The sequence below is a fragment of the Aliiroseovarius crassostreae genome, from assembly GCF_001307765.1.
Taxonomy (GTDB): Bacteria; Pseudomonadota; Alphaproteobacteria; order Rhodobacterales; family Rhodobacteraceae; genus Aliiroseovarius; species Aliiroseovarius crassostreae.
Window position 1 is genome coordinate 337,454 of record NZ_LKBA01000006.1, and the last position, 56,336, is coordinate 393,789.

General features: G+C 59.8%; 55 protein-coding genes, 3 tRNA genes and 2 rRNA genes (2 of these 60 running past the window's edge). 30 read left to right on the forward strand and 30 right to left on the reverse strand.

Annotated features, from left to right (window positions below; genetic code table 11):
• The 3 genes in view from AKJ29_RS07935 to AKJ29_RS07945 are tightly spaced (each overlapping or abutting the next) and all read left to right on the forward strand, a layout consistent with a single transcriptional unit that may run on beyond the window.
• On the forward strand, positions 1-195 hold the 3' portion of the coding sequence (locus tag AKJ29_RS07935) for an S-methyl-5'-thioadenosine phosphorylase (protein WP_055189660.1). Its footprint begins 675 nt before the window's first position; only the last 195 of its 870 coding nucleotides appear in the window; the start codon falls outside the window, past its left edge; its stop codon occupies positions 193-195.
• On the forward strand, positions 195-1,247 hold the full coding sequence (locus AKJ29_RS07940; protein WP_055189661.1) for a DUF418 domain-containing protein: 1,053 nt from the start codon (positions 195-197) through the stop codon (positions 1,245-1,247). Before AKJ29_RS07935 ends, AKJ29_RS07940 begins: the two co-directional genes overlap by 1 nt.
• On the forward strand, positions 1,244-1,774 hold the full coding sequence (locus AKJ29_RS07945; RefSeq protein ID WP_055189662.1) for an adenine phosphoribosyltransferase: 531 nt from the start codon (positions 1,244-1,246) through the stop codon (positions 1,772-1,774). The genes AKJ29_RS07940 and AKJ29_RS07945 overlap by 4 nt, the downstream gene beginning before the upstream one ends.
• A 520-nt stretch (positions 1,775-2,294) precedes the next feature.
• Here the strand turns inward: AKJ29_RS07945 and AKJ29_RS07950 are convergent.
• The 10 genes from AKJ29_RS07950 to coxB form a co-directional block, all read right to left on the reverse strand.
• Positions 2,295-3,713, reverse strand: a complete 1,419-nt coding sequence (locus AKJ29_RS07950) for an FAD-binding oxidoreductase (RefSeq protein ID WP_055189663.1) — start codon at positions 3,711-3,713, stop codon at positions 2,295-2,297.
• Positions 3,714-3,823: 110 nt separating this feature from the next.
• The gene (locus AKJ29_RS07955) at positions 3,824-4,426 is read right to left on the reverse strand and encodes a GNAT family N-acetyltransferase (protein WP_055189664.1); all 603 of its coding nucleotides are present in this window, start codon (positions 4,424-4,426) and stop codon (positions 3,824-3,826) included.
• Positions 4,423-5,691, reverse strand: a complete 1,269-nt coding sequence (locus AKJ29_RS07960) for a M16 family metallopeptidase (protein WP_055189665.1) — start codon at positions 5,689-5,691, stop codon at positions 4,423-4,425. The genes AKJ29_RS07955 and AKJ29_RS07960 overlap by 4 nt, the downstream gene beginning before the upstream one ends.
• Positions 5,692-5,696: 5 nt before the next feature.
• The gene (thrC, locus tag AKJ29_RS07965; protein ID WP_055189667.1) at positions 5,697-7,082 is read right to left on the reverse strand and encodes a threonine synthase; all 1,386 of its coding nucleotides are present in this window, start codon (positions 7,080-7,082) and stop codon (positions 5,697-5,699) included.
• Positions 7,083-7,108: 26 nt separating this feature from the next.
• The gene (locus AKJ29_RS07970) at positions 7,109-7,783 is read right to left on the reverse strand and encodes an SURF1 family protein (RefSeq protein WP_055189668.1); all 675 of its coding nucleotides are present in this window, start codon (positions 7,781-7,783) and stop codon (positions 7,109-7,111) included.
• Between the two features lie 77 nt (positions 7,784-7,860).
• Positions 7,861-8,661, reverse strand: coding sequence for a cytochrome c oxidase subunit 3 (locus AKJ29_RS07975; protein WP_055189669.1), 801 nt, complete (start codon positions 8,659-8,661; stop codon positions 7,861-7,863).
• 68 nt (positions 8,662-8,729) lie between these two features.
• Positions 8,730-9,302: a cytochrome c oxidase assembly protein gene (locus AKJ29_RS07980; RefSeq protein WP_055189670.1), complete on the reverse strand. Its 573-nt coding sequence runs from the start codon at positions 9,300-9,302 to the stop codon at positions 8,730-8,732.
• Positions 9,299-9,484, reverse strand: coding sequence for a hypothetical protein (locus tag AKJ29_RS07985; protein ID WP_055189672.1), 186 nt, complete (start codon positions 9,482-9,484; stop codon positions 9,299-9,301). Before AKJ29_RS07985 ends, AKJ29_RS07980 begins: the two co-directional genes overlap by 4 nt.
• Entirely contained in the window at positions 9,484-10,437 is a 954-nt protein-coding gene (cyoE, locus tag AKJ29_RS07990; protein ID WP_055189677.1) for a heme o synthase, read from the reverse strand. Before cyoE ends, AKJ29_RS07985 begins: the two co-directional genes overlap by 1 nt.
• 142 nt (positions 10,438-10,579) lie before the next feature.
• A complete protein-coding gene (gene coxB, locus AKJ29_RS07995; RefSeq protein WP_082392550.1) occupies positions 10,580-11,476 on the reverse strand; it encodes a cytochrome c oxidase subunit II in 897 nt (298 codons plus the stop codon).
• A 256-nt stretch (positions 11,477-11,732) separates the two neighbouring features.
• Between coxB and tldD the strand changes: the two genes are divergently transcribed.
• The 8 genes from tldD to AKJ29_RS08035 all read left to right on the forward strand — a co-directional run bounded on the left by tldD (position 11,733) and on the right by AKJ29_RS08035 (position 19,988).
• Positions 11,733-13,157 (forward strand): metalloprotease TldD, encoded by a 1,425-nt coding sequence (gene tldD / locus AKJ29_RS08000; RefSeq protein ID WP_055190496.1) that lies wholly within the window; start codon positions 11,733-11,735, stop codon positions 13,155-13,157.
• Positions 13,158-13,248: 91 nt separating this feature from the next.
• Complete coding sequence (locus AKJ29_RS08005) at positions 13,249-13,635, forward strand: GNAT family N-acetyltransferase (RefSeq protein ID WP_055189679.1); 387 nt, start codon at positions 13,249-13,251, stop codon at positions 13,633-13,635.
• A 141-nt stretch (positions 13,636-13,776) separates the two neighbouring features.
• The gene (locus AKJ29_RS08010; protein ID WP_055189687.1) at positions 13,777-14,277 is read left to right on the forward strand and encodes a hypothetical protein; all 501 of its coding nucleotides are present in this window, start codon (positions 13,777-13,779) and stop codon (positions 14,275-14,277) included.
• Positions 14,278-14,397: 120 nt separating this feature from the next.
• Complete coding sequence (gene dprA, locus AKJ29_RS08015) at positions 14,398-15,555, forward strand: DNA-processing protein DprA (RefSeq protein WP_074963617.1); 1,158 nt, start codon at positions 14,398-14,400, stop codon at positions 15,553-15,555.
• A 193-nt stretch (positions 15,556-15,748) separates the two neighbouring features.
• Positions 15,749-19,189 carry a pyruvate carboxylase gene (locus AKJ29_RS08020; RefSeq protein ID WP_055189694.1) on the forward strand — a complete coding sequence of 1,147 codons (3,441 nt, stop codon included), beginning with the start codon at positions 15,749-15,751 and terminating at the stop codon, positions 19,187-19,189.
• Between the two features lie 76 nt (positions 19,190-19,265).
• Positions 19,266-19,655 carry an MAPEG family protein gene (locus tag AKJ29_RS08025; protein ID WP_055189697.1) on the forward strand — a complete coding sequence of 130 codons (390 nt, stop codon included), beginning with the start codon at positions 19,266-19,268 and terminating at the stop codon, positions 19,653-19,655.
• A gap of 107 nt (positions 19,656-19,762) precedes the next feature.
• Positions 19,763-19,837, forward strand: a tRNA-Gly gene (locus tag AKJ29_RS08030).
• A gap of 76 nt (positions 19,838-19,913) precedes the next feature.
• Positions 19,914-19,988 (forward strand) — tRNA-Gly (locus AKJ29_RS08035).
• Between the two features lie 220 nt (positions 19,989-20,208).
• On the opposite strand, the gene AKJ29_RS08040 is transcribed toward AKJ29_RS08035, so the two are convergent.
• A complete protein-coding gene (locus AKJ29_RS08040) occupies positions 20,209-20,571 on the reverse strand; it encodes a helix-turn-helix domain-containing protein (RefSeq protein ID WP_055189699.1) in 363 nt (120 codons plus the stop codon).
• Positions 20,572-20,795: 224 nt separating this feature from the next.
• On the opposite strand from AKJ29_RS08040, the gene AKJ29_RS08045 reads away from it, so the two are divergent.
• The 4 genes from AKJ29_RS08045 (at position 20,796) to hisH (ending at position 24,230) form a co-directional block, all read left to right on the forward strand.
• The gene (locus tag AKJ29_RS08045) at positions 20,796-21,677 is read left to right on the forward strand and encodes a helix-turn-helix domain-containing protein (RefSeq protein ID WP_055189709.1); all 882 of its coding nucleotides are present in this window, start codon (positions 20,796-20,798) and stop codon (positions 21,675-21,677) included.
• Positions 21,678-21,782: 105 nt separating this feature from the next.
• Positions 21,783-22,370, forward strand: coding sequence for an imidazoleglycerol-phosphate dehydratase HisB (hisB, locus tag AKJ29_RS08050; protein WP_055190498.1), 588 nt, complete (start codon positions 21,783-21,785; stop codon positions 22,368-22,370).
• A 536-nt stretch (positions 22,371-22,906) separates the two neighbouring features.
• Positions 22,907-23,542, forward strand: a complete 636-nt coding sequence (locus AKJ29_RS08055; protein WP_055189711.1) for a TetR/AcrR family transcriptional regulator — start codon at positions 22,907-22,909, stop codon at positions 23,540-23,542.
• A gap of 49 nt (positions 23,543-23,591) precedes the next feature.
• Entirely contained in the window at positions 23,592-24,230 is a 639-nt protein-coding gene (hisH, locus tag AKJ29_RS08060; protein WP_055189712.1) for an imidazole glycerol phosphate synthase subunit HisH, read from the forward strand.
• A gap of 100 nt (positions 24,231-24,330) precedes the next feature.
• On the opposite strand, the gene AKJ29_RS08065 is transcribed toward hisH, so the two are convergent.
• Entirely contained in the window at positions 24,331-24,717 is a 387-nt protein-coding gene (locus AKJ29_RS08065) for a DUF2147 domain-containing protein (RefSeq protein ID WP_055189713.1), read from the reverse strand.
• A gap of 179 nt (positions 24,718-24,896) precedes the next feature.
• Here AKJ29_RS08065 and hisA point away from each other — a divergent pair, with 179 nt between their 5' ends.
• The 4 genes from hisA to AKJ29_RS08085 are packed head-to-tail and all read left to right on the forward strand — an operon-like array spanning position 24,897 to position 27,241.
• Entirely contained in the window at positions 24,897-25,622 is a 726-nt protein-coding gene (hisA, locus tag AKJ29_RS08070; RefSeq protein ID WP_055190500.1) for a 1-(5-phosphoribosyl)-5-[(5-phosphoribosylamino)methylideneamino]imidazole-4-carboxamide isomerase, read from the forward strand.
• 1 nt (position 25,623) lies between these two features.
• A complete protein-coding gene (locus AKJ29_RS08075) occupies positions 25,624-26,100 on the forward strand; it encodes a DUF2867 domain-containing protein (protein WP_055189715.1) in 477 nt (158 codons plus the stop codon).
• A gap of 30 nt (positions 26,101-26,130) precedes the next feature.
• Positions 26,131-26,928: an imidazole glycerol phosphate synthase subunit HisF gene (hisF, locus tag AKJ29_RS08080; RefSeq protein ID WP_055189716.1), complete on the forward strand. Its 798-nt coding sequence runs from the start codon at positions 26,131-26,133 to the stop codon at positions 26,926-26,928.
• 1 nt (position 26,929) lies between these two features.
• Complete coding sequence (locus tag AKJ29_RS08085) at positions 26,930-27,241, forward strand: phosphoribosyl-ATP diphosphatase (protein WP_055189717.1); 312 nt, start codon at positions 26,930-26,932, stop codon at positions 27,239-27,241.
• A 70-nt stretch (positions 27,242-27,311) separates the two neighbouring features.
• On the opposite strand, the gene AKJ29_RS08090 is transcribed toward AKJ29_RS08085, so the two are convergent.
• The 3 genes from AKJ29_RS08090 to rlmB form a co-directional block, all read right to left on the reverse strand.
• Positions 27,312-27,773 (reverse strand): CoA-binding protein, encoded by a 462-nt coding sequence (locus AKJ29_RS08090; protein WP_055189718.1) that lies wholly within the window; start codon positions 27,771-27,773, stop codon positions 27,312-27,314.
• 320 nt (positions 27,774-28,093) lie between these two features.
• Positions 28,094-28,579: a YHS domain-containing (seleno)protein gene (locus AKJ29_RS08095; protein ID WP_055189719.1), complete on the reverse strand. Its 486-nt coding sequence runs from the start codon at positions 28,577-28,579 to the stop codon at positions 28,094-28,096.
• A 134-nt stretch (positions 28,580-28,713) separates the two neighbouring features.
• A complete protein-coding gene (rlmB, locus tag AKJ29_RS08100; RefSeq protein ID WP_055190502.1) occupies positions 28,714-29,496 on the reverse strand; it encodes a 23S rRNA (guanosine(2251)-2'-O)-methyltransferase RlmB in 783 nt (260 codons plus the stop codon).
• 157 nt (positions 29,497-29,653) lie between these two features.
• On the opposite strand from rlmB, the gene AKJ29_RS19250 reads away from it, so the two are divergent.
• The 5 genes from AKJ29_RS19250 to AKJ29_RS08120 all read left to right on the forward strand — a co-directional run bounded on the left by AKJ29_RS19250 (position 29,654) and on the right by AKJ29_RS08120 (position 32,760).
• A tRNA-Tyr gene (locus AKJ29_RS19250) sits at positions 29,654-29,737 on the forward strand.
• Positions 29,738-29,838: 101 nt separating this feature from the next.
• Entirely contained in the window at positions 29,839-31,542 is a 1,704-nt protein-coding gene (locus AKJ29_RS08105) for a site-specific integrase (protein ID WP_175502260.1), read from the forward strand.
• Positions 31,539-31,853, forward strand: coding sequence for a hypothetical protein (locus AKJ29_RS08110; protein ID WP_055189723.1), 315 nt, complete (start codon positions 31,539-31,541; stop codon positions 31,851-31,853). Before AKJ29_RS08105 ends, AKJ29_RS08110 begins: the two co-directional genes overlap by 4 nt.
• A 117-nt stretch (positions 31,854-31,970) precedes the next feature.
• On the forward strand, positions 31,971-32,525 hold the full coding sequence (locus tag AKJ29_RS08115; RefSeq protein ID WP_055189725.1) for a hypothetical protein: 555 nt from the start codon (positions 31,971-31,973) through the stop codon (positions 32,523-32,525).
• 19 nt (positions 32,526-32,544) lie between these two features.
• Positions 32,545-32,760, forward strand: coding sequence for a hypothetical protein (locus AKJ29_RS08120; protein WP_055189727.1), 216 nt, complete (start codon positions 32,545-32,547; stop codon positions 32,758-32,760).
• 344 nt (positions 32,761-33,104) lie between these two features.
• Here AKJ29_RS08120 and AKJ29_RS08125 read toward each other — a convergent pair whose 3' ends face one another.
• The 9 genes from AKJ29_RS08125 to AKJ29_RS08170 all read right to left on the reverse strand — a co-directional run bounded on the left by AKJ29_RS08125 (position 33,105) and on the right by AKJ29_RS08170 (position 43,561).
• Positions 33,105-33,614 (reverse strand): DUF2478 domain-containing protein, encoded by a 510-nt coding sequence (locus AKJ29_RS08125; RefSeq protein ID WP_055189729.1) that lies wholly within the window; start codon positions 33,612-33,614, stop codon positions 33,105-33,107.
• A gap of 258 nt (positions 33,615-33,872) precedes the next feature.
• Positions 33,873-34,577 (reverse strand): NapC/NirT family cytochrome c, encoded by a 705-nt coding sequence (locus tag AKJ29_RS08130; protein WP_082392552.1) that lies wholly within the window; start codon positions 34,575-34,577, stop codon positions 33,873-33,875.
• Positions 34,578-34,609: 32 nt separating this feature from the next.
• The gene (locus AKJ29_RS08135; protein ID WP_055189731.1) at positions 34,610-35,038 is read right to left on the reverse strand and encodes a nitrate reductase cytochrome c-type subunit; all 429 of its coding nucleotides are present in this window, start codon (positions 35,036-35,038) and stop codon (positions 34,610-34,612) included.
• 20 nt (positions 35,039-35,058) lie between these two features.
• Complete coding sequence (napH, locus tag AKJ29_RS08140; RefSeq protein WP_055189733.1) at positions 35,059-35,982, reverse strand: quinol dehydrogenase ferredoxin subunit NapH; 924 nt, start codon at positions 35,980-35,982, stop codon at positions 35,059-35,061.
• Complete coding sequence (gene napG, locus AKJ29_RS08145; protein WP_055189735.1) at positions 35,979-36,860, reverse strand: ferredoxin-type protein NapG; 882 nt, start codon at positions 36,858-36,860, stop codon at positions 35,979-35,981. The genes napH and napG overlap by 4 nt, the downstream gene beginning before the upstream one ends.
• 29 nt (positions 36,861-36,889) lie before the next feature.
• Positions 36,890-39,385 carry a nitrate reductase catalytic subunit NapA gene (gene napA / locus AKJ29_RS08150; protein ID WP_055189737.1) on the reverse strand — a complete coding sequence of 832 codons (2,496 nt, stop codon included), beginning with the start codon at positions 39,383-39,385 and terminating at the stop codon, positions 36,890-36,892.
• Positions 39,386-39,400: 15 nt separating this feature from the next.
• Entirely contained in the window at positions 39,401-39,670 is a 270-nt protein-coding gene (locus AKJ29_RS08155; protein WP_074963618.1) for a chaperone NapD, read from the reverse strand.
• Positions 39,664-40,200: a ferredoxin-type protein NapF gene (napF, locus tag AKJ29_RS18670; RefSeq protein WP_256415728.1), complete on the reverse strand. Its 537-nt coding sequence runs from the start codon at positions 40,198-40,200 to the stop codon at positions 39,664-39,666. The genes AKJ29_RS08155 and napF overlap by 7 nt, the downstream gene beginning before the upstream one ends.
• An 841-nt stretch (positions 40,201-41,041) precedes the next feature.
• Complete coding sequence (locus AKJ29_RS08170) at positions 41,042-43,561, reverse strand: PKD domain-containing protein (RefSeq protein ID WP_055189743.1); 2,520 nt, start codon at positions 43,559-43,561, stop codon at positions 41,042-41,044.
• A 210-nt stretch (positions 43,562-43,771) separates the two neighbouring features.
• Here AKJ29_RS08170 and AKJ29_RS08175 point away from each other — a divergent pair, with 210 nt between their 5' ends.
• The gene (locus tag AKJ29_RS08175) at positions 43,772-44,281 is read left to right on the forward strand and encodes a phage tail protein (RefSeq protein ID WP_055189745.1); all 510 of its coding nucleotides are present in this window, start codon (positions 43,772-43,774) and stop codon (positions 44,279-44,281) included.
• 200 nt (positions 44,282-44,481) lie between these two features.
• The gene (locus AKJ29_RS08180) at positions 44,482-45,699 is read left to right on the forward strand and encodes a DUF4331 family protein (protein ID WP_074963821.1); all 1,218 of its coding nucleotides are present in this window, start codon (positions 44,482-44,484) and stop codon (positions 45,697-45,699) included.
• Here the strand turns inward: AKJ29_RS08180 and AKJ29_RS08185 are convergent.
• From AKJ29_RS08185 to AKJ29_RS08200, 4 genes are all read right to left on the reverse strand, one after another.
• Positions 45,687-46,526, reverse strand: a complete 840-nt coding sequence (locus tag AKJ29_RS08185) for an adenylate/guanylate cyclase domain-containing protein (RefSeq protein WP_055189747.1) — start codon at positions 46,524-46,526, stop codon at positions 45,687-45,689. The genes AKJ29_RS08180 and AKJ29_RS08185 overlap by 13 nt on opposite strands.
• Positions 46,527-46,533: 7 nt before the next feature.
• Complete coding sequence (locus AKJ29_RS08190; protein ID WP_055189748.1) at positions 46,534-47,685, reverse strand: FIST signal transduction protein; 1,152 nt, start codon at positions 47,683-47,685, stop codon at positions 46,534-46,536.
• 41 nt (positions 47,686-47,726) lie between these two features.
• Positions 47,727-49,973: a pyridoxal phosphate-dependent decarboxylase family protein gene (locus AKJ29_RS08195; protein WP_055189752.1), complete on the reverse strand. Its 2,247-nt coding sequence runs from the start codon at positions 49,971-49,973 to the stop codon at positions 47,727-47,729.
• 129 nt (positions 49,974-50,102) lie between these two features.
• Positions 50,103-50,747, reverse strand: a complete 645-nt coding sequence (locus AKJ29_RS08200; protein ID WP_055189753.1) for a Crp/Fnr family transcriptional regulator — start codon at positions 50,745-50,747, stop codon at positions 50,103-50,105.
• Between the two features lie 192 nt (positions 50,748-50,939).
• Between AKJ29_RS08200 and AKJ29_RS08205 the strand changes: the two genes are divergently transcribed.
• The 4 genes from AKJ29_RS08205 (at position 50,940) to AKJ29_RS08220 (ending at position 54,671) form a co-directional block, all read left to right on the forward strand.
• Complete coding sequence (locus AKJ29_RS08205) at positions 50,940-51,218, forward strand: hypothetical protein (RefSeq protein WP_055189756.1); 279 nt, start codon at positions 50,940-50,942, stop codon at positions 51,216-51,218.
• Positions 51,219-51,283: 65 nt separating this feature from the next.
• A complete protein-coding gene (locus AKJ29_RS08210; protein ID WP_139231512.1) occupies positions 51,284-52,375 on the forward strand; it encodes a phosphotransferase in 1,092 nt (363 codons plus the stop codon).
• Positions 52,372-53,361, forward strand: coding sequence for a T3SS effector HopA1 family protein (locus AKJ29_RS08215; protein ID WP_055189764.1), 990 nt, complete (start codon positions 52,372-52,374; stop codon positions 53,359-53,361). Before AKJ29_RS08210 ends, AKJ29_RS08215 begins: the two co-directional genes overlap by 4 nt.
• Positions 53,358-54,671, forward strand: a complete 1,314-nt coding sequence (locus AKJ29_RS08220) for a lanthionine synthetase LanC family protein (RefSeq protein WP_055189765.1) — start codon at positions 53,358-53,360, stop codon at positions 54,669-54,671. Before AKJ29_RS08215 ends, AKJ29_RS08220 begins: the two co-directional genes overlap by 4 nt.
• A 260-nt stretch (positions 54,672-54,931) precedes the next feature.
• On the opposite strand, the gene rrf is transcribed toward AKJ29_RS08220, so the two are convergent.
• Positions 54,932-55,046 (reverse strand): 5S ribosomal RNA (gene rrf / locus AKJ29_RS08225).
• Positions 55,047-55,164: 118 nt separating this feature from the next.
• A 23S ribosomal RNA gene (locus tag AKJ29_RS08230) occupies positions 55,165-56,336 on the reverse strand; it runs 1,659 nt beyond the window's last position.

Sequence of the window (56,336 nt, forward strand, 5' to 3'; positions counted from 1 at the left end):
ATTGCCACGGTGGGCGACAATGCGGCCAAGGCGCGTGAGCTTGTGGCGCGCCTGCCGAAACTGCTGGGGCCCACCCATGCGCCCTGCCCGCAGGGCTGCGATCACGCATTGGATTTCGCCATCATGACCGCGCCGGACAAACGCGACCCCGCACTGCTGGCCAAACTGGATGCGGTGGCGGGTCGCGTGCTCTGATGCGCAATCAGGGTATTGATATCGCACGGTTTCTGGCCTTTGCCGGCATGGTGCTGGTCAATTTCCGCATCGCGGCCGAGCTGGCCACGGGGGGTGGCTGGGGCGGGGCGGATATCGCGCTTGGCTGGGCCGAGGACTGGCCCGCCACGCTCACCATGTTGATCGAAGGGCGCGCCGCCGCGCTGTTCGTGATCCTTGCGGGGGTAAGCCTTTCGCTTGGATCGGCGCGCTGGCATCTGGTTTTGCGGCGTGCCCTGTTCCTGTTTGCAATCGGCATGGGAAATATGCTGATTTTCGAGGCGGATATTCTGCATTTCTATGGGCTTTACTTTGCAGCGGCCGCCCTGTTGCTGGGGGCCTCCAACCGCAGCCTTCTGTCCGGGGCCGCCCTTTTGGTAGGGCTTGGGGTGCTGGCGCAGATCACGCTGGATTACAATGTCGGATGGGATTGGGACCGGCTGGCTTATGCGGATTTCTGGACCCTCGCGGGCTTTCTGCGCCATTCCCTTTACAATGGCTGGCATCCGGTGTTCCCGTGGCTGGCTTTCTTGCTGTTTGGCCTGTGGCTTGGCCGGCTGAAGCTTGATCACCTGCCGGTCCAGCTGTCCCTGCTGATCGGTGGCGCCCTTGTGGCCTATCTGGGTGAGCGTCTGTCGCAACGCCTGATCGAACTGCCTGAATTGGGGGAGGTTCTGGGCACCGCCCCCCTGCCACCCGGTCCACTTTACATGCTGGTCGCGGGGGCCTCGGCCACCGCGCTGCTGGGCGCGACCCTGCTGATCACCCCGCTGATCTGGCTGTTCCGGGTCGAGCTTCTGTTTGTGGCCCCCGGTCGCATGACCCTGACACTTTACGTCGCCCATATCGTGATCGGCATGGGCCTGTTGGAGGCAATGGGACTGCTGGACGGGCAGATGTCGTCCCCCGGAATATTTGCCTATTCCATTGGATTTGTGACGATAAGCGCATTGTTTGCGCTTTTCTGGTTGCGTAAGTTCCGCCGGGGACCGCTTGAGGCCCTGATGCGCATCACCACCGAGGGAAAGCTATGAAGACCGTCAAAGATTACATCCGCACCATTGTTGATTTCCCGCATGAAGGGATCCTGTTTCGCGATGTGACCACGCTGTTTGCCGATCCGCGCGGGATGCGCATGGCGATCGACCAGATGCTGCACCCCTATGCGGGGCAGCCGATTGACAAGGTGGTCGGGCTTGAGGCGCGCGGCTTCATCATCGGCGGCGCGATTGCGCATCAGCTGGGCACCGGTTTTGTGCCGATCCGCAAGAAGGGTAAACTGCCCGGTGAGACCCATTCCCAGGCCTATACGCTGGAATATGGCGAAGCGGTGGTCGAGATGCACACTGATGCAATCCAGCCCGGTGAGCGGGTCTTGCTGGTGGATGACCTTCTGGCCACCGGGGGCACGGCAGGGGCTGGGATCAAGCTGCTCGAACGTGTCGGTGCCGACATCGTGGGCTGCGCCTTCATCGTGGACCTGCCGGAACTCGGCGGTCGCAAGATCTTGCAGGATATGGGAATGGATGTGCATATCCTGTGCGAGTTTGAGGGGCTGTAATCCGAAAAACCCAAACATCGTGAACGGGTTGTTAAGGTTTGATCATTAGAGAAGGACCTGTCTGTGGAGCAACAGACACTGCTTGTGCACGACGATATTCATCGACCCCGTGCGATGCCCTGCCTTCACCCAAAGGCAGGGCATCACTGTTTTGACCGATTGGTTTGGGCGGACAGTGCCCGTGGTCAGATTTCTACCGCCTGTGTTTGACCGATATGGGAGAAACAGGTGTCTGAGGGGGTCTCCGAGAGGCTTTGCACGGGGTGGGAAAAGGGGCCGGCCTAAAGCGTTTCGACTTATTATTGAGACACAATAATGAGGCGAAACGCTCGAATCCTACTGATGTTGCGGGCGTTTCGAAATCACTTGTGACTCAAGTTTATCCCGAAACGCTTTAGCGGCCTCACCCCGGGATATTTGACACCAGAAAATAAACCTATCCCGGTGGTGTCAGATCCCAGCAATACCTGAAAACGTCCACCATCCTTGCAAGGTGCGCGGCACAGGCCACAACCGGCCGTCAGCCAAGGGGAAACATCACCCCCGGGTTCATGATCCCTTTGGGGTCGAGCGCCTGTTTGATCGCATGCAAGGTGGCAAGCCGCGTCGGATCCGCGTAACGGGCGAGCTCTTCGGGTTTGAGCCGGCCAATCCCATGTTCGGCGGAGAAGGATCCGCCCATTTGCTGGACAAGCTCGTAGACCGCGACGCGAATGTCAGCGGCCTGCGCGGCGTGGTCATACGTCCGCTGCCCCTTTGGCGGAAAGATATTATAGTGCAGATTGCCATCCCCCAGATGGCCAAACGCATTGATGCGAAACGGGCCGAGCTGGGCAATGGCGGCGTCCGCGCGCCGCAGAAAGGCGGGAATTTCCGACAGTGGCAACGAGATATCGTGAGAAGACACCGCCCCCACATGGCGGTTTGCCAGGGGGATTTCTTCGCGCAGTTTCCACAGGGCCGCGCGCTGCGCTTCGGACTGAGAGATGACCCCGTCACTCACCAAGCCTTTTTCCTGTGCCAACTCAAATAGGTGCAACAGCGCCGATCCGGCCTCCTGCCCGCCGCCCAGACCAAGATCTATCAACACCGACCAGGCCGGTGCCTGTGCAAAGGGGGGCGGGCCGCCAAGGCCGGCCTCGGTGAGAAACGCAAACCCGGTGCCGGAGATCAGTTCAAATGCCGAAATCCCCTCACCGATCAGGTCCTGTGCAAGTGACAGGAGGGACAGCGCCTGCACCGGCCCCGGCACCACCAGAAGCGCCGTTGCCTGCGCGCGGGGACGCGGCGCAAGGCGCAGGCTGGCGGCGGTAATCACACCCAATGTGCCCTCGGCCCCGCATAGCAGATTGGTCAGGTCATAGCCGGTATTGTCCTTGCGCAGCCGTTTCAGCCCATGCCAGATCCGCCCGTCCGGCAACACCGCTTCCAGCCCGAGGCAGAGCGCGCGCGCAGTGCCATAGCGCAGCACGTTCACCCCGCCAGCATTGGTGGACAGACAGCCGCCAATCCGGCAGGACCCTTCCGAGGCAAGCGACAGCGGAAACAGCCGTCCTTCCCCTTCGGCCGCAGCTTGCACATCAGCAAGGATCGCACCCGCCTCGGCCACCAGAACATTTTCCTCGGGGTAGATGGCACGGATCCGCGTCATGCGTTCGAGCGACAAGATCACCGGGCGCGCGCAGTGCCCGGCAGGCATCACCTGCCCCCCAACCAGCCCGGTGCCACCGCCATAGGGCACCACCGGCACCGAGGCGTCATGGCACGCCCGGATGATGAGCGAGACCTCTTCCACGCAACCGGGCGCAAGCACCAGCCCATCTGCCCCGCGAAACAGCCCGCGCGGCTCTTCCAGGTAATGTGGGGCGGTCGGGCGAAACGTGGCCTCGAGAAGCTGGCCCCGCAACCGCGCCTCAAACACCTTATCCGCGTCTCGCATCACACCCTCTTTCTTCTTGGTCCAAATACTCCCGCCGGAGGCACCGAGCGCAGCGAGGCCACCAAAAGCACGCCCGAGCGTGAGCGAAATCCCCCCCTGCCCGGCGGGTCTTATCCCACCTGGGTGCGCCCGCGTCGATCCGACCTCAGATTGGCATAAAGGACGTGATTGCGCCAACGCCCGTTGATCTGCAGATAACTCTGCGCCACACCTTCATATTTGAAACCAGTCTTTTCCAGCACCCCACGTGAGGCGAGGTTTTCCGGCAGGCAGCCTGCCTCGAGCCGGCTGAGGTCAAGATCGTTGAACGCGTAATGCACCACCGCATTCAGCGCCTCACGCATATACCCTTCGCGCGCGTAACATTCGCCCACCCAATAGCCCGCAGTGGCGGCCTGTGCCGGGCCACGGCGGATATTGTCCAGGGTGATGGCCCCGACCAGCACCTGATCGGCGCGCCGGATCAGGAAAAGCGGAAGCGCGGTGCCGCTGGCAATCGAACGCCCCGCCCAATAGACCCGGTTGGTAAAGCTTTTGCGCGACAGGTGATCCGCCGCCCAGCTTGGTTCCCACGGGGTCAGGAAATCCTGGCTTGAGGCGCGCAGAGCCGCCCAGGCGCGGTAATCGCCATGGGTCGGCAGGCGCAGCGTCAGGCGCTCGGTTTCGATCCGAACTTTCTTTCGAGAACGGGTCGAAAGCGCGCCAAACATCATGCGGCCTTCCTGCGTTCGCTCAGCGCGGACAGAGGCAGCGCCTTGGCCGCCGGGCCATAGACCGCCATGGCCATCGGGGCGTCAAACGCCATCTTGCGCCCAACCCGCTGGATATCCCCCAGCGTGACCGCGTCGATCTTGGCCACGGTTTCCTCCAGCCCCGGCACCCGGTCCCAGATCCCCAGCAGCCGCGCCATGCGTTCCACCCGCGCCGAGGGGCTTTCCAGCCCCATCAACAGCCCGGCCTTGAGCTGGGTGCGGGCCCGCTCCATCTCGCGCTCGGACATATCCTGCGCCGCCCGGGTCAGTTCCTGCACCGTCAGACCAGCAAGATCGGCGATATCGTCAGACGAGGTGCCGGCATAGATGGTCATCATACCGGTATCATCATAGCTGCCCGCCTGCGCATAGATCGAATAGCACAGGCCGCGTTTTTCGCGCACCTCCTGAAACAGGCGCGAGGACATGCCGCCGCCAAGGGCCGAGCTGAACAGCTGGGCGGCGTAAAACGCCTCATCCCGATAGCTCGGCGCCTCCAGCCCAAGGGTGAAATGGACCTGCTCCAGCCCGTCACGAATTTCGTGCCGTTCTCCCGCAGCCCAGCCTGCCGCAACCTGCGCAGGCGGGGTGCCACGGGTCAGCCCGCCAAAGGTGGCCTCGGCCAGGCGCATGATCTCGTCATGATCCACCGCGCCCGCTGCGGACAGGATCAGCTGTTCGGGGCCGTAATGCTGGGCCACGAACCCGGCCAGATCGTCGCGGGTAAAGCTCTGCACCCGTTCAACCGGACCCAGGATGGTGCGGCCCAGTGGCTGATCGGGGAAGGCAACCTCCTGCAACCAGTCAAAGACCACGTCATCCGGCGTATCCAGCGCCTGACCGATTTCCTGCAAGATCACGCCGCGTTCGGTTTCGATCTCATTCGCGTCGAACACCGGGTTCAGCACGATGTCGGAAATCACGTCAAAGGCCAGCGCCACATCCTGTTTCAGAACGCGCGCGTAATAGGCGGTCACCTCGCGCGAGGTATAGGCGTTCAGATAGCCGCCCACATCCTCGATCGCCTCGGCAATCTCGAGCGCCGAGCGGCGCTTGGTGCCCTTGAAGGCCATGTGTTCCAGAAAATGCGCAATGCCATTCTGGGCCTCGGTTTCATGGCGCCCACCGGCCAGGACCCAGATCCCGAGCGAAGCACTTTCCAGCCCCGGCATGTTTTCTGTCACAACGCGAAAGCCGTTTGCCAGCCGTCCGATTTCAATTGCCATCTAGGTCAGTGTCCAATCTTTTCACGGATCACGGTTTTCAGCGCGTCCAGGTCGCCCGCGACGCGGGTGACACGTTCGCCACGCTCAAACAGGTCGCTCATACGGGGGGGAAGCGGGGCATCCTGCCCGCAGGCCTCTTTCACAGCCGCCGGGAATTTCGCCGGGTGGGCGGTGGCAAGCGTGATCATCACCGTATCAGACATATGTTGACGCGCCACTTTCACGCCCACGGCGGAATGCGGGCAAAGAACCTCACCGGTGGCGGCAAAGCTGCGCATGATCTCAGCCGAGGTCTCGGCTTCCGAGGCACGCCCCGAGGTGAAATGATCCTTCAGGTATTCCATCGCCCCCTGCGAGATGGTGAAGCCGCCGGTGGCAAGGTCCGCCATCTGGCTTTGCACCGCTTTTCCATCGCGCCCATAGGCGTCAAACAGCGCACGTTCAAAGTTGGAGCTGACCTGAATATCCATCGAGGGCGAGATCGACGGGGTCACCTCACCTTTGGTATAGGCGCCGGTTTCCATCGTGCGGTGCAGGATATCGTTCTGGTTGGTGGCAATCACCAGCTGGTCAATCGGCAGGCCCATCTGCTTGGCGATATAACCGGCAAAGATGTCGCCGAAATTGCCGGTCGGCACGGTAAAGCTGACACGGCGATGCGGCGCGCCCACGGCCACGGCGGCGGTGAAATAGTAAACCACCTGCGCCAGCACCCGGCCCCAGTTGATCGAGTTCACACCGGCGAGTTTCACCTCGTCGCGGAAATCGAAATCATTGAACATGTCCTTGAGCCGCGCCTGGCAGTCGTCGAAATCCCCGTCCACGGCAAGCGCGTGGACATTGGCCTCAACCGGGGTGGTCATCTGGCGGCGCTGCACCTCTGAGACGCGCCCATGCGGGTAGAGGATGCAGACATTGACATTCTCAAGCCCGCGGAACGCTTCGATCGCGGCGGAGCCGGTGTCCCCCGACGTGGCCCCGACGATGGTGATCGTCTCACCTCGTTTGGCCAGCGCCACCTGAAACAGCTGACCGATCAGCTGCATGGCAAAATCTTTGAACGCCAGCGTCGGGCCGTGGAACAACTCCAGCAGGAAATGACCCGGTTCCAGCTGCACCAGCGGTGCGCGGGCCTCGTGACCGAAACCGGCATAGGCCTTGGCGATAATTTCGCGGAACTCCTCGTCCGAGAAGCTGCCCTCGACAAAGGGGCGCATCACGCGAAAGGCGGCCTCTTCGTAAGAGACACCCGCCAGCGCAGCAATTTCATCCGTGGTCATGGTCGGGACGGTTTCGGGCACATAAAGGCCACCGTCGCGGGCAAGCCCGGTCAGCATGGCGTCTTCGAAACTCAGAACCGGGGCCTCTCCTCGGGTCGAAACATAGCGCATCTTGATCTTCCTTTAAGCGTGACGCATCAGGCGTTCCGGCGCTTCATACGCCAAAGCGCAAAGCCTGTCATCACCGACCATGTGATTGCCAGCAAAAACCACGTGCCGACATATTCCAGATGGCGGTTGGGGATACCTGCGGCGGTGACGGGCATGGGGATGATCGCCGGGTCGGTCTGCTCCCGCGCAATGATCAGGATCGGATCGGTGCCCAGATGAGCGGCGAGCTTCTCCACGTCGCGGGCAAACCATATGTTGCCAGCGATGTCATCCTCGGGCGTATAGGCGTCGCGCTCCTCGGGCCAGTGCAGGTTGCCGGTGAGGGTCATGGGGGCGCTGGCTTCAAGATCAGGCCGCCCGACACGCACCGGCACAAAACCTCGATCCACAAGAACGCGCCGCCCGTCCGGCATTGCAAAGGCTGAGATCACCCGATGCCCGGCGCCGAAATCGCGGGTAGAGCCAAGGACAAACACCCCGCCCGCATCAAACGCGCCCATCACGCCGACCGGCAGGTATTTGTGATCCTGCGCATTGGGAGTGTCTGGCACGGCCACCGGATCGGCACCGATCTTGGTGTCAATCTCGGCGATCAACGCCTCTTTCCATTGCAGACGTTGTAACTGCCATGTGCCAAGCGAGAGGAATATTCCAAGGACAACAAGGCTGAGCACAGCCGCAAATATGAATTTCCAACGCATGGCCAGGCCTTTGACAGGGAACGGAAAAGGGCGCGGGATCTCTCCCACGCCCAATTAGGACCGAATTGGGGTCAGATTCAACCGCCCCAGATGTAGACGGCGGCGAAGAGGAACAGCCAGACCACGTCCACGAAGTGCCAATACCAGGCGGCGGCTTCGAAACCGACATGGCTTTCGGGGGTGAAGTGGCCCTTCATCGCGCGCAGGCAGCAGATCGCGAGGAAGATGGTGCCGACGATCACGTGGAAGCCGTGGAAGCCGGTCGCCATGAAGAAGTTCACGCCATAGATATTGCCGGAGAAGCCAAAGGCGGCGTGGCTGTATTCATAGGCCTGGAACATGGTGAAGATCGCGCCCAAGAGCACCGCAATGGCCAGACCGTTGACCAGATCTTTGCGGTTGTTTTCATGGGCAATTGCGTGGTGCGCCCAGGTCACGGCGGCGCCTGACAGAAGCAAGATCAGCGTGTTGATCAGCGGCAGGTGCCACGGATCGAAGGTTTCAATGCCTGCGGGCGGCCAGACGCCATCCACCTTGGGCGACCCTTCGGTCATCGGGTAAAGCGCGTGTTTGAAGAAGGACCAGAACCAGGCCGAGAAGAACATCACCTCGGACATGATGAAAAGGATCACGCCGTAACGAAGCCCGATTTTCACCACCGGGGTGTGATCGCCGGTCTGCCCTTCATGCACCACGTCCGACCACCAGGCGAACATGACATAAAGCACGCCGAGGAACCCCACGGCAAACAGCATCCAGCTGCCCTCTGCCATCCATTTCACCGCGCCAAACAGCATGACAAACGCCGCCACCGCACCGAGGAACGGATTCACCGAGGGCGGCAGAATGTGATAATCGTGGTTCTTTGCATGTGCCATTTTTCGTTCAGGTCCCTATTGCTCCGGGCATGTATCAGCCCCGTTTTGTCCGGTCTGTTGTCCAGACCCTAATTGCCTGCGCTCGCGTCGGTTGCCAGTCTCGCAACCTCTTCCGGCAGGTCGGTTTCGTGAAAGGTGTAGGAAAGCGTGATCGCCTTGACGAACTTGCCCTCGCGGTCCTTGGTGAGTTCGGGGTCGACATAGAAGGTGACCGGCATGGTCACGCGTTCGCCCGGTTGCAGCACCTGCTGCTCAAAGCAGAAACAGTCGATCTTGGTGAAAAAGCCCCCGGCCGCATATGGCGCGACGTTATAGCTGGCGGTGCCGGCGATGGGGCGGTCGGTCGGGTTGTAGGCCTCGTAAAAGGCCAGTCCCGTTTCGCCGATCCTGATCCGCATGTCATGCTGGACCGGCTTGAATTCCCATGGCATTCCGCGTTCCAGAGAGGCATCAAAGCGCACCAGGATCTCCTGATCCAGCACCACGTCCGATCCCTGCTCTGCCACGCTGGTGGCGCCGCCAAACCCCGTGACCCGGCAAAACCAGTCGTAAAACGGCACCGATGCCCAGGCGAGTGATCCCATCACGATCACCACACCGACCATCTTGGCTGCTGTTTTCTGGGGCGCGGTCAGGCTCATTCAGATGCCTCCGCAGCTGAAGATTTTGCGGCAGCGTTTGCGGGCGCGGGTTTATAAAGCTCCGAGGTTTTCACCACGGTGATCCCATAGACCAGCACAACAAAACCGATCAGCACAGCGCCCAGCCCCATATTGCGGCCAAAGCGGCGTTTGTGCAGGTCGTGGTCAGGTTTGAACGTCATCAGCCCCAGCCTCCCAATCCGTAAGGTTTCAGCCCTGCTTCGATCAGAAGGGCGCCATAATGGGCAAAAAGGTAAAGCAGCGACAGTTTGAACAGGCCGCGCTCGGCTTTGTGTTTATCCGCATCCGATGCGGTGTCGTCGCGGCGGAACACCTCCCAGGCGCCCTTGATGAACATGGCGTTCAGCACCACGGCCACCGCCATGTAAACCGGCCCGCCGATCGAGGTCAGGCCAAGCGCGATGGCGACGATCGCCAGCACCAGCGTATAGCCAAGGATATGGGCGCGGGTGGTCTTGCGCCCATGGGTCACGGTCAACATCGGCACGCCCGCATTGGCATAATCGCCCTTGGTAAACAGCGCCAGCGCCCAGAAATGCGGCGGGGTCCAGGCAAAGGTCAGGGCAAACATCAGCACGCTTTCAACCGACACGCCCCCAGTGGCCACTGCCCAGCCGATCATCGGAGGAAAAGCGCCCGCGGCGCCGCCGATCACGATATTCTGCGGCGTCCAGCGCTTGAGCCACATCGTATAGATCGCCACGTAGAAAAAGATCGTGAAGGCCAGCAGGAACCCGGCCATGAAATTGGCCGTAAGTGCCAGAAAAACGCAGGCAAAGACCGACAGGGTCATGCCCAGCGCAAAAGCCTCGCCTTCGCTCACACGCCCCGATGGGATCGGGCGTGACTGGGTCCGGCGCATTTTGCGGTCGATATCGGCATCCCACCACATGTTCAGCGCGCCCGACGCGCCGCCGCCGACGGCAATGAACAGGATCGAGGCAAAGGCAATCAGCGGATGCACCCCGTTCGGGGCCACCACAAGACCTACGAAGGCGGTGAACACCACCAGCGACATGACCCGCGGCTTCAAAAGCGCAAAATAATCACCGAACCCCGCATCACCGGTCTGGGAAGGGGCCTGAAGGTTGCTGTTGATACTTGCGTCGCTCATCTGTCCTCACTCTTGGCGGGCCGTCCCTCTGCGCTTGCCTTTGGTCACGGGTGGTCCCGGACGTTCAGGCGGGAGGGGGCGGCGGGCGGATCGGGTAAAAGGGGGCAAGCGGCATCCATTGGCCGCACGCCCGCGCAATGTCTTACTCGGCTGACGCCACCTGCACCCCGGATTGGGCGGCGGGAAGGCTGTCGGGATTGCCGGCATATTCCGCCACGGCGCCTTTCAGCCAGGCGTCATATTCCTCGGCGGTGACGGCTTTCACCGTGATCGGCATATAGGCGTGATCCTTGCCGCAAAGTTCCGAACACTGGCCGAAATAGATGCCCTCATTGCCCGGTTCCACTTCGAACCACAGCTCAGCCAGACGGCCCGGAACCGCATCCTGTTTCACGCCAAAGGCGGGGATGGTCCAGCTGTGGATCACGTCTGCCCCGGTCACCTGCATCACAACCTTCTTGCCGGTCGGCACCACGACGGCGGTATCGGTGGCCAGCAGGTAATCGCTTTGCTTGTAGCCATGTTCCTCAAGCGCGGATTTATCGAGCAGGAAGCTGTCAAAGCCAAACTCGTGCTCGGGATATTCATAGCCCCAGTACCACTGATACCCGGTCACCTTGATCACCACGTCCCCTTCGGGAATCACCTGTTGCTTGAACAGCACCGGCAGCGAAAAGGCCCCGATGAAGACCAGGATGATCACCGGAATGATCGTCCAGGCGATTTCGATCGGGGTGTTATGGGTAAAGGTTGCAGGCTCCGGGTTGGCGCGGCGGTTGAAGCGCAGGATGCACCAAATCAGCAGGGCCGTGACAAAAAGGGCAATGGCAACAATGATGTAAAGCAGCATCTCATCCAGGCCCTGAGTGGCCTGAGCGATATTGGTGGCGGCAGGCTGGAACCCCGTGGCGCCATCCACCGGCTTGCCGATCACTTCCAGATTGTCCGGCAGAACGTCCTGGGCCGATGCCCCGGTTGCGGTCAAGGTGGCGGCCAGAACGGCAGTTGCAGTGGCCTTCATGCTGCTGAAACGCTTCATATGTCTTTTCATCCCTGTTCGGGGGTTTGCCGCATGTCACCTCGGCCCCACCCGGATCGTTTTCTGGACAATGGCTCTCCCTCGGTGCTCTCGCTGACACGTCGCCCTTCTCACTGGCGAAAATGACAACCGGAGGAATTTCGCGGGATTCCATTGTTTCTCTTTGGTTTGAAACCATATTACAACGGATGGGACAAGGAAAACCTTCGCAGGTTAAGCATTGATCCATGTCAAATCGCCGTTTTTTGAGGACCCGATGACCAAAGCCACCGATTTTCGCCCCTTCGACACCCATATCGACCAATCCCGCGCCACATCCCAGCTGGCCGCGGCCACCGATGGGGCCGATGATGGCGAATTGTTTTTCGAGCGCCGCCGCTCCGAATCCCTGATCTTCGATGACGGGCGCCTGAAAAATGCCAGCTATGACGCCTCGGAAGGGTTCGGGCTGCGCGCCGTGAAGGGCGAAACCACCGGATATGCCCATTCCACCGAGCTGTCTGAGGCCGCCATTGCCCGCGCCGCCCGCACCGCACGGCTGGCGGTGGGCAACGGGGGCGGACATTGGGCGGACGCCCCGACCCCCACCAACCGCAGGCTTTATAGCGATGCCAACCCGATGGAAGATGCGGAATTTTCAGTGAAAGTGGATACGCTGCGCGAAATCGACGCCTTCACCCGCGACCTGGACACCCGCGTGGTGCAGGTCTCTGCCTCGATGGGGGCCTCGTTGCAGGAGGTGCAGATCCTGCGCCCGGACGGGCAGCTTGTGACCGACACGCGTCCCATGACCCGGCTGAATGTCTCGGTGATCGTGGAACAGGACGGGCGGCGCGAAAGCGGGAGTTCCGGCGGCGGCGGGCGGATTGGTCTGTCCGGCCTGTTGGAGCCTTCCAGCTGGCAGGCCCACGCCCGCGAGGCGCTGCGCATCGCTCTGGTCAATCTCGACGCGATCCCCGCCCCTGCCGGGATGATGGATGTGGTGCTGGGCAATGGCTGGCCCGGTATCCTGCTGCACGAGGCGGTCGGCCATGGGCTTGAAGGGGATTTCAACCGCAAGGGCACCTCAGCGTTTTCCGGCCTGGTCGGCCAGCAGGTGGCGGCAAAAGGCGTGACCGTGGTCGATGACGGCACTTTGCCCGACCGGCGCGGATCGCTGTCGGTGGATGACGAGGGCACCCCCACGGGCCGCGCGGTGCTGATCGAAGACGGGATCTTGCTGGGCTATATGCAGGACCGCCAGAACGCGCGGCTGATGGGGGTGGCCCCCACCGGCAACGGGCGGCGTGAAAGCTATGCCCATGCGCCCATGCCACGCATGACCAACACGATCATGGAAGGCGGCAACGCCACCCCGGACGAGGTGCTGGGCGAACTGAAGGACGGCATCCATGCGGTTGGGTTCGGCGGCGGTCAGGTGGACATCACCAATGGCAAATTCGTCTTCTCCTGCACCGAGGCCTATCTGGTGAAAGACGGCAAACGCGTGGCCCCGGTGAAAGGTGCGACGCTGATCGGTGACGGACCGCAGGCGATGAAACAGATCCGGGCCATCGGCAATGACATGTCGCTTGATCCCGGCGTCGGCACCTGCGGCAAGGCCGGCCAGTCCGTGCCCGTGGGCGTGGGCCAGCCCACCCTGCTGATCGGCGGGCTGACGGTGGGGGGCGCTGCCGCGTGACAAAGGCTCTGATCCGACTGTTCTGCCGGAGGATACCCTCCCGCTTGCCCATCTCTGGCGCGCACAATGGATCAGAGCACACAGCCATTACGTGCCCAAGGCGCTGACGCTTCTGCGCACGGACGAGGATTTTCAACGGCGACTGACGGCATTTGGGCAAAACGCCAGAACCGCGGGGCCAATTGGCGCCCCGCTTGGCTTTTGCGCGATCCTGGGCGCGGAGATCGACCAGATCTATGTTGATGAAACCGCCCAGGGCACGGGGCTTGCCGATCTGCTCCTGACGGATGGAGAGCGCCGCATCGCCGCAGCCGGACATGGGCAGGCTCGCCTTGCCTGTGTGAAAGAAAACCTGAGGGCACAGCGGTTTTACATGCGCAATGGCTGGGCCCGCCGCGAGGTTGCCATTGCCCAGCTGGACACTTCGAACGGGCCGCTCCCCTTGGAAGTGATGTATTTTGAGAAAGACCTCACTTAGGGGTTAGGGGCAGGTCCCCGTTTCGCCCCGGTTTTACCGCCCCCGCGCAGGTGACACCGCAACACGCGGACATAAGCCGCACGCGCCCGGCCATGCGGCAATCCCCTTGCGTCTGTGCAGCCCCGATGATCAAAAGACAGTATGACCGATATACCCACAGCTCTCCGGATTTACCTCATCTCCACCCTCTGGACGCTCGCCGCGCTCTTTGCCATCGGCGTGGCTTGCTGGGCTGCGTTTTTCCTGATCGAAGGCATGGTCGCCTTTGGCGGTGGCAGCCTGCTTGAATACGAGTTGGTGGCCCTGCCATTCACCTTTCTGCTGTTCATCGCGGCAAGCTTCACCTTTGGCCTGATCTATGTGGCCCCGCTCACGGCACTGGCGGTGGCGCTGTTTTGGGGGATCGGACGCCGCACCGGCGCTCCGCGTTCCGTTGCCCTCACCCTTGGGGTTCTGAGCGCCTGGGGGGCGGGTCTCTTTATCTATATCACCGACATTCAGGGCACACCGGGGCAGAGCCCGCTGCCCGCCCTGTTCCTGTTCACCGGGATGGGCCTGCTGGTCGGGGCGGTGTTTTGGGCGGTGTTTTCCGCCCAGCGCGAGAAACCGGCCCTCTCCCCCCCAAGTGATCCACCTGCGTGATCCACCTGAGTGATGCGATTTCTCGCAATTTTCCCAAATTTTCTGCAATCTGTTAGGGTCGCGTTAACCATTTGCCCGCCATGCTGATCCCGCAAGAGACGGAACAACAGGTTGAGGCCCGTGGATTTATTCCCTTCCCCCCACCCCACCCCCTCACCCCACAGTGCGGAAGATGAGCTCGCCTGGCTCCGCCTCTTGCGCTCTCACCGCGTAGGGATCTCCACCTTCTACAAACTGATCGACGCGCATGGGTCGGCGCAAAATGCGCTGGAAGCCCTGCCAGAGATCGCGCGCAGCGCCGGTGTGAAAACCTATCACCCCTGCCCGATGGCCAAAGCTGAAGAGGAAATCCGCCAGGGTGCCGCGGCGGGGGCACAGCTTATTTTCCGCGGACAGGCAGACTACCCCCAAACCCTCTCACAGATCCCCGATGCACCGCCGTTTTTCTGGGCGATGGGCGACCGCGCGGCCCTGTCACGCCCGATGGTGGCCTTGGCCGGCGCGCGCAATGCCTCGTCCCTGGGGCTGCGCATGGCGCGCAGACTGGCCGCAGACCTGACCAAAGCGGGGTATGTTGTGGTATCGGGACTGGCCCGGGGCATTGACAGCGCCGCCCACACGGCCGCGTTGGAGCACGGCGCCACGATTGCGGTGATGCCGGGCGGGGTCGACCTGATCTACCCGTCCGAGAACACTGACCTGGCCCACAGGATTGCCCGCCACGGCCTGCGGATCTCTGAACAACCGATCGGGCGCAGCCCTCAGGCCCGGCATTTTCCGCTGCGCAACCGGATCATCTCTGGTCTGTCCCAGGCCGTTATCGTGGTCGAGGCCGCCGCCAAGTCCGGCACGCTGATCACCGCACGCAATGCGCTGGATCAGGGGCGTGAGGTTCTGGCTGTTCCGGGGCACCCGTTTGATGCGCGCGTGGCGGGGTGCAACATGCTGATCCGGGATGGTGCGGTTCTGGTGCGGCACAGTGATGACGTATTCGACGCGCTGCGCGGCGTATTTGCGCAGCCACCCCGCCCTGTTTCCCGCCAAGATGCAGCCAGCGAGCAGGGGGATCCCCCTGCCCCGAAACCGGCGCGCAGCCTGGCGGACACCACCAAGCTGCACGACCAAATCTTGGCGCGTCTGGGCCCGTGCCCCCTGGCAGAAGACCAACTGATCCGGGAGCTGGGCCATCCGGCGCAACAGCTTTCAGCGGAGATCCTGACGCTGGAAGTGGAGGGACGAATCACCCGTGCGGCTGGCGGATTGCTAGCGCGCAACTGACCAGCCCGGGCGACCACTGGTAAATAAATCTGACCAATCTCGGAAAAAATCTTGCCAGATTGTAACAAAACAGTTGCGCTGCAGTGCAGCATTCCCTACCAATCCGCGCATATCTTGGCTCTGCCCCCCTTTGTCACCCGGGGGATCCGGCAGCGCCTCAGACACCACTCATCGACACCGGGGAGAGATGCCGATGCGCGAGTTTCAAAAAATTCTGATTGCCAACCGAGGCGAAATTGCGATCCGCGTAATGCGGGCCGCCAACGAGATGGGCAAGAAAACCGTTGCCGTCTATGCCGAGGAAGACAAGCTGGGCCTGCACCGTTTCAAGGCGGATGAAGCCTATAAGATCGGCGAAGGGATGGGGCCTGTGGCCGCTTACCTCTCGATCAACGAGATCATTCGCGTCGCTCGCGAAAGTGGCGCCGATGCGATCCATCCCGGCTATGGCCTTTTGTCGGAAAACCCGGATTTCGTGGATGCCTGCGAAGCCAACGGCATCACCTTCATCGGGCCGAAAGCCGCGACCATGCGAGCCTTGGGCGACAAGGCGTCAGCCCGCAAAGTGGCGATCGAGGCCGGTGTTCCGGTCATTCCCGCCACCGAGGTTCTGGGCGACGACATGGTGGCGATTGCCAAGGAAGCTGAAGAGATCGGCTATCCGCTGATGCTCAAGGCGTCCTGGGGCGGCGGCGGGCGTGGCATGCGCCCGATCCACGGGCCGGATGAGCTGGAAGAAAAGGTTCTGGAAGGGCGCCGCGAAGCGGAAGCCGCCTTTGGCAATGGCGAAGGGTATCTTGAAAAGATGATCACCCGCGCGCGTCACGTCGAGGTGCAGATCCTTGGTGACAGCCACGGCGAGATCTATCACCTGTGGGAACGCGACTGTTCGGTGCAGCGCCGCAACCAGAAAGTGGTCGAACGCGCCCCTGCCCCCTATCTGTCCGAAGAACAGCGCAACGAGATTTGCGAGCTGGGTCGCAAGATCTGTGCCCATGTGAATTACGAATGCGCTGGCACCGTTGAGTTCCTGATGGATATGAACAGCGGCAAGTTCTACTTCATCGAAGTGAACCCGCGCGTTCAGGTGGAACACACCGTGACCGAGGAAGTGACCGGCATCGACATCGTGCAGGCGCAGATCCGCATCGCCGAGGGCAAAACGCTGGCAGAGGCCACCGGGAAGGCCTCGCAGGATGAGATCCGCCTGAACGGCCACGCGCTGCAGACCCGGATCACCACGGAAGACCCGCAAAACAACTTCATTCCGGATTATGGCCGCATCACCGCCTATCGCTCGGCGACCGGGATGGGCATTCGCCTGGATGGCGGCACCGCCTATGCGGGCGGGGTGATCACGCGCTATTACGACAGTCTGCTGGTGAAAATCACCGCCCATGCGCAAACCCCCGAAGCGGCGATTGCGCGGATGGACCGGGCGCTGCGCGAGTTTCGGATTCGCGGCGTGTCGACCAACATCGCCTTTGTCGAAAACCTGCTGAAGCACCCGACCTTCCTGTCGAATGAATACACCACCAAATTCATCGACGAGACGCCGGACCTGTTCAATTTCAAGAAACGTCGTGACCGCGGCACCAAGGTCCTGACCTATATCGCGGATATCACCGTGAACGGGCACCCGGAAACCGAAGGCCGCGCGGCCCCGGCGGATGGGCTGAAAGCACCCAAAGCCCCGGCCCATGGCACCGACATCCCGGCGGGCACGCGCAACCTTCTGGAAGAGAAAGGCGCCAAATCCGTTGCCGACTGGATGCTGGATCAGAAGAAGCTGCTGCTGACCGACACCACGATGCGTGACGGGCACCAGTCGCTTTTGGCGACCCGGATGCGCTCGATCGACATGATCAAGGCGGCGCCCGCTTATGCATCGAACCTGTCCGATCTGTTCTCGGTCGAATGCTGGGGCGGCGCGACCTTTGACGTGGCCTATCGCTTCTTGCAGGAATGCCCGTGGCAACGCCTGCGCGACCTGCGCGCGGCGATGCCGAACGTGCTGACCCAGATGCTGCTGCGCGCCTCCAACGGCGTGGGCTACACCAACTACCCGGACAATGTGGTGCGCGAGTTTGTGCGACAGGCGGCCGAAACCGGCGTCGACGTGTTCCGCGTGTTTGACAGCCTCAACTGGGTTGAAAACATGCGCGTCGCGATGGATGCGGTGAATGAGTCCGGCAAGATCGTCGAAGGCACCGTCTGTTATACCGGCGACATCCTGAACCCGGACCGCGCCAAATACGACCTGAAATATTATGTCGGCATGGCGAAAGAGCTGGAAGCGGCGGGCGCGCATATCCTTGGCCTCAAGGACATGGCGGGGCTTCTGAAACCGGCCTCGGCCACCGCGCTGATAAAGGCGCTGAAGGACGAGATTTCGATCCCGGTGCATTTCCACACCCATGACACGTCGGGCATTGCGGGGGCCACCATCCTGGCGGCCTCGGCGGCGGGCGTCGATGCGGTGGATGCGGCGATGGACAGCTTCTCGGGCGGCACCTCACAGCCCTGCCTTGGCTCGATTGTCGAAGCCCTGCGCCACACGGATCGCGACACCGGGTTGTCGATTGAGGCGATTCGCGAGATCAACGATTACTGGGAGCATGTGCGCGGGCAATATGTGGCGTTTGAAAGCGGCCTCGCCTCGCCCGCTTCCGAGGTTTACCTGCATGAGATGCCCGGCGGCCAGTTCACCAACCTCAAGGCGCAGGCGCGCTCTCTTGGGCTGGAAGAACGCTGGCCCGAAGTGGCGCAGTCCTATGCGGATGTGAACCAGATGTTTGGCGATATCGTGAAGGTGACACCCTCGTCGAAAGTGGTCGGGGACATGGCGCTGATGATGGTCAGCCAGGGGCTGAGCCGGGCCGAGGTCGAAGACCCGGATCATGACATGGCCTTCCCGGACTCCGTCGTTGACATGATGCGCGGCAATCTGGGCCAGCCGCCCGGCGGTTTCCCGGATGGGATCGTGAAAAAGGTGCTGAAAGACGAAGCGCCGAACCTTGAGCGCCCCGGCGCGCATCTGGAGCCGATTGATCTGGAAGCAACCCGTGCGGAGCTGTCGAAGGAGCTTGAGGGCTTCAAGGTCGATAACGAGGATCTGAACGGATATCTGATGTATCCCAAGGTGTTCCTGGACTATATGGGGCGTCACCGCACCTATGGCCCGGTGCGCAGCCTGCCCACCAAGACCTTCTTTTACGGCATGGAACCGGGGGAGGAGATCGAGGCGGAAATCGATCCGGGCAAGACGCTGGAAATCCTGTTGCAGGCGGTCGGTGAGACCGACGAGAACGGCGAAGTGAAGGTGTTCTTCGAACTGAACGGCCAACCGCGGGTCATTCGCGTGCCGAACCGTCTGGTCAAGGCCACCACCGCCAGCCGCCCGAAGGCCGAAGAGGGCAACGCCAACCATGTGGGCGCCCCGATGCCCGGCGTGGTCGCCAGCGTGGCCGTTACCGCCGGACAGGAGATCAAGGAAGGTGACCTGCTGCTGACCATCGAAGCGATGAAGATGGAAACCGGCATCCACGCCGAACGTGACGCCACGGTCAAAGCCCTGCATGTCAGCGCCGGTGGCCAGATCGACGCCAAGGACCTGCTGGTGGAGCTGGAGTAAATTCCCCCAACGTAACCCTATGCAAACGCCCGGTCAGCCCACATGCTGGCCGGGCGTTTCTTTTCAGGAGAGCCTTATGAGCGTCACCGTCACCCCGATCTATCTGAGCCTGCTGGCCCTGCTGTTCCTATACCTTAGCGCCCGTGTGATCCGCACCCGCCAGAGCGAACGGATCTCGGTTGGGGATGCGGATAACAAGCGGATGATCAAGGCGATGCGCACCCAGGCCAATTGCATGGAATATGTGCCGATTGGCGGCCTGCTTCTGCTCACAAGCGAGCTGCAGGGGGCGCCGCTCTGGGCTGTGCATCTTCTGGGGGGAATGCTGGTGGCAGGCCGGGTGATGCACGCGGTGGGCTTTGGCCGCACGCCGCAGATCATCCCGCTGCGCAAGACCGGCATGGTGCTGACGCTCGCGATGATCGCCATCACCGCGCTTGCCAATATCCTGCACGCACTGATCTGACGGGATTTTCGCAGCAATCTGAGTTTTCTTGAAAAAAGACCGGGGAAAGTGCATTTTCCTCTTGCAGCCTTCGGCGGGATTTCATACATCACGCCTCACCGAAGGACGCGGGTGTAGCTCAGGGGTAGAGCGTTACCTTGCCAAGGTAAATGTCGTGAGTTCGAATCTCATCACCCGCTCCAATCGGCCATAACATCGGACCCCACCCCGGGTCCTTCCGGGCGAACCCAGCCACAGGAAATTCGGTGTGTTCAGGATGCGGGTGTAGCTCAGGGGTAGAGCGTTACCTTGCCAAGGTAAATGTCGTGAGTTCGAATCTCATCACCCGCTCCAATCAAAAGCGCCTCCGGTTTCGGGGGCGTTTTTGTTTGTGCGCGCCATGCTTCCCGACACAAGCCCCGACTTGCGGGTTCAATGACAGGCTCACGGACTGGGCACCAATCACAGCCCCCTCCCCCACACGCACACGACAATAAAAAACGGACGGGTCTCCCCATCCGTTCTTCAACAAGCATCTGATAACACCGCACGGCCTGGGCCGAACGGAAGGGCCTCAGGATCCCTCTTTCTCGCGCTCAGCCAGCTCCATGATCATGGTCTGGATCTGTGCGCGCACCGCGTCATCGGTGATGGATGACAGCGCCTTTGCGGCCCGCGCAGTGCGTTCGTCCAACTGGTTGGGTTTGACCGCCGTATTTTCTTCATACCCCTCGAAGAAATAGGCGGGTTCGACCCCCAGCAATTGGGCAATTTCATACATACGGCTTGCGGACACGCGATTATGTCCCGTTTCATATTTCTGCAACTGCTGAAACGACAGGCCTAACTGCTCGGCCACATTGGCCTGGGTCAACCCGCGCAGCAGGCGGATCTCCCGCACCTTTCGTCCAACATGGGCGTCCACTGGATGCACCATAGCCTCATTCTCCTCTTTCTACCCGCTTAGCGAGCGTGGCAGAAATCCCCGCAGAAGCAATTGCAAAGAGACAGGCAAACTTGTAAAGTAAATAAATATGCAATGGATGATTTATTGACCATAAAGACCATTCAGGCTATAAAAATCAAGGCGTTCCTCTTGAAGATTTAGCAAATCTGCGTTGTTCCAAACCCCAACAAACACAACCCTAGGGTTAGTAATCCATGCAAACTGATCCCACACCCGGCCTGCTTTATGAAATGATGCGCTCATTTGTGACACTGGCACGCACCCTGAACCTGTCGCAGGCCGTGCGGGAACTGAACTGCACGCGACAGACCCTGCGCCGCCATATTGGCCTTCTGGAAGAGTATAAGGGTGGGCCGTTATTCGAGTTGACCGACCGGCAATACCAACTGACGCCCCTGGGGAAAAACAGCCTTGGCGAAGCAAGACGCCTGCTCAGCCGCACCGAGGCCTGGCTGAACAGCCTGACCTCCGAGCAGGACGGGCTTTACCGCATGACCCTGCAAAGCGGGTCCGAAACCTTCATGCTGCAACAGCACCAGGTGTCAGAGATCTGGAAAAGCGGTGCTGCGCTGATCCAGTCCGGGATCAGGATCTGGGCCGGGGCGAAAGGGCAGCTGGAATGCCCCCAATTCGCGCCCTTGCGCCCCTATCTGCGCATTTTCCGCCCGTCGCAGGACGGGTGGATCTGCACCGATGTCGGCGCCAAATCTTCCTTCGCGACGTTTTTCGGCTGGACCTGGGAACGGTCCTCCATCGGGCGGGATCTGTGCGAGTTACCCGGTGGTGAGGCCATGGCGCGCCTGATGGATGAGGCCTATGGCGATATCCGCGACACCCACGGGCTGCGCTTTGACCACGTCTTCACCCGGATCTGCCGCAGCGCGGGCGCCCCCCCCACCGCCATGTCCTATCACCAACTTCTGATGGGATGCCGTTTTCCGGATGACAGTTTTGCGCTGGCCTGCCTCGAAAGTCGCACCCATGACGTGAAGATCGACAGCCTTCCTGCAGATATGGGGCAGGAAATGACTGAGGATCTGGTCATGCGGATCAACCTGCCCCAGTCGCAGCCCTGATCATCACACCGGAAAGACACAAACTGCGGGGAAGTTGGATTTGCCCGCTTTTCCCGCCGCCCAGCCCCGCTTATAACACTGCAAACCGGAATAAAGGATATGCCGATGCGCACCGCAAAGGTCAGCCGCAGCACAGCGGAAACCGAGATCAGCGTCGAGATCAACCTCGACGGCACAGGCAAATATGACAACCAGACCGGCGTGGGCTTTTTTGACCACATGCTGGATCAGCTGTCGCGCCATTCGCTGATCGACATGACAATCCGCGCCAAGGGCGATTATCACATTGATGATCACCATACGGTTGAGGACACCGGCATCGCATTGGGACAGGCCCTGGCCCAGGCACTTGGCGACAAGAAGGGGATCCGGCGCTATGGCGAATGCCACCTGCCGATGGATGACGCACAGGTGCGCGCCGCGCTTGATCTTTCAGCCCGCCCTTTCCTGATCTGGAATGTCGAGTTCACCGCCCCCAAGATCGGCAATTTCGACACCGAACTGGTGCGCGAGTTTTTCCAGGCCCTGTCGACCCATGGCGGGATCACCCTGCATGTGGACCAGCTGCACGGCTTCAATGCCCACCACGTTGCCGAAGCGGCCTTCAAGGCCGTGGCCCGCGCCCTGCGTATGGCGGTAGAAAGTGATCCGCGCATGGCCGATGCACTGCCCTCGACCAAAGGCGCACTGTAACCCCAGCGCCACCAGGCACAGAGAAGCGAACCGCGCCCCTTCGGCGCGGTTTTTTGCATAAAGGCCGAGATATCCCTGTGGAAGGGGCGTCCCGAAATCTGGGGCTCAGGCGCAAAACGGGGCGGGCAGGACGGGGTGGGCAAGACGGGGCGGGCAGGACGGGGACCAACGCATCGAAACGATCCCCGGCAGCGGAGTTTCCCCCATTTCAGTTTCAAGGAGGGAGGGGGCAGGAGAGCGTCCGGCTGGCCCGTCTACTCATTAATCTTGGGGATATGACCGGTCGTAACCGGAAAGAGCCTCACAGGCCAGCCAAACTCCCTCGACACAACTACCTGACTTAAAAATGCAAAACCAGATAGCGCTCGCTGGCTTACCGTCAGGCGTGTCGAAGGGCATAAAGATCAGCAATAGATCATTAACTCATTACCAGCCTGACGCCAATTCACGCGCCAACTGTGAAACAGAAACCATAGCCAGCCTGACAGTGTCAAGTTGCGAGTTGACTTTGCCCCGCTGCGCAATATCGTTATCATATGCAAGCAACCGAAACGGATAAAGCTCCGCACAGGCGGGGGGATGTGCGAGAGGCGCTGATTGCGGCCGGGCTGGCCTTGATCAGCGAACAGGGATCCTCTGGGCTGACCTTACGAAAATGTGCCGCCCGCGCAGGGGTTTCCCATGCCGCCCCCGCCCACCATTTTGCCGGGCTTGCCGGGTTGAAACACGCGGTTGTTCTTGAGGGGTTTCGCCAGTTCACCGCCGAATTGCACAAGGATCTGCAGGATGTGGACGAGGATCCGCTCCGCCGCCTCAAGACCATATGCCGCACCTATGTCTCGTTCTGCCTCGCCCGCCCGGCGCTGTTCAAAGAAATGTTTGCCCTTTACGTCCCGGACGTGATGGAGGGCAAGATGGACAGGGTCGTGCGCGACGCCTGGGACATCTTTCGCACCCAGTGCCAGCCTTTTGTGCGCGAAGACCTGCCGCTTGAAATTGTCGAGCTGCGGGTGCGTTCATTCCTGCATGGCTATACCCGCGTGGCCCTGACCGGGCAATTCGGCAAAGCGGGAGAAAGCGGCTATCCCATCGGGCCGCTGGAAGAGGTGATGGCGATGCTGGATCATCTGGCCCACCCCAACGAGCCGTTCTCCCCCCCAACACAGGCTTGACCTTGCCCCGGTTCTGCGCGAGATCAGGGGCACCAACCGGAGGACCCCCATGCGCACCGTGATCATCGACTACGACAGCGGAAACCTGCATTCGGCCGAAAAGGCGTTTCAGCGCATGGCCCGGGAACATGAGGCCGGTGAGGTGATTGTCACCTCGTCCCCCGAAGATGTGGCCCGCGCCGACCGGATTGTCCTGCCGGGCGACGGGGCCTTTCCCGCCTGCAAGCAGCAGCTTGACGATCATCGCGGCATTTTCGAAGCCATTGATGAGGCGGTGACGCGCCAGGGGCGCCCGTTCATGGGGATCTGCGTCGGCATGCAGATGCTGGCCAGTGTCAGTCGCGAATATCAAGATACCGACGGGTTTGGATGGATCCCCGGCGAGGTGGTGAAGATCACCCCGTCAGAGCCCAGCTACAAGGTGCCGCATATGGGCTGGAATGATCTGATGATCGACACTCCGCACCCGCTGCTGAACGGGATCGAAACCGGCGCCCATGTCTATTTCGTGCATTCCTATCACATGAAAGTGGACAATCCGGCCCAGCGCCTGGCCCATTGCGATTATGCCGGGGACATCACCGCCATTGTCGGGCGCGACAATATTGTCGGCACCCAGTTTCACCCGGAGAAAAGCCAGGCCACCGGCCTGCGCATGATTGCCAATTTCCTGACCTGGAAACCCTAAGGGCGCAGCCGCTCTTTTCCCATGAAAAAGCGCCGGAGCAATTGCCCCGGCGCCCGTTCTCGTGAGTGTTGTCCCTGAGTGGCAGCTTTGCCTGCGTGTGTTACTTCACACGCGTCCAGGTCTGCGCCTTGCAAATGATCAAGACACAGCCCTCGACCTCCAGCTTGTTCCCCGCAAGCGTCATCTTGGATTTGTATTCCTTGCCGGTGGACGGCTGCCAGATCGTGCCGTTCTTATACGCGCCACCGCCCTGGGCCTGCATGCCCCAGACAAGGCGTTTGCCGATATTTGGCGTGGTGATTTCACCCGTGGCATCAAAGGCCTTGTCGATCACACCACAGATCTTGCCACCATCACATTTCGACATCTTGATATGCGCGTAATTGCCATCATCCACCTGCGTTTTCCAGGTGCCCAGCACAGGATCCGCCAGCGCGGGTGCGCCCAGCGCAAACCCCATCGCCGCGGCCACCAGAAGTTTCTTCATTTCTCTCTCCCTGAAACACATCCGCATTGGGTAACACATGTTGTTTTTTCACCATCCTGACCGCGCAACTTGCCTGTGGCAACCGTGACGTGACGGGAAGCCACGCTTGGCAAAACCGCGCGCACATGGCAAAAGCGCGGGGACATCAACCGCCAGACTGTGAATCTCAGGAGCCCGCCATGATCCTCTACCCCGCCATCGACCTGAAAGACGGCCAATGCGTGCGCCTGCTGCGCGGCGAGATGGAGGCGGCCACCGTTTTCAACGACGACCCGGCAGCCCAGGCCAAGGCCTTTGCCGATGCGGGGTGTGACTGGATCCATCTGGTGGACCTGAACGGTGCTTTTGCAGGGGAACCGGTGAACGCGAGCGCCGTGGAGAGCATTCTGGCCGCCATCAACGTCCCTGCCCAGCTGGGCGGCGGCATCCGCGATATGGCAACGATCTCGACCTGGATCGAAAAGGGTCTGTCGCGCGTGATCCTTGGAACCGTTGCCGTTGAAAACCCCGATCTGGTGCGTGAGGCCGCACGCGAATTCCCCGGCAAGGTTGCCGTGGGTATTGACGCGCGCAATGGCCGCGTGGCGACCAAAGGCTGGGCGGAAGAGACCGACGTGATGGTCACCGACCTTGCCAAATCCTTTGAAGACGCAGGCGTGGCCGCGATCATCTATACTGACATCAACCGCGACGGCGCGATGCAGGGCCCAAATGTTGAGGCCACCGCCGATCTCGCCCGCGCGGTCTCGATCCCGGTGATCGCGTCAGGTGGGGTCAGCTCACTCGACGACCTGCGCGCCTTGAAAAACTGCGGCGCGCCGTTGAACGGGGCCATCTCGGGTCGCGCGCTTTATGACGGCGCGATTGACTTGAAAGAGGCCTTGTCGGTCTTGAGAAGCGCATAATTTGGAACAAGTTCGCCTCACCCCCCTGCCCCGGACCTCAAAGCTCTGGGAGAAATTCGCGAAGGGCGACTTCATCGACGGCTATGCCGTAACCTGCCCCCTTTCCGCACAAGAGGCGTTGCAAGTTGGGCTGGCCCTGCCCTCATGGGCCATGACACTTCTGAACATCCGCAATCTCATCCTGTCCCCTTTCGGGTTCAAGACACGGATCGACGACGGCTATGCAGACAGCATCTTTCCACTCGACTTTCAGGATGAAAACGAGGTGATCGTGGGCACGGATGACTGGCATCAGGATTTCCGCATCTCAGTCTATAAGTCCAAAGATACAATCCACATGTCGACCTGGGTGCATCGCCATAACCTGGCCGGCTATATCTACCTGGCTGCGGTCATGCCATTTCATATCCTGATCGTTCGCGATGCCATGCGACGCATCGCGCGCACGACAATTGCACCTGCCGCACAAGCACAGTAGACACGACCCCGTCAAACAACCGAGGGCACCATGCTCAAGACCCGTATCATCCCCTGTCTCGACGTGGCCGAGGGCCGCACCGTAAAAGGCGTCAACTTCGTCGACCTGATCGACGCGGGTGACCCGGTGGAACAGGCGCGCGCCTATGATGCCGCCGGCGCAGACGAGCTCTGCTTTCTCGACATCAAGGCCACCCATGAAAATCGCGGCACCATGTATGACCTGGCCACCCGCACGGCCGAACAATGCTTCATGCCACTAACCATCGGCGGCGGTGTGCGCAGCCCGGGGGATGTGCGTGACCTGCTTTTGGCCGGCGCCGACAAAGTGTCGTTCAACTCCGCCGCCGTGGCCGACCCGGACGTGGTGGCCCGCTCGGCCGACCGTTTCGGATCGCAATGTATCGTGGTGGCGATCGACGCCAAGACGATCGGCCATGATGCAAATGGGGTGCCAAACAAATGGGGCATCTTCACCCATGGCGGGCGCAAAGCGGCGCTCGACACCGACGGCAACCCGATTGACGCTGTGGAATTTGCCCGGTTGATGGAAGCCAAGGGCGCGGGGGAAATCCTGCTCACCTCGATGGATCGCGATGGCACCAAAGCGGGCTTCAACCTGCCGCTCACCCGCGCCGTGTCAGATGCAGTGCATGTGCCGGTGATTGCATCCGGTGGCGTGGGCAATCTCGATCACCTGGTCGAAGGCGTGACCGAAGGCGGGGCCTCGGCCGTGCTTGCCGCCTCCATCTTCCATTTCGGCGAATACACCATCCGCGAGGCCAAGGAACATATGCAGGCCGCCGGCATCGACATGAGGCTCAACTGACATGGACATTCTCAAAACACTCGAAGCCACGATCGCAGCCCGCAAATCCGCCGACCCGGACAGCTCCTGGACCGCCCGCCTCCTGTCCAAAGGCCCGGAAAAATGCGCTGAGAAATTTGGCGAAGAAGCCATCGAGGCCATCATCGCCGCCGCCAAAAACGACCGCGAAAACCTCACCTATGAGGCCGCCGACGTCCTTTATCACCTGCTGGTCATGCTCGCCGCCCGTGATGTGTCTCTGGAGGACGTGCTCAGCGAACTCGCCCGCCGTCAGGGCCTCTCCGGGATCGAGGAAAAAGCGTCGCGATCCTAACCCGCGCCCCCTTCTTCTTGGTCCAAATACTCCGGGGTGAGCGAGCTTGCCTCGCGAGGGGCCGCGCCCCTTACACGCTCACCTTTTGCACCTCTGCCAAAGACCGGTCGCCAAACAGGCGCGGATATTCGATCTTCGGACAGTGATCCTCGATCACCTCAACGCCCTTTGCTTCACCCGCTGCCCGCGCCCCGGCATTGAAAATCTCCAGCTGCATCCAGACCGTGCGCAGGCCGGGCAGCGCCTCCAGCGCCGCCTCGACAATCGGCCCCACGGCCTCGGATGCACGGAAAAGGTCAATCATGTCGGTTTCCGGCGGCAGGCTGCGCACATCTGCAACCACCTCTTCGCCAAACATCTCCTGTCCGGCCAGCCCCGGATTGACCCCGATCACGCGATAACCCTTCCCGGCCAGAAACGCCGCCACCCGGTGGCTGGCGCGGTCCGGCTTGTTGGACAGGCCAACCAGCCCGATCACGCGGGTCGTTGCAAGGATCTGTCGAAGGCGGGCATCGGTGTCTGTCTGTGTCATGAGGCAGAAATAACATCCGCCCCCTCATATTCAACAAGCAAGATGAAAGAACGTGGCGTCGTGCGGCTCCAACCACGCGCGCCTTCCAATTCCGCCCCTTAAATTCCGCCCCCGCCCCCTCCCCGCCCAGACAGGGAACGGACAAAAAAAGCGCCCACAGCTCACGGTGCGGGCGCAGTTTTCGGAACGAGGGACAGTGTGATCGAAAGCAGGGTTCCGTCCTGCCTTCTGTTCAGGACATAAGTTCTGTCGCGGCGGGTTAAAGCCCTTCACACGCGGCTGTGATCCGCTGCGAGCGCGGGCTTTCCGAAAACAAGATCTCAGCCGTCCAGAATGCCCGGCCAGTTGGCATTGCCCTTGGCCACATTTCCCGGCACATCCTGGAGCCACAGCTCCCGCGCGCGCAGGCTGAAATTCAGGTAAAGCTTGTCTTCAAACACGGTCCAGGCTTCGGGCACGGTCGGGGCAAGATACCCCTTGCTGGCCGCATAGGCGCAGTAGCCACCGAATTGCGGAGCGTATGTCTCGGGGCTGGCGACAAACATATCGCGGGTCTCAGCCGAGGAAAACAGCACCCTGGCCCCTTTATACTCGGCCGAAAACGCCTCGTTGCCCGGTGTGGGGGCACCTTTGGTAAAATAGGCAACGGGGTCGTGCCCATCCCAGGCAATGCCCGCTTCGTTATAAACAGGGTCGCTGGCGGCCAGCGCAGGGCGGGTGAGGACAAGACCGGCAAAGGGGGCGGTTGCAAAACCGGCCAGAACAGCGCGGCGCGAGAGGGCGCGAGAGAGGGGGAATGTGGACATGAGGGTCTCCTTTCGCCTCATAACCTGCCCTTTCGCGATCCGTTTTGCACCCCACCTCACCGGAATGTCAGGAGAAGTTGATCCGCAGACTGTCACCAGCCTGCGGCGACGCCGCCCTCAGGCGACCGCCTGTGTCAGCGCGAGCTGCGGGTGGCGTACAGCGCCACCGCTGCGGCGTTGGAAACATTGAGCGAGCCGAACTCGCGCGCAAAGGGGATCTTGACCAACTGGTCACAGGTCGCCTTTGTCTTCTCGCGCAGCCCCGGCCCTTCGGCCCCCAGCACCAGCGCCACGGGACGGTTGGGGAAATTGCCCAGCGCGGTCTCGATCGTGTCCTCGGCCTCACCATCCAGGCCCAGCACCACATAGCCCATCGCCCTGAGTTCCTCCATCGCCTCGGCAAGGTTGCGAATGCGCAGATAGGGCTGACGCTCCAGCGCGCCTGAGGCGGTTTTCGCCAGCGCCCCGGTTTCCGGCGCAGAGCCGCGGGCCGTGCCCACAACCGCATTGGCCCCGAACACTTCGGCAGAGCGCAAGATAGCCCCCACATTATGCGGATCTGTCACCCGGTCGAGCAACACCATGATCGGCTGCCCCTCGCCCGCATCCACGGCGCGATCCGCCAGGCTGCCCCATTTCAGAGGTTTCACCTCAAGGGCTGCCCCCTGGTGAACCGATTGCGGGTCAAGCACATTGGGAAACTTGCGCGGATCCACCATTTCCGGGGTGACCCCACTTTCCCCAATCGCCTCGGCCAGCTTGTCATGGGCGTTTTTGGTCACGATCAGGCGCAGCTTTTCGCGCTTCGGGTTCACCAGCGCATCACGCACCGCATGCAGGCCAAACAGCCAGACGGTTTCCGCCTCGGCCACGCGCTTGGCTTTCTCTTTCTGAACCACCCATTTTGGTTTTTTCATGACCTGTTTGTCCCTGATCGCCCTTAAAAACAACGAGACCCGGACAATGCGTCCAATGGCGCGCAGAGACAAGTCAATTTCCTTTGTTTTTCCGCTTGACCCCCGCAGTGTGGCGGTTTAATCAGCCCCCATTCCAGCGCTCTGGCGCAAAGGAAGTGGGCGACAGGCCGCAAGGTGTGGCAGGGGACTGTAACTCCCTCGCGGAGACGCACGCTTGGTTCGATTCCAAGGTCGCCCACCATTCCCCCTCTAAGTCTTTGATCTTTCATAGATCGCTGATTTAGCTGGGCTTTTTCCATCCCCCTTGGTCACAATTTTGGTATACACAGGGGTATGCGAAAGATGGCCGAAACACATCATTTACAGAAGCGCGGGCAGACCTGGCACTTTTACCGTAGGGTGCCCACTGCGCTTGTGCCTGTCGTGGGCAAGACCTTCGTCAAGAAAAGCCTGGGGACTTCTGACCTCAAAGAGGCGAAGATTCTTTGCAACGCGCTCAACGTGCAGATCGACGCCGAATTCGCAGCGGCTGAGGCTCAAGGCGATGGTGCTCCCCCGCCTGCCCCCATGTCGCTGGCGATGCTCACCGAACATCTGCGACAGCACATCGCCGGGCTGGACCAGCGGAGCGCTGCACGGCTGGTCAGTGATCCGCCCGAGACAGAGACCGAAAAAGCCGAGATGAAGCAAGATGCGGAAATCGGCCTGGGCGTCCTGAAAAACCGTGACGACCCGCGCGGCGACGAATGGGTGGCGTCGGTCTTCGACAAGGTGACGGCCCAGGCTGGGGCCAGCCTCTCCAACAAGGAAGTGGTGAGCGGCTTCACTGAGGTTGTGCGCCGGGGCTTGATGGAGCTGCAGCACCGCAAGCTGGACCGTCTCCAGGACGACCACGGTGCTGGGCCGCACGATCCGCTCTTTGACGCCAAGAAGCCCCCGGCCATGACCTTTGGCGATTTGTGCGATGTGTACTGGAACGTGCGCTCTGCCGAACTCGCCGCGAACCAGACGAACGAGAAGCGCGGAGACCGGATTGCCGGGGAGATCGCCCTGCTTCGTGAAGCCCTGGGCAAGGATACCTCGCTCACCGAAATCACCTATGACCGGATACAGGAATTCCGTGCGCTCATAGCGAGGGTGCCGACGAACAGGAACAAGATTTACCCTGGCCTCACCCTCCAACAGCAAATTGACCGTGCCGAGAAGGCGGGCAAGAACACTCTGTCGATCCAGAGCCAGCGCCTCTACCTGCGCTGCTTGCACGATGTGCTTGAAGCTGGCCGGGTGCGGAACTTCATGCCGAGCAACCCGGCGACGGGCGTCAAGCCGCTGCAGAAAGAGAAAGAGACCGATGCGGAGAAGCGCCTGCCCTGGGAGATGGACCAGGTACGGGGGTTCTTCGACGGCAAGTTCTACCATCTCTGCGCCTCAGACCTCGCCAGCTACACCAAGAAGGATCGGGCCTGGCGGTTCTGGATGCCGCTCTTGATGCTCTACAGCGGTGCCCGCCCGAATGAGATCGCCCAGCTTCACTGCGACGATGTACGTCAGACCGACGCGGGCAAATGGTATTTCAGCCTGAGCGATGAAGACGGCAAGACGCTGAAAACCGGGTCCAGCCGCCGCCGGGTGCCCCTGCATCCTGAGCTAATCAAGATTGGCTTCCTCGAATTTGTGGAGGCGCGGCGCAAGAAGAACGGACAGAAAGAGCCGCGTATCTTCTCCGAACTGAAACCAGACAAGTATGGTTCTCTTGCCGCCTATGCCTCGAAGCGCATCCGCGACACGTTCATCCCTGAGGAAATCACTCTCAAGGACAAGCAGACCTTCTATTCGCTCAGGCACAATGTGCGGGACGCCCTGCGACGGGTGAAGGCCCCAGCCGATACCCTGCTGGCCGTCTGCGGCTGGTCTCCTGCTGGCAAGGCTGTGTCGGACGACTACGGCGATGGGGGCAACCCGGACCTCCACGCGGAATATGTGGATGCGATCACCTATCCGGGCCTCGACCTGGCATTCCTGCATGGCGTGGGGGGCAAGCTATGATCCGTATCCCCAAGAAGCCGAAGCCCGCCCTCAAGGGCACGACCCCGCCCAAAGCCCCGATGTATCCGGCGAAGGTGTGGGGCGAGACATGCGCCGAACGCCTATTCGACCTGATGCCCAGAGCGCGCGGAGAGCTGATCCTGCAGGACATGGAACGCTGGGAAGGTGAGTTTCGAGACCAGTATTCCGACTGGCCAGAACAAGGCGTGGAACGCGCGGTGGAAGCGTTCAAGGACGCCTATCGCGCTACCTGGGAGCGGCTCAGCGCCGAATTACCCATTAAGGCTAAGGGCATATATGCTGACGAATAAATGAAAAGGGGCAGCGCAACTGCCGAGTGTGCGCCGCCCCACGAGGTGAACCCAACCAGCTAAGAAGGGTCGGTCACAAAATCGCCGATCCGCGCATAGAACGCAAGAGGAACGGCAATGACCTATCTACATTCACAAGCGGCCAAGGCCGAGATGAAGAAGGCTATGAACGTGGGCACCACGTCAGCCAAGACCGCGAACGCACCCAAGAAGAAAATGACGAAAGCTGCCCAGGCTACGGTGCAGAAGGCCAAGGCGGCGAATGAGAAATGGGAACGGCCCAGCCTTGTCGCCATACATCGGATGATGGCAGGTTCTGACCTCAAGGCCGGGGTGCTGCTGCACCACATCGTGTTCGAGTGGGGTAATCGGAACAAGAAGCTGGAGCGCGACGGCAGGGAGTGGCTGGCCCATAGCCGGGATGCCTGGGCACAAGCTGCGGGCCTGACGTTCGCTGAATTCAAGAACACTGCGGAGCCGAGGTTGAAGAAGTCGTGCGCCGGGTTCCTGACCATGCGGGCGATGGGCAACGGCTCCGACAAGAAACTGTGGGTGGCTGACGATTACCGGCGTGGAGAGTTTGGCCCCGACACCCTTGCCACGATCCACGATCTTGCGCCCAAGCTGGACAGGGTGGACCTGTACAGGTCAGATAGTCGCACACCTGATTAATCAGCAAAGGAATTCCGAAATGGCCGCACAACAGATTTATGGCGTCGTCCTGAAACAGAAGACTGGCTATCGCGCGGGCTTATGCGACGCACATGACCAACTCGAAACCTACCAGACCAAAGAGGCCGCACTGCTTGGAGTGCGTCAGAGCCTCTTGGACCGATCACTTGACCCGAACTTTGTGCTCGACCTGACCAACGCTGAGCCGGAAGAGGTTGCCGCATACCTGAAATGAACCCCTTGCTTTGGTATACAAACCGGGGTAATTTGCACGTGACCAAGGCAAGGGAAATGCCTTAAAAATAAGGGCTTGAGCGGGCGAAAACGACGATCCAAGGTCGCCCACCACTTCCCCTCCTCAGATCATATCGGTGCGATCATAGGGGCCTTTCCCGGATGAACCCTGTTCCTGGGTAAAGTGCCGATTTGAATGACGCAGGGGTTCTGCGCCCCGAAACCGGCTCCCTCCCGTAAAATCGCCACTGAAATATCGACGAAGGCACTACGTCCAGCAGGCGCCCCTGCTATCTTCCCAAAAGATAATCCCGCCATATGCGCGCGCCAAGGGGGCTCGCCTGTCTACGCCCCTTTGGTCACCTGGTTGAGCCACTCCATGATCACATCGGCCTCTGCGGTCAGTTCCTGCGCCTCGCATCCGCAAAAGGCCTCAAAGGCGTCACGGTTGAGCTTGTTGACCCCGACCAGCACCGGGATGTCCTGGGCAAGCGCCGTGGCGATGGCGGAGCGAAAACCGCGCCCTTCGGCCTCGTGTTTGCCGAACTTGTTGACCAGCAACAGATCCGCCCCCTGCGCCAGCGCGGCCTCGGTATCGGCAACCGCGCCCTCAAGCGCATACGTATCCAGCCGACAGCCCCGCGCCCCCACACCGCGATCTTCCGAAATGCGAATCAGCGGCCCGTCGGGCAGCACTTTCACATCCATGTCGCATTTGCGATCTTCACCCCGGTCCGTATCAATCTGAACGGTGCCGATCACCCGCAGCCTGCGGGCAATAAGCGCCTCGGCGATCTCGGCAAGCAGCGCATTGGTTTCGCCGCGCCCCGGTGCGATGGTGAAGGCAAGTTTCATCTCGGTCTCCTGATCCGGTCCTGATCTGGTTCTGGCATGTTTCCGGCATATTTCTGGCCGCTTGTAGGCAACACAGGGACGCACGGCCTTGAGCGGTGTCAAGAGCACGTGGTTTTTCCAACCCGGCCTCCCCCCGCATCTGAAAGCGTTTTCACATCACGCAGCTTCAACAGAATACGGAAACATTTTCACGAAAAAGGGCCAGGCAAAAGCCCGGCCCAGTGTCTGCTCGTTTTAGCAAAACCGCAGGTGAAATGCTCAGTTCCCTGAGGTCAGGTAACCCTCAAGCTCATCTTTTGCATCGGCCACGGTGCGCCCGGAAGGCAGCGGCAATTCGCCAGCAGCAGCCATCTGATCGACCACCTGCTCATACCGTTCCTGCCAGCCTTCAGGCAGCTCATGCGCGATGCCCTGGTGACAGTCAATGCAGGTCTTGCCTTCGTCCAGCGCAACCTGGTGGTTGTCGGCGGCGCGGTTTTCCTGAACCGTGAAGTCCATGTAGTCGAAATTGTGACAGTTGCGGCATTCCTGCGAATCGGTGGATTTCATCCGGCGCCATTCATTGGCGGCCAGTTCAATCCGCTGATCCTCAAATTTCTCGCGGGTCCAGATCGATTTCGAGATGAAGTGGCCATAGAGTTCTTTGGTGGCCTTGATCTTGCGGATGATCTTTGGGCCCCAATCCTTGGGCACGTGACAATCCGGGCAGGTGGCCCGAACGCCCGAACGGTTGGACTGGTGGACCGAGCCCTGATATTCGGCGAAGACGTTATCTTCCATCTCGTGGCACGAGATACAGAACTCTTCCTTGTTGGTCATCTCAAGCGCCCAGTTGAAGCCCCCCCAGAACACCACCCCGGCGACAAAGCCAGAGATCAGAAGCGCGCCCAGAGAGATCGCGCCGGTCGGCGTCCAGAACCAGTTCCAAAGGCGGCGGATGACGCCGGGATTTACATCAGACATATCTGTTATCCTTTCCCTTGCACATCTCCACCTCAGTGAGAGGCTTCAAAGGTGTTTTCCACCAGCGCAGGCGCATCCACCTGCGGCACGTGGCACTGTTTGCAGAACCAGCGGGTGCCGGCCACGACATCCAGCTGGTTGCCCGCGCGGTCCTGATAGTGGGTCATCGACAGGGTCGGTGCGTTGCGCTCGCCTGCATTGGTCCAGTCATGGCAGGACAGGCAGCGGTTTGCCTTCAGGTCGATCTGGTATTTCTCGATCGAATGCGGAATGAGCGGCGGCTGCTGGCGATAGTTCCGGGTGAACCGGTCCTTGTCCTGGTGGAAGACGTCTTCAACGGCCACAGGCTCGTCGACGTCGGCACCACGCAGGGACTGAACGCCACCCGCGTTCTGTGCCCAGACGGCACTGGCCAAAAGCGTCGGGACGACGATGGCACTGATCAAAAGTTGCTTTCTCATTGGGCTACTCCCGTGTTTAGTCAGGCCGCGCGACTGGCCTCGGGTTGACGTTTGGTATTCCGGCGCACCGCGCGGGCTGGCGCGGAGGTTTCATCGAACCGGGTGGTGAACTTGAAGACATCCGGTGCGCAGACGTCGATGCAACGTCCACAATTGGTGCAGTCGGATGACAGGATGATCGGGGTGTCTTCCTCGGCGCCGCGCAGCGCCGGGGTGATAACGTGCATTTCCGGGCAGACGGCAAAACAATCCATGCAATCGTCGCATTCGGCCCGTTTGGTGGCGCTGACCCGCAGTACGGATCCCTTGCCCAGAAGCCCGTAAAAGGCCCCTACCGGGCACAGATGCCCACACCAGCCCCGCCGAGACACGGCAACGTCGAAGATGAAGACCGCAAGGACAAAGGTCCAGGCGAAGCCCATGCCGAAGATCAGGCCGCGATGCAGCATCGAGATCGGGTTGACGAACTCCCACGCAATGGTGCCGGTCAGGGCGGACACAGCCAGAACCATGCCCAGAACCCAGTAACGGGTGTTGCGCTTGGGCTGCCAGCCTTTGGCAAATCCCAGTTTGTCGTGCAGCCAATGGGCGCCATCGGTCACCGGGTTGATCGGGCAGACCCAGCTGCAATAGACCCGCCCGCCGATCAGCGCATAGGCCACGGCGACAATCACCGCGCCGGTGATGGCGGTCATCTCTGGCCAGTGCAGCGCCACCAGGCCCTGCAACAGCACAAAGGGGTCGGTCAGCGGCAGGATATCAAAGGTCAGCGACCCGGCCAGATTGCCTTTCACCCACCAGATGCCAGCCCAGGGGCCAAGCAGGAAAATCCCAAGGAAAAACAACTGGCTGAGGCGGCGCAGGATCAGGAACTGATGTGCTTTCCACCAGCCCTTTTCGTCGATGGCTTCGCGGCCGACAGGAAGTGCGATCTTGTCGCTCATTGTCCTGCCCCCCCAGTTCCGGGAAGCGAGAAGGAAGGGGTGAAGCCCCCATCCATATTCGGGTCCGGCATGCCGTCAAACAGGCTGGCCTCGGGCAGGTATCCGCCCGGCGCCACAAGATTGTCGGTGCCCGGTCCGGGCAGGCGGTCCGGCAGGTCGATCAGCTCGTCCACCAGCGGGTTGCGATCTTCCCAACCCAGCTTGTAATGGTCTGCGGCCTCAGCGGTGGCCACCCGGATCGGCAGCACCTTGATGGCGCTTTCCTCCGGCAGAACACAGGATTTTTCGCATTTGCCGCAGCCGGTGCAATGATCGGAATGCACCACGGGCATGAAAATCGCATGGTGGCCGGAGCGTTCATTGTGGCGGCGTTCCAGCGTGATCGCCTCGTCAATCACCGGGCAGACGCGGTAGCAGACGTCGCAACGCAGGCCGAGGGCGTTCAGGCACCGCTCTTCGTCGATCAGGACGGCCAGGCCCATACGGGCGTCGTCAATATTGGTCAGGGAGTGATCCAGCGCGCCGGTTGGGCAGGCGACCACACAGGGAATATCATCACACATTTCGCAGGGCACATCCCGCGCGGTGAAAAACGGTGTGCCGGTCGCCGGGCCATCAATACCCAGTTCGGCAAGCACCAGCGTGTCATAGGGGCAATCGCGCACGCAAAGCCCACAGCGGATGCAGGCCGCCAGAAAATCCTCTTCAGGCAGCGCCCCCGGCGGGCGAATGGCCTGTGCAGGCAAAGCCCGCGCATCCGTGGCCAGTTTGGTGATGGCCATGCCCGCCACAGCGCAGGCCCCCGCCACCCGTGCCGCATCCTGAAGGAAGCGGCGCCGGTTCGGCGATTTGGGGTTGCGGTTGGAGGCGGCGGACATGGATTTGGTTTCCGTAGTATCGTTACAGTTTAGGCGCGTTCGACTTTACAGGCACATTTCTTGAAGTCCGTTTCTTTCGAAATCGGGCAAGTTGCGTCCAAGGTCAGCTTGTTGATCAGCTGGCTTTCATCGAACCACGGCACAAAGACCGAACCGCGCGGCGGCTTGTTCCGACCACGGGTTTCAACCCGCGAGGCCATCTCGCCGCGTTTCGAAGAGATCACGATCTCCTGTCCGCGCCGCAGACCACGTTCCTTGGCATCTTCTGGGTGCATGAACACCACGGCGGACGGGAAGGAGCGGTGCAGTTCGGGCACGCGGCGGGTCATCGAACCGGAATGCCAGTGTTCCAGCACACGGCCGGTGATCAGCCACAGGTCGAACTCTTCATTCGGGCTTTCCGCAGGCGGCTCATAGGGGGCGAAGATGATATTCGCCTTGCCATCGGGCTTGCCATAGAATTCCACGCCAGCGCCTTCTTTCACGTAAGGGTCATAGCCTTCGCGGAAGCGATAGAGCGTTTCCTTGCCATCAACCACCGGCCAGCGCAGGCCGCGGGCCTGGTGATATTGCTCAAACGGGGCGAGGTCATGCGCTTTGCCGCGACCGAAGCTGGCGTATTCTTCAAACAGACCCTTCTGCACATAGAAGCCGAAATGTTTGGCTTCGGCGTTGCTGAAGCCTTCTGCGGTTTCGGACAGCGGGTATTTGTTGACCTTGCCGTTTTCGTAAAGGATCTCGAACAGGGTCTTGCCGCGGTATTCCGGCATCTGGGCGAGCAGCTCTTCCGGCCAGACTTCTTCGGCCTTGAAGCGTTTGGAGAATTCCATCACCTGCCAGACGTCCGAGCGGGCTTCGCCCGGCGCATCCACCTGCTGACGCCAGAATTGGGTGCGGCGCTCGGCGTTACCATAGGCGCCTTCCTTCTCAACCCACATGGCGGTGGGCAGAATGAGGTCGGCGGCCAGTGCGGTCACGGTCGGGTACGGGTCGGACACGGTGATGAAGTTTTCCGGGTTGCGATAGCCCGGATAGCCTTCTTCGTTCATGTTCGGGGCCGCTTGCAGGTTGTTCGTGCACTGCACCCAGTGACAGTTCAGATCCCCGTCTTTCAGTTTGCGGTGCTGCAGCACGGCGTGGAAGCCGGGCTTGGCAGGAATGGTGCCTTTCGGCAGTTTCCATTTCTCTTCGGCCAGATCACGGTGCTTTTCGTTCATGACCACCATGTCGGCGGGCAGGCGGTGGGCGAAGGTGCCAACCTCACGCGCGGTGCCACAGGCAGAGGGCTGACCGGTCAGCGAGAAGGGCGAGTTGCCCGGTTCTGCGATTTTGCCAACCAAAAGGTGCACGTTATACATCAGCGAGTTCACCCAGGAACCGCGGGTGTGCTGGTTGAAACCCATGGTCCAGAGCGACATCACCTTGCGGTTCGGATCGGCATATTGCTTGGCCAGCTGTTCCAGCTTGGCGGCCGGTACACCAGACAGTTTCGACGTGTATTCAAGGGTATAAGGGGCGACGGCCTCTTTATACTCTTCAAAGGTCATGTCCGACAGCGCACCGTGCTTGCCTTCGTGGGACGGGTTTTCCGCGGCCTGTTCCAGCTCGTGGGTCGGACGCAGGCCGTAACCGATGTCGGTGGCGGTGCGTTTGAAATGGGTGTGTTTTTCAACAAAGTCCCAGTTCACCGCATCATTCTGGATGATGTAGTTGGCGATGTAGTTCAGGATCGCCAGGTCGGTTTGCGGCTCGAAGATCATGCCATTGTCGGCCAGTTCGAACGAGCGGTGCTCAAACGTCGACAGAACATGCACCTCAGCGCCCGGCTTGGTCAGGCGGGTGTCGGTCAGACGCGACCACAGGATCGGGTGCATCTCAGCCATGTTCGAGCCCCAGAGCACGAAGGTGTCGGCATGTTCAAGGTCGTCATAGCAGCCCATCGGTTCGTCAATGCCAAAGGTGCGCATGAAACCGGCCACGGCGGAGGCCATGCAGTGACGGGCGTTCGGGTCGATATTGTTTGACCGCAGGCCAGCCTTCATGAACTTGGCGGCGGCATAACCTTCCCAGACGGTCCACTGACCGGAACCGAAAATGGACACAGCGGACGGGCCTTTCTTGGCCAGCGTGTCTTTCCATTTCTCAGCCATGATGTCGAAGGCTTCATCCCAGCTGACCGGTTCAAATTCGCCATTCTTGTCGAAAACGCCGTTTGATTTGCGCAGAAGCGGCGTGGTCAGGCGGTCTTTGCCATACATGATTTTCGACAGGAAATAGCCCTTGATGCAGTTCAACCCGCGGTTCACCGGGGCTTCCGGGTCACCTTGGGTGGCGACAACTTTGCCGTTTTTCACACCGACCAGAACGGAACAGCCCGTGCCGCAGAAGCGGCAGGCGGCTTTGTCCCAACGGATGTCGGGCTTGCGCACCTGGGCGGCGGCCGTTTCCGGCAGGGTGATACCAGCGGCCGACGCAGTAGCAGCGGCGGCGGTGGCTTTAAGGAATGTGCGGCGGGACGTGGTCATGATGGGTCTCCCGTTTCAGTGTTTGGTCGGCGAAGAACCCTCGACATCCTCGTCAAGTTCTTCGAAGTGATGATAGGTGAGCGTGACAGTGATCACGCCCGGGATCTGGTGCATCTCCATGATCTGTTCTGATGCGCGCATCTCAGATGTATCTTCGACGGTCACAACAATGCGTCCGTCTTCATGGGCATGAACTTCGCCGCCCTCTGTGGCATCAATGGCCGCCATGACCTCTTGGGTCTTGTCGGGCATCGTATGCACCAGGCAGCCGCAGATATTCAGCATGGGCGGGCCTCCGGTTGGGGTTGGATTTGGATGAATTCAATGGCACCTACCGGGCATGGGGCAACACAACCACCACAGCCATTGCAGGCATCAAGATCAAACTGTGGCTGGGCGGATCCACCCAGTTGCAGTTGGAAACGAATGGCGCCCTGATCGCAATGATCCTGACAGGCGCGACACATCACGCCATTCATCGACATGCAGGACTGAGACGCGCTGACCCGCCAGGGAAATGCACGATCCGCGCTCAGTGCTGCCGGTTCACAGGCGTCGATGCAGGCATTGCAGAAGGTGCAGGCCCCGCGCGAGAAATCCAGCGCAGGCAGCCCCTGTTTGTCTCGCAGGATGATCCCCTCGGGACAGGCGCGCGCGCAATCACCGCACTGGGTGCAGCTGTCATGAAAGGCGATTTCACCCGCGGCCCCCGGCGGGCGCTGGTGCTGGATCTCGTGGATCTTGCCTCTCAAAAGGGCGCGTCTTGAAGGGGTTGCGTTCAACGGAGTGCTCGCTGTTTCTGGCTGGCTGTTCAACTGATAACGCGGTTGTGAGCGCGACCAATTGACCTAAATCAAAGTTTTTTGACGATGCCTTTGAACTGAGGCCTCTCCCGATAAAGCTAAAGTTTTGAATATGTTACGCATCTATTTGTAACATCATGCAAAGAAACGATAAAAACTGTCATGACCTGTCACATATTGTCGCACCCCCTTGCAAGAAGGGGGTGTTAAATATTTTCTCAAGGCGCCGTTTTCTTGGGGATATCCGGGCAAAGCAACTGGTTTTTCCGGCATGCAAAAGTATGCATTTGAACAAATCAACTTGAGCGGCCTCGAATCCCGCTAGCGACCCGATAGCACAGGTTTTCCAAAGCGATGCGAACAGTTACCGCACCGAGGAGAACTGGCGGGTCGATGCACCTCAAGTGATCAGAAAATTGATAAAGTCTTCCACGCCTACGGCTCGTCAATTCCCGTTGGGAAAGACAGCCGGCATTTGTGGCCCACAAAGTTCAAGCGTGAAACGGCGCAGCACATGAGATCCGGTCCGCTCTCAATCGGTGACGTCCAGAAAACCTGCCAGATTTCGGACGGGACGGCACAGGCCTTGTGATGGCTTGCAAACGCATCGAAGGAAAAGGTTTCGAGTGGCCGCGCATTCAAATCGTTCTCTCATATGAACGACGTCATGCTTGAAACATGTATAGGATCGTGAAGCTCTCCTGTGGTTTGGGCGCATACACAAAAACTGGCGCGGTTCACGCAATTCCGTCAATGTCGATGTCTGGGATTTCATGCCGGTTAGATACGATGATGTCGCACGGCGGGCATGTCAGTTCCCCCCGCAGGTCGAAACCCGCGGGGGTATTGGGGATCAGAATTTCAGCTCATACAGAAGACTGCCACCCCATGTCTCGGATGCGTTGTCGCCAATGCCATCATAGAACAGGTCAACACTGACGGATGAGCGCTCTGACAGAGTAACAAGCCCCCCAAACTCCACCCCGAACGAGGACGAACTGGTATGGGTTCCCCCATTGCCCGTGTCACTAAAGCGCGCGTTAATACCAGGGGTCAGAAGGATGTCGAAGTCGTTCAGCGTGACAGGGATTTCCAGATCCAGGCCAAGATGTGCTGTCTTCTGTTCCAACGTCTGTTCCGGCACCACAGCACCGACGCTGTTGGTATAGGCGTGTTGGTAATCACGCAGGTACAGAAGATCCACGGATGGGACCAAGGTCATGCCATTTGCCATCGCAATGCTGCCTTCCACCCCAAGCGTTGCCAGCGTGCGGGTGCTGTCAAAGCGATCGGTGGGCCGCCCAGCCAATGTCAGATCATTTTCGGTGCGTCCATGCAGCAAGCTGCCAGTAAAGACCAGTGGTTGATTAGCAAGGCGTGCAGCGAAATACGGCCCGATCAGATAACCCGTGCTTTCGATGTCGCGCGCGCTGCTCTCGGAACCGGTCCAGTCGAACTGTACCATCGCACCGATGATCAGATCCTCGGATACCAAGAAATGGGATCCGAATGTCAGATGCGTATAGGACTGATGATCGTCTCCCTCTTGGTTCCATAGCGCGGTGCCGTCCGCCCAGACATACGCGCCATAGCTGGTCGAGAAGTCGATTTTTCCACGCGTGGCTGTGGCCGAGGCACTCAGCGAACCGCCACCGGGCTTCAGGAAACGCGACAGTTTTGGCTGCGCCCGGACCAAAAGCCCTGCACGGTACGACATGAACTCACGGATCTCTTCCTGTGACATCGCAACCGAGCTGCCAGAAATGCTGATGATCGCCGAGGCTTCGTTCAGGTTGCCACTTGCGCCAAGGGCAACATCTTCCTGCACCCAAACCGTGACGGCCTGGTTCTGATCCTGTGGCGTGATCACCAGGCTGTACGTGTCACCGCTGCCCGAAAATCCAGTAACAGCCGCGTTCTGGATGGACACGTCGTTGGCCGTGAACCCGGTGACCGCCTCCGAGAAGACAACAGTCAGCATGAAGGGCGTATTCCCGTCATGATAGCTGGGTGCACCAGACAGCGTGACGGTTGGTCGTACTGTGTTTGCCGCGCCATTGACGGTGATCGTGACGGTGGAGGCCGCTGAGGCCTCGATGCCGTCATTGACGATCAGCTGGAAGGTCAGCAGCTCGCTGGCACCGATTGCCACGGTGGGCGCGGTGAAGCTGGGGCTTTGCGCCGTCGCGTCCGACAGGGTGACGCCCGTGCCTGCGGTCTGGGTCCAGGCATAGGTCAGCGACTGCCCCACATCATTGGCATCCGACCCCGAGCCATCCAGCGTGACACTGCTGGCCGAGGCAACGCTCTGCGCACTGCCCGCATCCGCAGTGGGCGTGGTGTTTGCCGCGCCGGTCACGGTGATCGTGACGGTGGAGGCAGCTGAGGCCTCGATGCCGTCATTGACAATCAGCTGGAAGGTCAGCAGCTCGCTGGCGCCGATTGCCACGGTGGGCGCGGTGAAGCTGGGGCTTTGCGCCGTCGCGTCCGACAGGGTGACGCCCGTGCCTGCGGTCTGGGTCCAGGCATAGGTCAGCGACTGCCCCACATCATTGGCATCCGACCCCGAGCCATCCAGCGTGACACTGCTGGCCGAAGCAACGCTCTGCGCACTGCCCGCATCCGCAGTGGGCGTGGTGTTTGCCGCGCCATTCACGGTGATCGTGACGGTGGAGGCAGGCGAGGCCTCGATGCCGTCATTGACAATCAGCTGGAAGGTCAGCAGCTCGCTGGCACCAATCGCCACGGTGGGCGCGGTGAAGCTGGGGCTTTGCGCCGTCGCGTCCGACAGGGTGACGCCCGTGCCTGCGGTCTGGGTCCAGGCATAGGTCAGCGACTGCCCCACATCATTGGCATCCGACCCCGAGCCATCCAGCGTGACACTGCTGGCCGAAGCAACGCTCTGCGCACTGCCCGCATCCGCAGTGGGCGTGGTGTTTGGAGGCGTTGCAGCAACGCGACTGTTCACAAGTTGGGTGCTGGTCGCCCCTTTGACACCGATTTCGTAGTCATACCATTGGCCGCCATATTGACCGGTAAAGCTTACGCCGACAAAATCATCCGCCGCGTATGTCCCATTGGCACCGTCCGAAACATAGTTCGTGATCCCTGTGATGTTGCAACGGGTTGCGATCTCGGATGCGAGGATATCACCAGGTCCCCAGCCCTGAATGCTCCCTCCAAGCCAATAGTTCCCCCCCGACGACCCGTTGGCGAAGTTTACCTGCGCCTCGCTGCCGCCCGGATCATAATATGGATTGAAGTTACAGTTGGTTTCGGTCACGCCAACCGGTTTCAGAACTGTGTCAAAGAAAGTGCCCCCACCAAGAGCGTGGGCTTGGGTGGCCGATAAAACCCCCAGTGTCAGGGCCATAAATGTATTGCGTCGCAAGCAGTTCAGTATCATCGCATCATCCGTTGGTAGTCGGCGCCGCACGCCATCAAAAACGATGATCAGGATAGTTTGAGAGAAATTTCTTTCTGTGCGCCGAAGCACAGAGCGCGCCGCAGCTGGTGGGTCAGGATTAAGGGGATCTCTGCCCTGGCGGGGACATGAAAGATTTACCCTATTCGGAGTTGACCCATGGAACCATTCCTTGCCCAAATCATGCTGTTTGGTGGAAACTTTGCCCCGCGCGGATGGGCATTCTGCGACGGACAGCTGTTGCCTATTTCTTCCAACAGCGCGCTGTTCAGCTTGCTCGGAACGATCTATGGCGGCGACGGGCGCACTACATTTGCCCTGCCCGACCTTCGTGGGCGCGCCCCGATTCACGCCGGAACCGGTCCAGGTCTTTCCCCCCGGCGGCTGGGAGAGAGAATGGGGGTGGAAGACGTCACTTTGAATGCGACCCAGATGCCATCGCATAACCACGGTCTGATGGTTGCAAATCAGCCGGCCGACAACAGCCGTCCCAGTTCGGATATGTTGGCGCGTGCCGAGATCTACACCTCCAACTTAACGTCTCCGACGCCACTTGCCACGCAATCCATTGCAAATACGGGTGGCGGCCAGTCGCATGAAAACATGCAGCCCAGCATTGCCATGAACTATATCATTGCGCTGCAGGGGATTTTCCCGTCGCGCAGCTGATCCGTTGAAGATCCCAACGCTAAACGTTTGGGCGGGATGCAATTCCCGCCTAAAGCGTTTCGGCTTTAACCTGAGACAGGGAAAAGTCGAAACACAGTCAGAGATATCAAGGTCATGGGCGTTTCGGAATAACCATGTGTCACAAGTTTACCCCGAAACGCTTTAAGCTGTTTTTTGCAACAACCACATGAGGCACTGAAATGAAAAATCCATTCTCGTTTTTCTCGGCAGCAACACTGTGTTCCGCACTTGTGGCAGGCGTGGCTTGGGCGTCTGACCATCGGGATGCACCAGCGACGCAAATGGACCCGATGTCCGACATTGGCGACAGTTTCTTGTTCCGTGGCGCGCAGACCGGTGGTCTGACCATGGCTTATACGCTGAACCCGCTGTCGGGCAGTGGCGCGCCGGGGACGCAGGCGTCGGATGAAATCCGGCTCGATCCGGAACGTGTCTATATGTTCAAGCTGGATACGGACGGGGATCTGCTTGCAGACATTGCCTATAAGATCCGCGTCAGGGATATCGATGGCGAGAAACAGAAACAGCGTGTCGAGATGCTGCGCGCCGAAGGCCGAGAGGCGCAGTCCCATGAATGGGTTGGAAAGCCGGTGGGCAAGGGCTTCACCACGGCGCTGAATGCACCACTTGAAGTGACCCAAGGCGAGAACGGAGAGCTTTTGTTCATCGGCCCACGCCGGGATCCATTCTTCTTTAACTTCACCTCGGTTCAGGCACCCGCTGCCCAGGCGATCAAGCAAGCATTGGCCGGCGGCGATCATCTGCCTGCGGCCCCCACATCCCTTGGCGCGTTTGGCATCACCGACATGACCTTGATTGTGCTGGAGGTTCCAGAGCTGGCCGAACAGGCATTGGGCTACTGGGCCGTTGTCGCCGACAACCTGGGCCATTCCGTAGACCGTATGGGCCGGGCGGGCGTTCAGGGGATCTTCTTCGTGGATCCCCCGGTGGGCTATAACAAGTGGCATTATCTGCCAGTTGAAAACAATGGGCGCCATTATGACACCGTCGGCGAATTCAACGATGCTTATAACGCGGCCAGCCCTGATCAGGGTCTCGAAGATTTCGGGGCGCAATTCCGGTTCAGTTTCAAGCGGCTGGAAGTGCTCGAGGACACAATCGAAGAACACGTCACCTTCTATGCCCCGGATATGCTGCGCTGGGACCCGACGCTAAAGCCCGGATATCCGAACGGTCGGAGCTTTGCAGAGGACGCGATCTATTGGACGATCAAGGATGTGAACCCGTTCATGTGGGAAGATCCGGACAGTTTCCTACCCCGTACATCGGATCAGAATCTGAACCCTGAAAAATTCCCATATGCTGCTCCGTCCATTAATCAGGCTTGGAAGCCCGGCGTGCCGGTGCGGCCTGTTGCCCCGATCTATATGGAGTGATCCTGTGCGGGCCGGAAGATATTGACCGGCCCGCGTCCGCGCACGTCGATCTGGCCGTCGGATCGAAATGCGGTTGAACGCCTCAACCGCTCAACCGTGCTTTCAGACAACAGCATACTGTTCACATGGCTCGCCCTGACCAGCCGCGCTGCAAGGTTGACCGTATCCCCCCACACATCAAAGCTTAGGCGATCCTGACCAATGACCCCTGTCGACACGGGACCCGAGTTGATGCCGATCCGGATCTGCCACAGCGGCATATCTTCCGTGATCCCAAACGGACGCACGGTCTTGACGTATTTCAGGCAGTTCTGCGCGGCTTGGAGCATCCGATCGGCTGACGCCCTATCATCATCGCCCAACCCGGCGACGCACATATAGGCGTCCCCTATGGTCTTCACTTTCTCGACCCCATGCGCGATGGCAATGCGGTCGAACTCGGAATAATACTGGTCCAGAAGCTGCACCAGGATCATCGGATCCAGAGTTTCCGCATGGGCCGTGAACCCAACGAAATCCGCAAACATCACCGTTGCGTTTTCAAACCGTCGGGGCACCACGCCGCCATTCTGACGCAGTTCGTGCGCCACGGTTTCGGGCATGATGGAATGCAGAAGCTTTTCTGTGCGACGCTGTTCCTGCTGTAGCTGCGCATGCAGGTCCTCAAGCTCTGCTTTTGCGGTCTCGACCTCGGCCAGAACGCGGCGCTGGAAGGACTGGCCCGTGTCAATCAGATGCTCCAGTTCAGCGCGGCGCAGTTGCGATCGTTCCAGCCGTCTCTTCAGCCGTAAAATCTCGCGCTCTGCATCGCTGCTGGCCCCGGACATGTGCGGTTTACCCTTCTTTTTCCCCTATAAAGACCGCAACAAATGCATTGGTGTGGGTCAGTGGCGGTCCCCCCGGTGTATCCGGGCTGATTTCACCATAGCAATAAAAACCAGCGGTGGGGACATCATGGCCGACGATCTCGCGGATCCCGTCATATTCCTCGCGGGTGCGGGTGCCCAGTGTGGCACGGCGTCCACCACAGGAAAACAAGAGCGCGGCGTCAATGCGCCCGCCATCAAATCCGGCCACCGCTTGCCCGGCGGCGTTGCGGGCGGCATCAATGATCTCTTGCCGGGATGCAGTGGCGATCTGCACGGTGCTACCTTCGGCCACCGGGTTTACAAGGTGAAGCGCCCCGGTTTCCGCATCAAAGTTCAACGGTGACGACAGCACCAGGGACTTGCGGCTTTCATCTTTCACAGCAAGCGGAAAGAAGACCGAGGGTTGTTGAAGGTATTCTGAATAAAGATCTGCGGCTGGCCGGTCATCAATGCAATGCACCACCGGGCCATCGGCTTTGGTGACTTTGTGTGGCTGGCCCAGGGGGACGTAACCGGTGGACACACCTGTCGAGACATTCAGCGCACCAAACACCATCAACACAACGACACCGTCGCTCATCACCTGATCATTGCAAAGCTGCTTGGTCCCTTCAAAGCGCAACTGATCCCCGGCCCCGCCGCCAACGATCATCGCATCGCGGCCCGTCGCGTCGCGCAGCCCATCAAGCAGGTGGTGGATATTGGTGCCCAGCCCCTCCAGAAGTGCAACAGTAAGGGCGGGCGGTCCATCTTCACCGGCCTGCGCCATGTCGACAGCCGCTTTTGTGGCGCCTTTCGGGTCGGCGATTGCGCCGGACCCACAGCCGACCGCGAACCGAATACTGTCCGAGGCAAACAAAGTGATAACCAGACTGTCCTCGATAAAGCCTTCTCCGCTGGCGATCTCACCATCCGTGCTGCATCCAGCAATCACAATATCGGGGAACCGGTCGCGTAACACCTGTGCTGCGACGGACAAATCCATGTCGACAGCCGCATAGACCAGCGCAGCCCGAGGCGGTTGCCCATCCAGCGCGTTGACGGCGCTGGTCAGAGCATCTTCTGCAGACAGCTTGGTATCCGGATCATCGGACCAACCGGTTCCAACTTTGAACATTGTATCTCCTTCAAACTCATCGGCTGATTGCCGTTACGGTTCTATCCCCTGGACAGGCCGTGTTCCTTCATAACCGCAATCGCTGCATTCTGTGCAGTTTTACGGAAACTTTTAACCACTTCAGGCAGATAGTTCCCTTCAGACGTCGCCGAGATCCATGGATCCTGCGTTGTGGAAATCAGGAATGACAGCGCGGCACCTTCGGTCGGTTGCAACCCGGCACGCGCGCCGAAAGCATCCACGAACTCCTGTCCGTAATCGGGTACGTCAAACGCAGACGAGGTCACAAACATCGGCTGTTTCGGAACCGTCCCACCGTCAAAGACACTGATCGACAGCGCCTGATAGATTGCGGTGTTCAGCGCATTCATCAATGCAGGATCGCTGTTCCAACCGTCCCTGGTTTTAAAGTTCGCACTATAGGTGACGATGTTCTGATCCGAGCCCAGCTCTTTGAACAGTTTCAGCGCCTCAGGATCGTTCAGCAGGAACTCGACCAGCTCGTCATTCTGTTTTGGCACGATGTGATCACGGATAAAGGCAATCTGGCGGGCGACCTCGTCCGGACCCAGCCCCTCTTTCTCGGCGGGCAGTCTTTGGAAGGGAACCACCTTGATGAAATCATCCGTTCCATCCAACGCGACAAGTTCCGCATAAAGACGTTTCGAATTGAAGATACATTTCCCAAGAAGTTTCCCATATCCGGATTTATCCGGGCGAATCATTGCATGGGACAGATACACACCTGCCGCCGCTGCGCCGGGCTTGGATCCTTCGATCCCGTATACCCCAACCGTCGGATCGACACCCCCGTGATACACCACGGGCGCGGTGAAGGTAATCATGTCGCGCATCGCCCCATTGCGATAGCACAGCGCGCCCGCCGGATAGGGAATGAACCCCGCCTTGTGCGGGTCGACAGTTTGCGTATCGGCATGTTTGAAGGCGCGGTATTGGCGCAGGACATAGTCGCTCATGATCATGGCGGGGGTCTGTTCCCACGCGCCCGCCTGATCCGGGTCAATGGGGTCCTTGCTGTCGCGCAGCATCGAGGCGAAATACCCGCCCCACGCGCCGTCCACATGCAAGCAGAACTCCAGACCTTTGGCGCGGAATTCCTCGCGCAGCTCGACGATGTCTGCCAGCGGGTCAACTGCGCTTTCCTCGGTCGAGCCGATGACGGCCACAACTTCGATCACGGGGCGCTTGTTATCCAGACAGTCCTGCAACATCTCGCGCAGGCGATCCATCCGCATCCGTCCGTTCAGATCCACATGCACGCGGTGCAGCTGGTTTGCACCCAGCCCAATCAGTGCCGCTGATTTCGGCCAGGAATAGTGCGCCGTCGCGGGGGCCAGAACGATCGGAAGGGCCTGCACATCTTTTGCAATGAAGCGTTGCTGATATTCCGCAAGCCCCAGATTCTGTACAGAGTATTTATCCAGTGCGGCCTTGATCGCGGCCTGCGTCACACCAAAGTCCGATTGCAGACGCGGGGACAGGGCAATCACGTCATCCACGGCGACGTTCAAAAGCTCCCAACAGCTGAGATCGAGCAGCCTGGAAATCTGTCCGTTTGCCAGCGTGACGGTCACGTCCTTACCTGCCGCCATGTCTGGTTCATTCCGAATGGCCTCGGCCAGAGTGATCGGCATGTATTTCAGATTGCGCGCGGCCCACATGGATTCACCATTGGCGACAGATCCATCGCAGGTGATATGCGCCCATGGGGTGATCTGGTTTGCACCCGAGGCATTATCCTCCGGGACCTCGTAGCCCAGCATCCGGGCCAGATCTTTGCCGACTTCGATTTCCAGCAGGGTTGTCACGGGCGACGCTTCGGCCGCGACATTGTTCTGGTTGTACAGCATCGCCGCGAAATAGCCGATCGCGCCGGGCATGGTGATGTCCCAGTACATATGCGACTGGTTGCGATAGCTGGACAGCGGGATGGAGCCGTGCAGCGCGCCCAGAAGATCGTCAAGCTTATGATCCAGCGCTTCAATGGTGCGCTTATACTCTCCTGAGGCTTTGATCTCGGGCGTTACAAAGGGCGGATCACCGAATTGCGCACCATATTCACGACGGGCGTCACAATGCGCCTCAACCGCGCGCCTCACCGAACGCGACAGGACGTCCTGATTTTCTGCCAAGGGCCCAAGGAACCAACCGGCAAGAGATTCACTGCCCTTGCTGCGGTCAAGATCCATCCGTCCCGCATCTTTTTCTTTCTGATGAAACTCCGTCAGGACGGATTGAATGCGCGCCCGTTTCCCTGTCAAACTCATGGGGGTCTCCTCGTTTTTCCTGACGCCCCGATGTCACTGTCGACGGGCGCGTCTGTTCCCACAAATCATCATGCGGAGTTTCTGGTTTCGGACTGTGTCGAGGCGCACGTTTCTGATGGAATGACCTCGTTACATCTCTGCGGAAAGAAGCGCGTTCAGATCGCGAATGACGACCTTCTTGCGCGTGGTTTCAATCACACCCGCCTTGCTCAGCCGGGCCACTGCGCGGCTGACGGCTTCGCGGTTCGATCCGACATAGCCAGCCATCACTTCATGGGTGGGCATATCCGTAATCTCGCCGCCTTCGATCAGTTGCTCTTGTTCTTGTGCCAGTTGCATTAACCGGATGCGCAGGCGGGTTTCGACGTCGTGTACGATCAGACCAAACACGCGTTCATTCATGTGGCGCAGACGCTCAGCAAGATCACGAGCCAGATTGATGGCAACTTGCGGGAAGAGGTTCAGAAGGTCCAAGAAATCCTCTTTGCGAAGTTTCGCCAGAACGCAATCCGTCTGCGCCGAGATCGTGATCGAACGCTCGGCCCCATCCAACGCCGCCAGTTCGCCAAAATATCCACCCTGCCCGATTTTGTTGAACAAGATCTCGCGGCCATTCTGCGCAACAATCTGGCCGATAATCGACCCCGAGATCAGGAAATATGTGTCGGTGGTTTGGTCCCCGCTCATCACGATCAGCCTGCCCTTGGGCGCGGTGACGATCTCGGCGTTTTGGGTGAAACTTTCAACGATTTGCGCAGGCAAATCAGCAAACAATGAACACTGTCCGAGGGCAGTCGGAATATCTGATGGCTGTATCTTCTGACGCAACATTCTGGCCCCCAATTGGGCGCCCCGAAATACCCGAAAATCAGATTTCCGACAGTTTTCCGGCCTCCTGTGCCCTGAGACACATATGCAGCATTACTTGACGTTTAGTCAAGAAACACCAGAAGGCGAGTAATCGCCATGGTCGAAACCGAACACCTTCAGAGGAGATTTATTATGTGTGTTAGTGTTGCATTTACAGCAGGTTGCACGTTCTCGGACGTCGCCGAGGCAACCAAAGCTGCTTCGAACGCTCAACTATCTGCAAGTGAAAACTGCGTTAGCGTTCTGTTTACCGCTGGCTGCAGCTTTAAGAGTATTGAGGAAGCGCAGGCCGCAGCCCAGCCCCATCTGGATGCCATGGCGGAAGCCGCTGGCAACTGCGGGAAGGTCATGTTCACGGCTGTCTGCTCTGTCTGATCAATGCTTGGGGGCAGCACCGTCTGATTGCTGCCCCTTTTTTCTGATGTTTGACCGAGGCCATCATGGAACCTGTTGCACGCAATATCATGCAAAAGCTTCTGGATCAGAAGCTGATCACAAACCGGGATATTGTAAACGGATCCATCGCCATTCTGGTGGGTCGCCAGCGGAACCGTTTCTTCGCGTTCAAACAACTTAACGGCCCGTCCTTTTTTATGAAGCAGGCCCATGAAGCCGAGCCCGGCACGCAAGAGTCGCTTGCGCTTGAAGCGGGTATCTATCAGGCGGTCTCGGACCATCCAGCGTTTGGCAGCCTGCGCAAACTGATGCCGCGGTTGCTGCATTTTGATCCTGACAGCTCGACCCTGACACTGGAGCTGATCCGCGATGCAAGTGACATCGGGTCGGCATCGCGAAACGCGTCACATATCGACCCAGAGCTTGTCCGGCAGGCAGGCGTAATTGCGGCCAGGTTTCACTCAGTACCATTGGCGGATGTCGAGGATCTGAACCTGAATTTCGACAGAAAACCGCATTGGATCTTCCGTCTGGAAGAAGACCCAAGCCCGCTGCCGTCGTTGCGTGGGCGCAGCAAAGCGAGCGCGGAATTGATCGATCTGATCCGCAGTCAGCCTGACCTGAAGACCTGCCTTTCTGACGGCTGCCAGGACAGCTCATCCGAAGTATTGATCCACGGGGATTTCAAATGGGAGAACTTCCTGATCACGGGCCACACTGCAACTGAAAAACTGAAATTGATCGACTGGGAACGCGCAAATATCGGTGATCCCGCATGGGATGTGGGCTGCGGCATAGCTGCGTTTCTGATCCATCAGATCATGCGACCGGACGCCCCCGAAAACCCCGAACAAATTCTTGGTGCCCCGGAAAACATGAGCAGCATGCAGGCGTATTGGTCAGGCTATGTGTCAACCCGCCCCGTCACGATGGGGCCGCTTGCAGACTTCCGCGCACATTGTCTGAACATGGCCGCCGCGCGGATGTTGGTTGCTGCATATGAGTACTGCTTTGCGCAGGATGAATTGCCGGCACAGTCACGGGCATTCGTGAACATGGCGCAGTATCTGATTGCCGCTGAAGGGCAGGCTCAGGCGGTCCGCGCATTGTCCGGCACGGAAAGAGCCGCAGCATGAAACAGCGCTTGCAAGACTTCGTATCCCACATCCGTTTCGGCCCAAAGGACGCGTTGATTTTCCGCGATCAGCCGACCCAGTCGACATCGACGCCCGAGGCTGATCAGCTGACGCAAGTGACCGAGTTTGTTTACAAATACCTCTATACGCACCCGTCTGGTGACATTTCTCAGGCCTTCCGCGCGACGCCGCCAGATGCAAAGTTGATTGCCAAGCTTTCAAACGCCAACACGACCCGCGCGGATGTTCAGCAAGGGTGGGTCGTGCGGACAGCTCTGCCTGATGGCGCCGTAATTGCCGAGCGTTTTGGGAAAGTATGCAAGTTTCTGCCCGGCCAGTTTCTGGCGGATCACCTGTCGCTGCCGATCCGCACAGGCTCGGCTCTGACGGTGACGCATATGACGGGCACTGCCCTTATGCAGCCCGGCTTTTTCCATATGTTCGGGCAAGAACAGATGGATCTCGCAGAACAGGCGAAGACGGTCAGGCTGTATCTGAACCTGAAGGGCGCCGGAGCTGCCGAGCCCGCCGCAGCTTTGCTGACCGGTATGCTGAATAGCTACAGGATTCCGTTTACCTGCAAGTTTGCAACCCGTTTGACGGACTATTCGCGCGCCGACACTGCCGTGTTGTACCTGCCCCAGCGATTTGTCCGCATCTTTCTGCTGGCATTTGCGGATGTCCAAACAGCTCTTGGTGCCCATTTGGGTGCCGAGGTCCCGGTATTCACACGCAGGATCGCTCCGGGGGTCGGTTTTGCGGAAGATCCGACCGGAGAAATCAGTTTCGGAGCGGCGCGTAGCAAACTTGTGGCCGAGGCGATGCTGTCCAGCCGTATCTCCAGCCGGATGGATGCAGACAAATTCTGGTCTGAGTTCTTGGCGCTCTGTGCCGTGCGCGGCCTTGATCCGGACGCGCTGCACCTGAACCCCGGATCGTCAGATACGTTCTATTTCCCCGCCGAAATCGCAGAGGTGGCCGCATGAATGATACCGAAATCCTGAACGCCGCCTTGACCATCGGCAAGATGTTGGCGCGTGACGCGATTTGGGACGGTGACCGTTGCAACTGGCTGGGTCCGGTCAACGATTTCTTCTTTGGCACCATGTTGTCCGGATATGGAACAATGGGCCCTGCGCTGTATGACGGAACCGCCGGCATCGCGTTGTTTTTGGCTGAGCTGGGCAACCTGACAGATGATCACGTCATCACCCAGACGGCGATCGGGGCGATGAACCACTCCCTGTCCCGATATCAGGATTGCCCCGCTTCTGTGTCCTTGTCCTTTTATACCGGGCATGTTGGGATTGGCTATGCCGCGATCCGGGTCGGTCAGCTTTTCGATCGCAAAGCGCTTATCGCCCGTGGGGTGCAGATCATCCGGCAGGCTCTGCACAGCGATATTTCCGACACGTGCATACTGGACGTGATGTTGGGTGTCGCGGCCTCTATTCCAGCGGTTCTTTCGCTACGCACCGCATTCAATGGGGACGAGCTTGAAGCGCCTTTGCTAAGCTGGGGGCATGCCATTCTGGGCCAAGGTCAGACGAATGATGCGGGCCTATCGTGGAACACCAGCGCCGAGATGAAACGAAATGCGGGCGATGCCGAGTGGCTTCAATCGGATTTGCCCGCGCGCCCAAACCTGCTGGGATATGGCCACGGCGCAGGGGGGATCGGGCTTGCATTGCTTGAACTGGGGACGGCGTTCAGTATCCCGGCAATGTCCAAGGCCGGGTTGCAGGCCTTCGCCTACGAGGATCATTGGTTCGATGATGACCGGCAATGCTGGCCGGATTTGCGGTTTCATGACGATCCAGACGCGAAGGGGCGCACCGAAGTCGCATGGTGCCACGGTGCGACAGGGATCGGTCTGGCCCGTTTTCGCGCCTTCGAACTGACGGGGATGCCCGCGCTTCTGGAAGATGCCCAAAAAGCAACACGACTGACCCGACGGGCGCTTGCGACGCGATTGACGCCTGCCACCAATCTATGTCTCTGCCATGGGGTTGGCAGCGACCTGGAGCTGATCTTGCGGGCGCGTCATGAATGCTGCAGCGAAGACCACGCGCTTATCCACAATGTGCATGCCTTCATCGCGGGTGACTTTCTGGCTCAGCAGCGCCCCCTGCCATATGGAGGAGGGGAACGTCATCAGCCGCCAGGCTTGATGACGGGTCTGGCAGGCACGGGTTACGCCTTTCTGCGCAGCCTCGAACAGGCACCGCCATCCTTGCTGTGCCCCGGATTGGGATCAGATGTGACAAGCGCGACCCAACAGCGATTGACGGGCTGATCTGCACCGCATCTGTCCCATAGTTCATCTCCTTTGTTGCAATAAATGCTATCAAAGGAGCGGCACCAAACCGCGACAGGTCCAGTTTTTCATTTTGAGGGTTTCGGGACAGATGTTTGCCCGCTTTCGTTAGTGAGTATGGGCTGCCAGCTTCACTGAATTGAGTATAAGCTTTTCCCAACATAAAACGCCCTTCGCTTTTGGGCGAAGGGCGTTTTTGTTTTTTGAGATCGTTATGAGAGAATTTGGATTTTTACTAGGTTTGGCGGTGACCTACTCTCCCACGTCTTAAGACGCAGTACCATTGGCGCGACAGTGCTTAACGGCCGGGTTCGGGATGGGACCGGGTGTTTCACTTGTGCTATGACCACCAAACCGAGTAAAAATCCAATTTTTGTCCAAGTCAGTACACTGGTGTGTATGCTTTTGATTTATCAGTATGAGCTCTACCGCTTTGCTACTTGAGCGCGGTTAGGTTTGCTTTCTACTGGATCAAATCAAGCCTATCGGACCATTAGTACCGGTCAACTGAGCATGTTACCATGCTTACATCTCCGGCCTATCGACGTGGTAGTCTTCCACGGTCCTCAGGGATACCTTGTTTTGAGGGGGGCTTCCCGCTTAGATGCCTTCAGCGGTTATCCTTTCCGATCATAGCTACCCAGCACTGCCGTTGGCACGACAACTGGTCCACCAGTGGATCGTTCACCCCGGTCCTCTCGTACTAGGGGCAACTCCTCTCAAGTATCCTACACCCACGGCAGATAGGGACCGAACTGTCTCACGACGTTCTAAACCCAGCTCACGTACCTCTTTAAATGGCGAACAGCCATACCCTTGGGACCTGCTCCAGCCCCAGGATGAGATGAGCCGACATCGAGGTGCCAAACACTGCCGTCGATATGGACTCTTGGGCAGTATCAGCCTGTTATCCCCGGCGTACCTTTTATCCGTTGAGCGATGGCCCTTCCACTCGGGACCACCGGATCACTATGGCCGTCTTTCGACTCTGCTCGACTTGTCAGTCTCGCAGTCAGGCTGGCTTCTGCCATTGCACTCAACGAGCGATTTCCGACCGCTCTGAGCCAACCTTCGCGCGCCTCCGTTACGCTTTAGGAGGCGACCGCCCCAGTCAAACTACCCACCACGCAGGGTCCCGGATCCGGATAACGGACCGCGGTTAGACATCAAGCAGAACAAGGGTGGTATCTCAAAGGAGGCTCCACAGGAACTGGCGTCCCTGCTTCGAAGCCCACCACCTATTCTGCACATGTTGTGCCTGATGCCAGTGCGAAGCTGTAGTAAAGGTGCACGGGGTCTTTCCGTCTAACCGCGGGAAGCCTGCATCTTGACAGGCAATTCAATTTCGCTGAGTCGATGTTGGAGACAGCGGGGAAGTCGTTACGCCATTCGTGCAGGTCGGAACTTACCCGACAAGGAATTTCGCTACCTTAGGACCGTTATAGTTACGGCCGCCGTTTACCGGGGCTTCAATTCGGTGCTTGCACACCTCCTTTTAACCTTCCGGCACCGGGCAGGCGTCAGACCCTATACGTCGTCTTGCGACTTCGCAGAGCCCTGTGTTTTTAGTAAACAGTCGCCACCCCCTGGTTTGTGCCCCCAGTCAATACTTGCGTAGAAACTGGGCCTCCTTCTCGCGAACTT

Coding starts and splice junctions, on each gene's coding strand:
- hisH (WP_055189712.1), top strand. CDS start 23,592: ATGCGCACCGTGATCATCGACTACGACAGCGGAAACCTGCATTCGGCC.
- rlmB (WP_055190502.1), bottom strand. CDS start 29,496: ATGAAAAAACCAAAATGGGTGGTTCAGAAAGAGAAAGCCAAGCGCGTG.
- cyoE (WP_055189677.1), bottom strand. CDS start 10,437: ATGAGCGACGCAAGTATCAACAGCAACCTTCAGGCCCCTTCCCAGACC.
- coxB (WP_082392550.1), bottom strand. CDS start 11,476: ATGAAGCGTTTCAGCAGCATGAAGGCCACTGCAACTGCCGTTCTGGCC.
- AKJ29_RS08065 (WP_055189713.1), bottom strand. CDS start 24,717: ATGAAGAAACTTCTGGTGGCCGCGGCGATGGGGTTTGCGCTGGGCGCA.
- napA (WP_055189737.1), bottom strand. CDS start 39,385: ATGACCACGTCCCGCCGCACATTCCTTAAAGCCACCGCCGCCGCTGCT.
- AKJ29_RS08105 (WP_175502260.1), top strand. CDS start 29,839: ATGGCCGAAACACATCATTTACAGAAGCGCGGGCAGACCTGGCACTTT.
- napG (WP_055189735.1), bottom strand. CDS start 36,860: ATGTCCGCCGCCTCCAACCGCAACCCCAAATCGCCGAACCGGCGCCGC.
- AKJ29_RS08010 (WP_055189687.1), top strand. CDS start 13,777: ATGACCGATATACCCACAGCTCTCCGGATTTACCTCATCTCCACCCTC.
- hisB (WP_055190498.1), top strand. CDS start 21,783: ATGCGCACCGCAAAGGTCAGCCGCAGCACAGCGGAAACCGAGATCAGC.
- AKJ29_RS08205 (WP_055189756.1), top strand. CDS start 50,940: ATGGTCGAAACCGAACACCTTCAGAGGAGATTTATTATGTGTGTTAGT.
- AKJ29_RS08120 (WP_055189727.1), top strand. CDS start 32,545: ATGGCCGCACAACAGATTTATGGCGTCGTCCTGAAACAGAAGACTGGC.
- AKJ29_RS08085 (WP_055189717.1), top strand. CDS start 26,930: ATGGACATTCTCAAAACACTCGAAGCCACGATCGCAGCCCGCAAATCC.
- AKJ29_RS07975 (WP_055189669.1), bottom strand. CDS start 8,661: ATGGCACATGCAAAGAACCACGATTATCACATTCTGCCGCCCTCGGTG.
- AKJ29_RS07960 (WP_055189665.1), bottom strand. CDS start 5,691: ATGGCAATTGAAATCGGACGGCTGGCAAACGGCTTTCGCGTTGTGACA.
- AKJ29_RS07940 (WP_055189661.1), top strand. CDS start 195: ATGCGCAATCAGGGTATTGATATCGCACGGTTTCTGGCCTTTGCCGGC.
- hisA (WP_055190500.1), top strand. CDS start 24,897: ATGATCCTCTACCCCGCCATCGACCTGAAAGACGGCCAATGCGTGCGC.
- AKJ29_RS08095 (WP_055189719.1), bottom strand. CDS start 28,579: ATGTCCACATTCCCCCTCTCTCGCGCCCTCTCGCGCCGCGCTGTTCTG.
- thrC (WP_055189667.1), bottom strand. CDS start 7,082: ATGCGCTATGTTTCGACCCGAGGAGAGGCCCCGGTTCTGAGTTTCGAA.
- AKJ29_RS07945 (WP_055189662.1), top strand. CDS start 1,244: ATGAAGACCGTCAAAGATTACATCCGCACCATTGTTGATTTCCCGCAT.
- AKJ29_RS08025 (WP_055189697.1), top strand. CDS start 19,266: ATGAGCGTCACCGTCACCCCGATCTATCTGAGCCTGCTGGCCCTGCTG.
- AKJ29_RS08110 (WP_055189723.1), top strand. CDS start 31,539: ATGATCCGTATCCCCAAGAAGCCGAAGCCCGCCCTCAAGGGCACGACC.
- AKJ29_RS08020 (WP_055189694.1), top strand. CDS start 15,749: ATGCGCGAGTTTCAAAAAATTCTGATTGCCAACCGAGGCGAAATTGCG.
- AKJ29_RS08195 (WP_055189752.1), bottom strand. CDS start 49,973: ATGAGTTTGACAGGGAAACGGGCGCGCATTCAATCCGTCCTGACGGAG.
- AKJ29_RS08055 (WP_055189711.1), top strand. CDS start 22,907: ATGCAAGCAACCGAAACGGATAAAGCTCCGCACAGGCGGGGGGATGTG.
- hisF (WP_055189716.1), top strand. CDS start 26,131: ATGCTCAAGACCCGTATCATCCCCTGTCTCGACGTGGCCGAGGGCCGC.
- AKJ29_RS08135 (WP_055189731.1), bottom strand. CDS start 35,038: ATGAGAAAGCAACTTTTGATCAGTGCCATCGTCGTCCCGACGCTTTTG.
- AKJ29_RS08045 (WP_055189709.1), top strand. CDS start 20,796: ATGCAAACTGATCCCACACCCGGCCTGCTTTATGAAATGATGCGCTCA.
- AKJ29_RS08040 (WP_055189699.1), bottom strand. CDS start 20,571: ATGGTGCATCCAGTGGACGCCCATGTTGGACGAAAGGTGCGGGAGATC.
- napH (WP_055189733.1), bottom strand. CDS start 35,982: ATGAGCGACAAGATCGCACTTCCTGTCGGCCGCGAAGCCATCGACGAA.
- AKJ29_RS08090 (WP_055189718.1), bottom strand. CDS start 27,773: ATGACACAGACAGACACCGATGCCCGCCTTCGACAGATCCTTGCAACG.
- AKJ29_RS08170 (WP_055189743.1), bottom strand. CDS start 43,561: ATGGCCCTGACACTGGGGGTTTTATCGGCCACCCAAGCCCACGCTCTT.
- AKJ29_RS08180 (WP_074963821.1), top strand. CDS start 44,482: ATGAAAAATCCATTCTCGTTTTTCTCGGCAGCAACACTGTGTTCCGCA.
- AKJ29_RS07970 (WP_055189668.1), bottom strand. CDS start 7,783: ATGCGTTGGAAATTCATATTTGCGGCTGTGCTCAGCCTTGTTGTCCTT.
- AKJ29_RS08185 (WP_055189747.1), bottom strand. CDS start 46,526: ATGTCCGGGGCCAGCAGCGATGCAGAGCGCGAGATTTTACGGCTGAAG.
- AKJ29_RS08215 (WP_055189764.1), top strand. CDS start 52,372: ATGAAACAGCGCTTGCAAGACTTCGTATCCCACATCCGTTTCGGCCCA.
- AKJ29_RS08130 (WP_082392552.1), bottom strand. CDS start 34,577: ATGTCTGATGTAAATCCCGGCGTCATCCGCCGCCTTTGGAACTGGTTC.
- AKJ29_RS07985 (WP_055189672.1), bottom strand. CDS start 9,484: ATGACGTTCAAACCTGACCACGACCTGCACAAACGCCGCTTTGGCCGC.
- AKJ29_RS08220 (WP_055189765.1), top strand. CDS start 53,358: ATGAATGATACCGAAATCCTGAACGCCGCCTTGACCATCGGCAAGATG.
- AKJ29_RS08210 (WP_139231512.1), top strand. CDS start 51,284: ATGGAACCTGTTGCACGCAATATCATGCAAAAGCTTCTGGATCAGAAG.
- AKJ29_RS08155 (WP_074963618.1), bottom strand. CDS start 39,670: ATGCTGAATATCTGCGGCTGCCTGGTGCATACGATGCCCGACAAGACC.
- AKJ29_RS08175 (WP_055189745.1), top strand. CDS start 43,772: ATGGAACCATTCCTTGCCCAAATCATGCTGTTTGGTGGAAACTTTGCC.
- tldD (WP_055190496.1), top strand. CDS start 11,733: ATGACCAAAGCCACCGATTTTCGCCCCTTCGACACCCATATCGACCAA.
- AKJ29_RS07980 (WP_055189670.1), bottom strand. CDS start 9,302: ATGAGCCTGACCGCGCCCCAGAAAACAGCAGCCAAGATGGTCGGTGTG.
- AKJ29_RS07950 (WP_055189663.1), bottom strand. CDS start 3,713: ATGCGAGACGCGGATAAGGTGTTTGAGGCGCGGTTGCGGGGCCAGCTT.
- AKJ29_RS08115 (WP_055189725.1), top strand. CDS start 31,971: ATGACCTATCTACATTCACAAGCGGCCAAGGCCGAGATGAAGAAGGCT.
- AKJ29_RS08125 (WP_055189729.1), bottom strand. CDS start 33,614: ATGAAACTTGCCTTCACCATCGCACCGGGGCGCGGCGAAACCAATGCG.
- AKJ29_RS08190 (WP_055189748.1), bottom strand. CDS start 47,685: ATGTTCAAAGTTGGAACCGGTTGGTCCGATGATCCGGATACCAAGCTG.
- AKJ29_RS07955 (WP_055189664.1), bottom strand. CDS start 4,426: ATGATGTTTGGCGCGCTTTCGACCCGTTCTCGAAAGAAAGTTCGGATC.